The organism is Corynebacterium sp. KPL2838 (genome assembly GCF_040225455.1).
In the GTDB taxonomy this organism is placed as follows: domain Bacteria; phylum Actinomycetota; class Actinomycetes; order Mycobacteriales; family Mycobacteriaceae; genus Corynebacterium; species Corynebacterium rhinophilum.
Map to the genome: position 1 here is coordinate 1 of NZ_JBEHFT010000008.1, position 57,671 is coordinate 57,671.

Sequence of the window (57,671 nt, forward strand, 5' to 3'; positions counted from 1 at the left end):
GAGGTACGGCGTGCAGCGCACGGGGGAGTGGGGCTTTCCTGCTACTGAGAATCGAAGTCCTAAGCGATGAGGCTTGCCGCATGCTCACGGAGGCAATCGCGCTTGTATGGCAAAGCGAAGTCGACTTCGCCGTGGCCGGTAGTGGTGATCATTTCGGCGTCGAGAAGTCGTCGGCGATAGTTGCCCTCGTATGAGTCAGTCTGATTGAAACGGGTTTTATATCCGACATTTTGGTGGGGCCATCATTGTGGGCCATGTACACCAAGAAGCTTCGGTCGACGGTTGAGAGGTGCGACAGCGCCGGTCCGTGAACAAGCTGGCCGAGCTTGCGCTGCGCGTTTGCGACTCTTCGCCGCGCAGCGTCGACCGAGATTTCGGCGCCTGCATCCGGAGCGCGCTCCTTTTCCCTGAACGAGAATTGGCCAACGAGTCGTGGGGTTGCCCGCAATTCGTGGACACGTAGCGGAGCTGCCTAGTGGTGAGGCAGCTAGTTCTTTTCTGCTGGTGGTTGAACCGGTGTGGTTTTCAAAGTCGACGGGACTTGCCATACCGAGTGGGGAGGGACCTGAATCGGCCTTGGTTTGTGGAGGGTGGTGTTTAAGCCGCTTGGGCTTCGGTCGTATCCGTTTCCGGATGATTGTGATAGTAGCAGGCCTCGTATTCGATCGGCGGGACGTAGTCGATGGAGCCGTAAAGGCGTTTGGTGTTGTACCAGTTGACCCACTTATCGGTGGCCCGTTCAACCTCTTTCCAGGTGGCGAATGTTCGCATCCTGGGATGGTGGTCGATCTCCTCGCTGTTAAACAGCCCGATAATGGACTCCATGAGCCCGTTATCCCAGGCATCACCGACGGTGCCGATAGAGACCCGGTAATGCCTTCGCGCTCAATCAATTTACGCAGTTGAGAGCTGGTGTACTGAAAGCCGGCATCCGAGTGGTGGATGATGCTCACAGCGCTAAACTTCGCGTCGTAGCGGTTTTGAACGCTCAAGGCCTGCCGCAGCGCATCCAGGACGAAATCAGACTGTTTGGTCCGTGACACCGTGTATCCAAGGAACCTCCCGGAGTAGACGTCGGTGATGAATGTAACGTGGCAAAAGCCCTGGTGAGTATATATGTAGGTAAAATTCCCCCTACTACTGATTCGGGTGAGTAACGCCATCCCAAGCGCGTGTGCAGTGGTCATCACAGCGCGGGTCGCCGGGATGGGACGGCGTCGTTCGGATCGCCGTGCGCCGCAGTACTTTCTGGATGCCAAGAATTTTAATCAATCTTTCTACCTGGTCGCGGCCTATGGCCCAGCCTTCCACAGCTTCCTGCGCCTGTAGACGCCCCTATGGCGAGCCCAGATATCATAAGAGCCTATGTGCTGCATGTGCGTCTTCTCATTCGGGGTCAGTCGGACCACAAGCCCGGCTGCGATAGCGGCGATACGTCGACTCCGAAATGTCATAGTGGCGGTGCGCAAGATCCGGCACATCCGCGCGATGGAGTAGTGGTGCCGGTACCTCTCGATAAATGCGACGACTATTTTAGTTTGCGGTCAAACTCCGCCTGGGCTAAAAAGCTGAGGCCAACTTGAAGGTTCTCGTTTGCTTCTTTGCGCTGGCGATTGTCCTTGCGCAGTTGAGCAAGCTCCGCGTCTTTTTCCTGCTCGGATTCCGCCATTGCCTGCGCATTGGTGGCCTCAGCTTTGCGGATCTAATTGTGCAGTGTGGCTGGGGTGATATCCAGCATCCCGCCGATCTTTCGGCGTGCACCGGGCTTCGTGGCACCCATCTTCAGCCACAGCCTCGTAGTACAAGCGCAGCGCGCGCTCACGGGTCCCCTGATCGTACTTCGCAACAGTCATGGGGCCAAGTATCTCTTATGTAAGTCCATGCCCGTCACAAACCCAGTACCCCTCAGGGGGACAGCCAAGAGATTGGGTATTGCCCTTCTTGTGGTTCGTGGGTGAGGGCATTGACTGAAGCTCAATTGCTCTGATGTCGACAGCTAGGGCCCTACCTAGAAGCCGGTTGCATACGGCTCAGGTTTGGCACTACTAATGGCCAATTGGGGTAGCGACTTGCTCAAACTCTATGGCGTGGTTTGAAAGGAAACTCTCCAAGCTTTCTTTCAATCTGTGGTCGACAGCAAGGACTAGTTCGTTGCGCGCACGAGACACAGCGACGTAGAACAGGCGTTGGGCCGTGGCATGATCTTTCGTTTCCACTGATGGGGTGAGCAAGTTTTCTGCAAAGGTCGGACGCTTTTGGTTTACTCCCTTTGTGTCTAGGACCAAAATTACGCGATTGTATTGCATGCCCTTAGATCCGTGGATAGTCTCTGTATTTGTTTTAGGGGAACTGCGCGTTTGAGAGAATGACCTTTCCCAATCATTCGATTTCGAGACGATTTGGACCCGCTTCTTTAGGGATATTCCCCATTTTCCCAGCTTCTTTGTGATCTGATCTTTTACTGTGGCTCGGGGAGCTTCAGCTTTCAAAAGAGGTTTTACTGCAAAAGCGATATCCAGTGCGACCAGGTTTAGCGAGCCGCCCTTAGACTCCAGATAGTCCTCGAGCATCTGACGATCCTGAATCTCGTCTCCATTTTCAAATTTGCAGTTTTCTACGATCCCCCTTTCAATAAGATTGATAGCCTTCTTTTTCTGGCTTGGTGCACTGTAGGAGTCAAGCAGCAGGGTGATCCCGGTAATCATTCGTTTTGATTTTGTGATCGTCTTTGTCGATTTCCTATTCTCCCCTTGGCTCGCTTCAGCAAGTACAGCATGGGTCGAGGCGAGAATAGTTGACTGCTCGCCGGTGTTTGAAGATGAATCAAGAAAGTCACGTAAATCTGAAACGTTGTCCAATTTCGAGTAGTAAAAAATCTTCAATGGCACCCCTGAAGATTCTCGCGCCGGATCATCTTTGATTTCCTTATCCCGCCGTAAAGCGGACACAAATTTACAAATTTCGGGAGTACTACGAAAATTGCGTGTGATGGCAATCGGCTCAAAAGCTCGCTCGTTGCAAAAGTTTCGGACGTTCTCTGCATTCGAACCCCTGAAGCCATAGATGTCCTGATCGAGGTCACCGATTAATGTCAATCCCACCCCTCTTCTATACAGGCCATCGAGTAAAAGCAAGTCTGTTTGATTACAATCTTGTACTTCGTCCAGGATTACCTCACGGAAGCGAGACGCGAGGATATCAATAAGAGGGGAGTCATTACTTAGTAGTTGCGAAGCCACTTCACGGGCTGAATCTGCATCGAAGTATCCCAATCGATTTAGTGCTTTGATTTTCTCTTTGACTGACTCTGTGAATAGTTTTTCACCATTAGGCGATAGGTAGCCACCACATTTCTGTACTAGGTCAAAACTTGGTTTATAGGTGGTGCGTTTAATTTCTGCGAGCGAAGCATCTTTGATGCTGTTTCGAAAAACGCCGTTTGGGATCCGAAACTTTGCTAGGTCCCCGAAATCGCCCCACTCATCGCGAATGTCTGGAACTGCGTCCAACCGCGATTTGATATACGGAACTACGAGAAATCGGCGCAAAAAACTATCGATAGTTCCGATAAAGTTTGGAGGTGTCAGGTCCCCTCCGACGTCTCGGGCTTTTTCTTCTATCTCCGTCGCGGCAGTATTTGTGAATGAAAGGACAGCTACTCCGCGTCGATCGTCACAGAACATCTTGCGCGTTAGCCGAGCAAATCGCTGAGCCATCGTCCTGGTTTTCCCAGCTCCAGGAACTGCAGTTACGAAAAGATTGCTTCCGGAGTGCTCAATCAAGTCTTGCTGTTCAGGCGTAGGTTTGAATGTATTCACGATCAATCACACGTAATAAAATTGATTAGCTGAGCTAGCTGTTCTGGGCACTCGAATTCATTCTTGAATGAGCCATCGGGTTTCCACTCACGTAAAAGAATCGCTAAATCATGCGCGAACTGTCCTTTTTGAATATTCAGAAATTCATCAGCACTCTGGTTCTGCCCCATCATCCTGTACATCGTCCGCTGAGGGTTCTCACTGTCATTAATCTTGTCCCACTTATCCCCGGACCGTGAGTGTTGTTGCAGGTAAGCCTCTTTCAAGAGATCAATATTCTCATTTTCATCTCCTAGTAGAGACACTTCGAGAGTGTAGGGGGACACTACTCGACAGAAACGATCGTTGTCTTCAAATGCTGGACCACGGGCTGTACTGTTAGCTGCTCCGCACATGTTGGGGTCCTGATCAGTGAGAAGGACGAGTTTTTCAACAATGCTTTGTTGGTTCGGAGAAGAGTGGGTTAGCAACTTTATGTAAGGCTCAAAGTCAACTGAGCCCACGATGATGGTGGTACAAGCTTTGAATTTGCGGAGTCGTTCTGACTCGTTGTCAAGAAAGCGTTCAGCGATCGCGGGTAGTAAAACTGCTTCTGAAATACCCTCCACAAGGATTACCCTTCGTGCAAACAGCAGTTCAGATCTCGTCGCATCTAGATATTGATTAATTTTTCTAATGCTATGATCTCGCTTTTTCCCATTCCCGAAGTCTACGGATTGAAGATCAAGGGCGTGGGTACCCGACTCATTGTCGGACTTAATGATCACAATGTCGTTCACTCCCACTGCACTGGCGATCGATGGAGAGTGCGTAGTGGCGATAACCTGTAGGCGGCCTCTAATACTCACACCAGTGGTGACATCGAATTCTCCTTTTGCAGCGCTTTGTAAGAAGTCCAAAAGGACGCCTTGTAGTTGCGGGTGTAAGTGAGCTTCGGGCTCTTCTATGAGAAGAATGGTCAGCTCTGATTCTCGTACTACCGATAGCTCAAGTAACACTGTTGAGAGGAAGAGCAAGTTTGCGTAGCCGAGACCAGAAGAATCTAAGTCACGGGGATCGATACCTTTTTCGGCCATCTTCATCCGGAGGGCGCGAGCTAGTTTTTCGAGTTTTGGGGTCTCAAAATCTACTTCGACCGTCTGGCTTCGAATAGGGTCTGTGAGGGCAGCCAGATGCGACTGGATTGTGCCACTGACCGTAGAGATAGGGCCTTCGGAGGACAGTTTGTCGAACGCGTCTTTCGCGTTCTGCTCAAAATCACGCTTTTCTTCTTCGCTTAGCAGTGCGTTAAGGATTGTTCCTAGTCTCCTACCGTTCCCGGACGCAAGTTGGTATTTGGCATCGCGAAGGGGCTCCACGTATACACAGTTGATCTTTGCACGTGCTTCGAAATCGGAGTCCGCACCACGAGGTTCTCCTGCGGTGCGAACCCGCTTACCCCGTGGTATCTGTTGCGTAGGTGGCAAATACGACGTCTGGTATTGAATAGTCTCGGTCTTTAGATCCAAACCGTTGATGAATAATGCCTTCTGGAAATCTGTTGGATCCTTGAACTCTAGAGCTATGTCGATGGGGCCAGCAGCATCCTCGGTTAAATCGTCGGCTTCAAAATAGCGGGTTGCTCGACCACTGAGGGGATCGAGTCCCAGTCGGATTGCATCAACAATGTTGGATTTTCCTGCATTGTTTTCACCTGCAAGTAGAGTGACTCCCGGTTGAAACTTCACTTCAGTTTTCTTGCAGGACCTGAAATTACGAATTGTCAGGTGAGACAACCAGAGGGATTTAGGGGTTGCTTCTGCCATGTCAGCGCTCATCACATCACCTTGCGTTATTTGAGTTGTATCTTTACAGGTTGCACTTACCAATAATCATCGAGCTTTCATCATCCTAAATATTCCAATTCCCCGGGACCGCCTTCGCGTAGTCAATCCCAATCGTTTTGAAGTGCTCGTGGGCGGCATCGATCTTGGCCTGCTCGGTTGTGCGCAGGAGATGCTCGACCATCGTGCTCTTTGTTTCGCGGATCATGTACAACCTGTCTTCTCCGTCTACCTGTTTCACGATTGCCCAGTCGGGGTTGTATGGTCCGACCGGGGTATCAATCTTGAACTTCGGCGGTAGCTTCAGGAACAGTTTGATGTCCTCGCGGTCGTCGAGGAGTTCGGCGAATCGGCGCTCGGCTTCGGAGTCGTAGACAACGAAGTCATAGTCGGTTTTCTTTCGGTTCTTGACTTTGTAGAGGTTATCCAGGAAGTATTGCTTTTCTTCGATGCCGTCTTGCTGTAGTTCGGTGAGCGAGTACACGCTGCCGCCGATCTTTTCGTATTGGACGCCTTCGGTGACGATTGCGGCGAGTTCGGCTTCGATGATGCCTTTGACCATCTTGATGTAGTCGTTCGGGTTGGAGATGTATTCGTCGAGGCGGTCACTCTGGATGAGGATGTCGATGATCGTCCTGCGGGTGAGTGACGTTGCTTCTTGGAGTTCAGAGACGATATCCGGCAGCTTGTACCCGCCTCGCAGTTCGGCTGTACGGCTGCTTGTTTCTGAGCCTTTGGTGCCGCCGCGAGCAACAGTCAACCGGGCTTTCTTCACTTCGATTCGAAGGGGCGCAATCTCTTCGACCTTCTTGATCTTCTGTACGGCGTTCTTGATCAGTACATCGCGATCAACTGAGACGCTATAGGTCGTGCGTTGGCTGATCTTCTCCCAGAATTCTTCGAATTCGCGCGACTGAAAGTACAGCTGCTTGTTCAGTTTGCGCGTCGTTCGAGCACGCTTCGGCTTTACGTAATGCTCAATATTCGCCCGGCGCAGTACCTCGATGACCGCCTCTTCCACGGGGCTGTACTCTGCTGCCATGCCTAGGGAGAAGTCATCGGCATCCGGGGTGAAGGATGCGGTGACGTAACCGTCTTTGTTCAGGAAGCCACGCTGTTTCAGGTGGTCCCAGATCTCGGCGGATGTAGTGAACCCTAAATTTTCTTGCTTTTCCGTGTGGGGTTTCGGCAGCTTGGCAAAGTCACCTTTGCGAATGTACCCAATCGCCACACCGGCCTTCTTGTATTCCTTTTGAAGATTGGTGGCGAACTCTTGGTAGGACTCATTAGCGACGACGGTGAGTTGGGCTACGGAACGGTCCGCTACACGCTCGCCGTTTTGGTTCACAGGAAGTCGCAGTCCACGTCCGATTGTTTGGCGGCGTTCGGTCTCGGACCCCATTTCACGCAAGGTGCAGATTTGGAAAACGTTTGGGTTGTCCCAGCCTTCGCGCAGCGCAGAGTGGGAGAAGATGAACCGCACGGGTTCGTCTTCGCTCAGCAGACGGGCTTTGTCTTTCATGATGAGGTCGTAGGAGTCGTCGTCCTTGAGGGTTTCACCTGAGGTGTCGCCGTAGACGCCTTTCTTGATCTGCGAGAAGTACGCGCGCCGCAGTTCAATTGGGTCCTGTGGGAGCAGGTCTTTGTACTTCGGGAATCGGTCTCGTTCCTCCATGAAGAGCTCGTCGAACCACTGGGCGAACTTGCCGTCGGCAGTGGTGTTGTCGGCACCGTCTCCTAGGTAGCTGGCCACTTTATCCACGAAGAAGAGGCTCAGCACCTTTATGCCGAGGGGGCGCATCAGCGATTCCTTGCGGAAATGCTCGCGGATGGTTTCGCGGATCATTTCGCGGTACACGGTCTCGTCATTACCGCCGATTGATTCGCCGACTTGGAGAATGCCGTGGTTAGTTAGCTCGATAAACTCTGGGCCATCGAGGTTGATTTCATTGATTCGCCAGTTGTTGTCGTAGGCGGGGTTGCCGGTAACCTTCTCGAGGTCTTGATTCTGCTTCACCTTCTTCACCTGGCGGGCTAGCGATCCGTCTTTCTTACGGCACACCAACTCGAGGTTCGCCTGCCACGGATTGCTATCGACGGAAAGAAGTTTGATGTACGGCTTGGCGTCGCCACCATGCTCCGTGGCTTCCGCCACAACGATTTGTTTGACTAGTCCCAGCTCATGAGCATCAACCGGGTCCAAACGGTAGGTAAGGTTTCGCGTTTCGCGGTGCGTCGCACTGTAGCGAAGAATGAACGCCGGATCCATGCCTGCCAGCGCCGTTTTGGATAGTTCAGACTCCATGTTCTGCGGCTCATCCATAATCAGAATCGGCCGTGTCGCACGCAGGAAATCGATCGGCCGCAACCCGTTGAGCTTGTCGCGGGTTTGGTTCATGATCAAGTTGTTTCCACGGCCGCGTACGGAGCCGATCGTCATGATCATGATCTGAATGCTTGTCGACGTCGCAAAGGATTGCACTTCCTCAGCGTTTTTACCGCTGTAGACCATATAATCAAACGGGGACGCAGGGTATAGCTGGCGGAAGTGATCGTGCATGAGCTCGATGCTTGTTTTCACGCCTTCGCGGATCGCAACGCTGGGAACGAGAATGACGAACTTGGTGAAGTTGTACTTTTCTGCCAGCTCAAAAATCGTGCGCAGGTACACATAGGTTTTGCCGGTGCCGGTCTCCATCTCGATGTCGAACTGAAGGCCGTCGACAAGCTCCCTTGCAGGTTCAAGCCCCTGCTCGTTCTGCACCACCTTGAGGTTCTCGAGCACAGTTGCTTCATCCAACATGAAGTTGTTGCCGACAGCCCCAACCTCTTCACTCAGATCTATGTCAAGCGCCTGGTTGCTGGTCTCTGGCAGAACACGTTCGGCCTGAAACGTAGTCAGAAAGTCCCCGACGTCATTAGGCTGACCTTCGAACAAATCGGTTACTGAACCAATCGCCTGAACCTGGTACTCCTGCTTAGCATCAAACTTGAATTTCATGTCGATCCTTTACGCCGTCCAGAGCTCGATGCCGTTGGTCTTGCAGATTTGCGCCAGGTTGGTTTTCAGCTGATCATCGCCTTGGAATGCATCCTCGAGCATGATGAACTGAGCTGGCTTGGCCTCCATAGCTTCACGGAGCTGTTTCAGGGTTGGCTTGGTGTGTTCATCAAGGTACGCGAGCACCAGGGTGTTTTCTTCGCCGTCTTCGTCATCGACTCGAACCACCGCTTTATACGACAGACCGTCGATATCGCGGTCACGAATCTGCTCAACCAACGAGTGGCCCTGCTTGACCAGAATCTCGGTGAGAAGATCATCAGGGGTGGCGTTGTCGTCGGCGCTTTCACGGAGATCCAGCAGGTGTTGTTCGAGCGCAGTCGCGTCGGCGTCAGAGTCGGAACGCCACTTGGTGAAGTTGGTGTCGGCGAGCTTGTAGGAGCGGAAGCCGGTGTCTAAAGGGGTTTCTCTGTAGCTCGCGTCTCCGGCAAGCGATTTGGCAATTGCCAATCCTGCGCGGTCTAGACGTTCACGGGATACCTCCGAAATAGTCTTAAATCCCATACTGTCAGCGACCTTGCCTTCGGGCACTGGTTCAGGAAGCTGTACTGAAATGCAGCTGCGACTTCCAGAATCGTCTAAGTTTAATGACATCGTTGCGTGGGCAGTTGAACCGGAGCCCGCGAAGAAGTCGAGGACGATGCCGTCTGAGTCATCAATCATTACCGATCTGATTAAATACTTAAGCAGGTTAGTGGGCTTTGGGTGATTGAAAACTTGTTTACCAAAGAGCTTCTTAATTTCGGCATTACCGGCAAGAACATCTCCAGCGATTTCCCTTGGTATCAAGGTGTTGGGAGCAAGCCTAGAGGTATTAGTCTTTTTAGAGTACGGCACAAACCCGTCGCTCTTAATAACGATTTTCGTTCCATTCTTGACCTGCTCTTCAAGATAGGCCTGTGACCAAATGACTCTTCCTGTAATCCGGAAGGCGTTTTGTGCGATGCCGTTTCGTACAGAAAGATCATCTTCTAATACATAGCCCCCAGCTTTTTCTCCTGCCACATAGTGACCATCGGGTATGAGCAAATCCACCCATTCTGGTTCTAAAGAAAGCGTGGCGAGTTTCATCGAATTTTTTGTTAACGATGGTAGACCCTCAGTTGCTTTCTCAGTTCCTACTAAAGCTTCAAGATTCCCCTTATTGCGTGCGTAGCAAAGGACGTGTTGTGCATTTTCACGCTCTATTCGAGAAGAATTGTCTGGCCGGAAATTGCTTTCCCATATGTAGCTTTCAATAAAATTGGATTCGGCAAAAATCTCGTCAAGGAGTTTTCGAAGTTGTGCGACTTCGTGGTCATCAATCGAAATGAAGATCACGCCATCGTCGGTCAAAAGGTTCCTTGCAAGCTTCAACCGCGGGTACATCATGTTGAGCCAGTTGGAGTGGTACCGGCCCTCGGACTCCGAGTTGGACGAGAGCTTCTTACCGTCTCCGTTGACCTGCTTGGACCACTCGAGGTAGGTCTCGAGGCCTTCTTTGTAATTATCGGGGTACACGAAGTCTTTGCCTGTGTTGTACGGCGGATCGATGTAAATCATCTTGATCTTGCCGTGGTAGTGCTTCTGCAGAATCTTCAGCACTTCGAGGTTATCGCCCTCAATGAAGACGTTCTTTGTCGTGTCCCAGTCTTTGGAGTTTTCCTTATCTGGGCGGAGCGTCGCTGTCGTCGGAGTCTGCGCTGCGCGCATAGCACGCTTCTTGCCGGGCCAGAACAGGCCGAATCGTTCACTGGTGTCTGAGGCGTCGCTCTCGAGAAGCTCCTTGAGTTTCTCTACGTCAATCTTGCCGTCAGCAATCGCTTCCGGCACCAGATCGGCGAGCTGCTCGGCCAGCTCGGTACGGAAATCGGGGCTGCTGCCAGGAACTTCGTTGGTCATGTCTCGCTCTTCGCTCATCATTCTTCCTTTTGACTACCTTCATTTACGCCTTGATCTGCCACCGGATAGTGAACAGCTCTTTTTCAGACCTCTTGCCTTGAAGCGACTGCCTAATCAGAATAAGCAACTCGTCGACATTATCACGGAGGTTTCGCTTTTCTTTTCGGTATTGGTCCTCGACCGAATCGATTTCGTCGTCAAGTTTTCGGGCCTTCTTCTTGAACCTCAGCTGCTCCATCGGGTCGTCAGCTTGAGTAGCTTTTTTACGCAAGTCTTTTCGCTTCTTCTCAAGCTCACGGACCGCTTTCCTGCGCTCTGTGTCGAGGTCAAGAATCTGACTTTCAAGCAGTTCTTCTTGCTGGTTGTAGTAGCTCGAGTTGCGGTGTTGGACTTCCTTCTCCAGAAACTCCCGCTGTTGGTCAATTGTTGCCGCAAAGAGATCTGTGTTGAGTGGCTCGGCTATATCTAGCGTGTCGACGACGCGCAGATCCATCATCTCTGCTGCATCTTCTTGGTTCAGTACCTCGCCGGAATCGGTGATGCCGGCAGCGAGCAAGTAACTCTCGGAAATATCGCTGTCGTTGGCCTTCATCTTGAACGTCAGCCCTTGGACAGTCAGGGAACCAGATTCTCCAGCCAGCTCTTTCATCCGGGAGCTCACACGATCGGACTTGCTGATGTCGAACACGAGCGTCTGGCACGACGTGTCCGCTGTCAGAGCGTCTTCGATGACGAACTTCGCAAGATCACTGTGATAGCGGTACTGCTTGGAATTGCTGCTTGGCGAGGATTTGAAGTGGTAACGGCCAGTCGCAATACCGGCAGCTGGTGGCGTGTTCAGCACGAAGTTGCGGCCGTCGCCTTCAAACGTGGCCTTGCCTTGTAAGCCGTGAATGGTCAGGAGGAGGAGCAGCCGCTCAAACTTGTTCAGTACCTCACCAGACTGCTCGTCGTAGGACTTCAAGCGGTCACGCACTGACGGATCAAGGTTGTCGAAAACCTTCGCCTTCGCCTCAGCCATGTCCTTGCTCACAGCGGCGGCGTACTTCTTCTCAAGCTCCTTGAACGCCCGGTTGATCTCGTCAGCAGTGCGGTAGCTGTCGTAGATCTTCGCAATCTCCTGAGCGAAGTCGAAACCACTCTCAATGCGGCCCAGCACCTCGTCACTAGCGCCAAAGACGCTATCGAAGAGGTGGAATTTGTTTTCTAACAGCTCCAAGATACGAGCCTCAGCCGCATTGCCCTCATTGAAGAAGTTGACGATGACAACGTCGTGCTTTTGGCCATAACGGTGAATGCGGCCTATTCGCTGTTCTACCCGCTGCGGGTTCCACGGCAGATCGTAGTTGATCAGCATTGAGCAAAACTGCAGGTTGATGCCCTCTGAGGCCGCTTCCGTTGCGATCATGATCGAGCCGGATTCACGAAAGTAGTCAACAAGAGCTTTTCGACGATCCGCCGACGGGTTGCCGGTAATGACGTCGCTACCATCATTCTTTGTGAGCCACTCTTGATAAATCGCAGTCGCCTCAGGCGAATCGTTTTGACCATTGAACAGTACCAGCCCTTCGGCGTAGCCCGCTTGGCGCAGGGTTTCTGCGATGAAGTTTTGGGTGTCGCTGTACTCGGTGAAGATGATGGCCTTTTCAGGGGCACCGACCTCACGCAGTCTCGCGAAGCCACGTTCAATGGCCTCCCCGAGCTTCAGTGACTTCTGATTTTGGTGGATCGATTCGGCGAGCGTCGCGTACTCTCTGAGCTCATCAATCTCGCTCTGCACTTTTTTGCGGACTTCCGGGTCCGACCAGTCTTCGTGCTTCTCCACGAGGTCACCAAACGCCTCATATGCTGCCTGCTCTTCATCAAGCATGTCGTTATCGAAATCGAACAGTGGCATACGAATGCTGTGCGGCTGACCTGCTGCCAGTTCCTCTGCCAGCCGATTCGCTGTTCTACGAAGCGTAATTCCCACGGCGTATGTTGAGGAACCCAACCGCTTGCGCATCACCTGCGAAGAAAGCGCTCGCTGCGAGTCATTGAACGCGTACAAGGTATCGCGTTGGAGGTAGGCATTGACCAGCTCATAAAGATCCAGTTCCGCCTGTGAAGGTTGGAACTTCACGGTCAATGGATCACGCTTGGTGAACCGGATGTACTTCTCTGCATCACGCCGCAAGGTGCGCTTGGTCAACTGGCCGACGCGCTCCGCCAAATCATCGGGACTGAATCCGGTGCTTCCTGCTTTCACATACCGTTCGCGGAAAACATCGATAGATCGAAAGTACTCTGGGTCGAAAATGGAGACAAGACCGTAGATTTCTTCTAGACGGTTCTGTAGTGGGGTTGCGGTGAGCAGCACTACCTTGTTTGCGCCATCAAAAACCTCACCGACCGAATGCGCTACTTTGGCATGCTTCTTGCCCTTATAGAAGTTACGTAGACGGTGGGCTTCGTCGGCAACGACTAAGTCCCACGGACGCATCAGATCCGCCTTGTTTTGTTGGACAAACTCGTAGGAGACAATCAAGACCTGACCAGGCGTCTTGTTACCCAGGAGCGTTGCCTTGGATTTTGAGTCAAGCAGCTCGGATGGGATCAAGAACTTCTCGTACAGCTCCTGTTTCCACTGCTGCCGGAGGCTGGCAGGAGCAACGATCAGGATGCGGCGTTTACGCTCTGCCCAATTCTGCGTAATAACAATGCCTGCCTCGATCGTCTTACCGAGGCCGACTTCATCAGCCAACACGACGCCTCTTGTCGCGTTCCCCTTCAGTGCGAATAATGCTGCCTCAATCTGGTGAGGCTTGGGTTCCACCTGGGCGTCGAAAAGCAGTCCTGCAAGCTTGCCGACATGGTCATTGGCATAACTCCGCTCAAGCTCGTGCGCGAAATACTTCGCTTGATGGTTGGAGAGGTGTTGTCCGAAGGAGATTCCGGGATTCTCACGGCGTGTGCTCTCCGGTACAGACTGGTCTGGGCTCTGAATCATAATTTTCCCGATGTAGTGAAACTGCTTGCATGCGTCGGCATTATTCAACTTTAGCGGGCGGGGCGCGATGGGTGAAACGCCTCCAATAGATTCTGTTTCTATGCGGTGCCGTGTTGAACCCAATCATTCATTCATGCTAACGATCTAGAGTCAGCCTTGGGCCAGTCTTGCTACTCGACTTGTGAAGGTGGTTTGCTAGCGAGGAAGGGGCGAATTAGTAAGTTTATCTGGTTCAGAGGCGCTCTCAGGATTGAGGGAGGGTAGGGCTTGGTCTCGGAAAGTAGACACACCGGGGGTCAGGCCCGATCGCGGATGGATCGAATGTGTATTTAGCTTGAGCGTGTCAAGTTGTTTGAGTGTGGGGTTAGTTTTATAGGTAATTGTCGAAGCTGTCGGGGTAGGCCACGGCCATCTGGTTGATGGCGTGTTTCCAGCCGGAAACTGGGGCTCCTTTCATGAGTCTGCCGGCTGTCGCTGAGACTCGTTTGGACTGCTTTGCCCTCTGGGCTATGCCACCGCGATTCTGGAGGGCACTGAGTGGGTGGACTCCGAAGAGGACGTGGATGAGCCCACCGGGTATCACTCGGTGCGCCAGGGTCCTGCACCCATTGTCGTGCACTCCTCCTCCAAAGCGGAGGAAGCCGCGGTGCTTGCCGTCCACATTAAGGAATGGACGCAAGGCGAGGAGGACGTTTCCATCGGCGTGCTCACCCGCACCAACCAGCGCGGTGAGGAGATTGCCCGGCAGTTGGGCGAGCTTGAGGTTGCCGTTAGCGCCGGCCGCCGTACCTCGCAGGAGCGCCCGGTGGCCGTCATGACGATGCACAACGCGAAGGGTCTGGAGTTTACCCACGTCATCCTCCTTGACGTCAACGCCGAGGCCCTCCCGCAGCGCTACCTGTTCAAGGGACTGGCGCCTGCAGAGGCCGACGAAGCGCTGCAGCGCGAACGAGCACTGCTCTACGTTGCGGCTTCACGTGCCCGCGACATGCTTCTAGTCAGCGTGGTCGGGGAGGCATCGGAGCTCTTGCCTGCGTAGGGGCGTTTCGTCCGCCAGGGGCTCTGCAATGGGCGGGGCCTACAGCAGGCTTTCGCCGCCGAGTTCGTGCGCCAAGGCGGCGTCGATGGTGGGGTAGCGGAAGGTATGGCTTATGTCCTCGAGCACCTGTGGCTTCACCCGCTGGTCGGCCAAGGCCAGTTCTTGCGCGCCTTGCTTGCCCAGGAGCAAAGCGGGGCCGAATTGGGGGATCGGCAGTATGGTGGGCCGGTGCAATTCGGCTCCTAAGGAAGAGACGAAGTCCTTATTGAGCACTGGGTTTGGCGATGCCCCATTGACCGGACCCTCAAGCCTCTCATCCACGATGGCGCGGATATAGGCATCGGTGAGATCGTCTAGTGCTACCCAGCTGTACCAAAAGTTGCCGTCACCAAAGGCACCGCCCAGTCCAGTGGAAAATAGCGCACGCAAGAGTGGTAGCAGGCCGGAGTTTCCGGACATCACGATGCCGGTGCGGATATTGACCACGCGCTTTCCGGCCTCGCGGGCGGGGTCGCAGGCTTTCTCCCAGTCCACTGCGACATCGGCAAGAAAGCCCTCGCCGCGCTCGGCGTCCTCGGTTAGCAGCTCATCGCCGCGCTCAGACCCGTAGAGGCCGATGGCAGAGGCGCACACCATGGCCTGCACGGAATCGGTGGTGGACACTAGGCGGGCGAGGTTTTCGGTGGGGCCCACGCGGGAGTCGCGGATATCGGACTTGTGGCTGTCATTAAAGCGCCCAAAGATGGGCTCGCCGGCTAGGTGTACGAGCACGTCGACGCCCTCGAGGAGATCGGGCCGCGGGTGGTGCGGGCGCCACTCGCGCTGGCCGGATTGCGCGGTGCCGCGCACGAGCTGGATCACGGTGTGGCCCAGGGTCTGTAGCTGCGCGGTCAGGGCGCTGCCCACGCTGCCGTGAGAGCCGGTCATCGCGATGGTCAACGGCTTGTGGCCGAGCTGGCCTTCGCGCAGGCGGTTTTCAAAGGCAATATCCTGGATGAGCTGGTGTTGCCGGTAGGCGAATACCGAGGTGAGGGCGGTGGCGGGAATGCGGGTATCTACCTCGTCCGTAATCAGCGTCCCGTCTGGGTGATCGGCAAAGCGATGCGTATGACGCCACTTGGCAAATTTGCGGATGGGTGCGTTGACGCACACATCGCTGAAGCTATAGCCGGCCTGGTAGCGCGCAAGGTCGTGTTGGGCCGTCCACTGCAATCCGCCGGGCAGGGCGAGCAGGGAGGTGCCATCGCCCAGATCGGTGGCCTGTTGCACGGGCTTCATGAATGCGAAAGGTGGGTTCAGGCGCGCCAACGCCCCTGGCCGGGTATGCCACTGCCAGACGCGTTCGCGGGAAGCTGGGACAACGTGCTGCGCGGAGAAACTCACTGCGTGATGCACCTCTTTCGGCTAAGCCTCACCCACGGGTGGGTAAGGTGCTAGAGTAATACGTGTCTATCAGCATAGACGTCTACAAGTTCATTGACAGGCATCCTTTAAGGACCGCACCGTGAGGCGGGGAAGGAGGTCACGATGAGTGGAACTGACGTGAACGCGAACGAATTGGAGCTTTTAAGCGCCGATGATGTCTCGCGTACCGTTGCACGCATCGCGCACCAGATTATTGAAAAGACGGCGCTCGATTCCGCGGAGGCCCCGCGGGTCATTTTGCTGGGCATCCCCTCAGGCGGAGTGCCCCTAGCGGAGCGCCTCGCGCAGAAAATACACGAGTTTTCCGGGGTCCCCGTTCCATGGGGCTCGCTCGACATCACGTTGTACAGGGACGATTTGCGCAATTTCCCGCACCGCGCCCTGCAACCGACCTCCATCCCAGATGGCGGCATCGATAATGCCACGGTCATCTTGGTCGATGATGTCCTTTATTCCGGCCGCACCATCCGCGCCGCCCTCGATGCGGTGGGCGATGTTGGTCGGCCTTCTATTATCCAGTTGGCCGTATTGGTTGACCGCGGGCACCGCGAGGTCCCCATCCGCGCCGATTATGTGGGCAAGAACCTGCCTACGGCGCGGGAAGAAGATGTCTCCGTATATATCCAAGACATCGATGGCCGCGATGCCGTAGTCCTCACCCGCTCTACGTCCGCGGGCGATGCCGCGCAGATAAGGGGAACGCACTCATGAAACACCTCATCGATAGCGCGGAACTATCCCGCGCAGAAATCATCGGCCTGCTGGATGAGGCCGATCGCTTCCGCGAGGCGCTCGATGGCCGCGAGGTTAAAAAACTCCCGACGCTGCGCGGGCGCACTATTTATACACTTTTCTATGAAAACTCCACGCGCACGCGCTCGTCCTTTGAAACGGCCGGCAAGTGGATGTCCGCTGACGTGATCAACCTCTCGGCGTCGACCTCGTCCGTGAAAAAGGGCGAGTCCCTCAAAGATACGGGCCTGACCCTGGCGGCCATCGGTGCCGATGCCATCATCATGCGCCACCCGTCCTCCGGTGCGCCGCAACAGCTGGCCCAGTGGGTGGACCCGGATGGGCATGGTCCCGCCGTTATCAACGCCGGTGACGGTGCGCACCAGCACCCGACGCAGGCCTTGCTCGATGCCGTCACGATGCGCCAGCGCCTAGGTCTGCGCGGCGATAATGGCTTCGAGGGCCTGAAGGTAAAGATTGTGGGCGATTGCCTGCACTCGCGCGTCGTGCGCTCCAACGTGGATCTCCTGCACACCTTGGGCGCGGAGGTCACCCTCGTGGGCCCTGCGACCTTGATGCCGTGGGGCGTGGACAAGTGGCCGGTCCGCGTGTCCTATGACTTTGATGCAGAGCTTGCAGATGCCGATGTCGTGATGATGCTGCGCGTGCAGCAAGAGCGCATGGACGGCGGCTTCTTCCCGTCTCACCGCGAGTATGCGCAGCTATTCGGGCTATCGCAGCAGCGAGCCGCGGCGCTGCACAAGGATGCCATCGTCATGCACCCAGGTCCCATGCTGCGCGGCATGGAGATCAACTACGCCGTGGCCGATATGGATAAAACCACGGTATTGCAGCAGGTCAATAACGGTGTCCACATGCGCATGGCAGTGCTTTTTACGCTGCTGACCAATGGCGATAACGCCGGGATTTAATTCGGGCAGAGCATAAGCCACGTAAAAGGGAGAGAAAATGACTACGTACCCAGCTACCGGCCGGCTGTCCGCCCCGGCCGAAAACCCACTACTGATTAAAAATATTCGCCTGTACGGGGAAGGCGAACCCACCAACGTTCTCATTCGCGGTGGGGTTATTGACTCCATCGGGCCCGAGGTGCAGGCAGAGGGTGCCGAGACCATCGACGGTGGCGGCAACGTGTTGCTGCCTGGCCTGGTTGACATGCACGTGCACCTCCGCGAGCCAGGCCGTGAGGATACCGAGACCATCGAGTCCGGTTCCAAGGCCGCGGCCAAGGGCGGGTTTACCGCGGTGTTTACCATGGCCAATACCACGCCTGTGACGGATCAGCCCATCATCGCCGAATCCGTATGGGCAAAGTCCCAGGCGCTGGGGCTGTGCGATGTCCACCCGGTCGGCTCCATCACCAAGGGCCTAGAAGGCAAATCCTTAACGGAGTTCGGCATGATGGCGCGCAGCGATGCCAAGGTGCGCATGTTCTCTGATGATGGCAAGTGCGTGCAGAACCCACAGCTGATGCGCCGCGCGCTGGAATACGCCAAGGGCATGGACGTGCTACTGGCCCAGCACGCCGAGGATGACCGCATGACCGGTGGATCGTCTGCCCACGAGGGCGAAAACGCCGCACGGTTGGGCCTGCGCGGCTGGCCGCGCGTGGCGGAGGAATCCATCGTTGCCCGCGACGCCTTGCTGGCCCGCGATTACGGCAACCGCGTTCACATCTGCCACGCCTCCACGCAGGGCACGGTGGAACTGCTGCAGTGGGCGAAGGAACACGATATTCCGCTTACCGCAGAGGTCACCCCGCACCACCTGCTGATGACCGATGACAAACTGCGCACCTATGACGGCCTCTTCCGCGTGAACCCGCCGCTGCGCGAACAGCGCGATACGGAGGCGCTGCGCCAGGCGCTTCTTGATGGCACCATTGACTGCGTCGCCACCGACCACGCGCCGCACGGCTCCGAAGACAAGTGCGTGGAATTCGAAAACGCGCGCCCCGGCATGTTGGGGTTGGAGTCCTCGCTGGCGGTCATCGCCAAGCTCTTTGTGGAAACTGGCCTGGCGGACTGGCGCTTTATCGCCCGCGTCATGTCCGAGCGCCCCGCCGAGATCACCCGTTTGCCAGGCCACGGTCGCCCCTTGGAAGTGGGGGAGCCAGCCAACTTAACCATCGTCGACCCGCAACACCACTGGGTATCCGATTCCGCGCAGCTCGCATCCAAGTCCCAGAATAACCCTTATGCGGGCGAGGAATTTGGTGCGCGAGTTACCCACACCATCTTGCGCGGCTCGGTAACGTTCGATCTGAACGCCGCTACCCATGACTAACCTTGCACACAGCACCCAATCAAGGCACAGAAAGGCCACGACGTGACTGATAAAACCCCAGCAATCCTCGTCCTTGCGAATGGGCGTACCTTCCGTGGCTACGGCTTCGGCGCTACCGGCACCACCCTCGGTGAGGCCGTATTTACCACCGCGATGACCGGGTACCAGGAAACGATGACGGATCCGTCCTACCACCGCCAGATCGTCGTCTCCGCCGCCCCGCACATTGGCAATACTGGCTGGAACGATGAGGACAACGAGTCCCACGGCAATAATATTTGGGTCGCAGGCCTGGTTATCCGCGATCTGTCCCGCCGCGTATCCAGCTGGCGCGCCGAGCGCAGCTTGAGCGAAGAAATGCAGGCCCAAGGCGTCATCGGCATCCGCGGCATCGATACCCGCACCTTGGTGCGCCACCTGCGCAACTACGGTTCCATCTCCGCGGGCCTCTTCTCCGGAGAGGCCGCCACCCGGCCCGTCGAGGAACTCCTCGAGGAGGTAAAGAGCCAATCCTCCATGGAGGGCGCGGATCTTGCCGCCGAGGTATCCACCGATAAGCCCTATGTTGTTGAGGCCCAAGGAGAAAAGAAGCACACCATCGTCGCCTTTGACATGGGCGTGAAATCCGCAACGCCGCGCTACCTTTCCCAGCGCGGCATCGAGACCATCGTGGTGCCGTCTACCACCACCTTTGCAGAAGTCCAGTCCTATAACCCGGACGGCGTCTTCGTCTCCAACGGCCCGGGCGACCCGGCTACTGCCGATGACACAGTTGCCACCATCAAAAAGGTGCTCGCGGCGGACATCCCGTTCTTTGGCATCTGCTTTGGCAACCAGCTGCTCGGGCGCGCGCTGGGCCTAGATACCTACAAGATGAAGTTCGGACACCGCGGCATCAACGTCCCGGTGCGCAACCTGCTGACCGGCAAGATCGATATCACCTCCCAAAACCATGGCTTCGCGCTGCAGGCGCCAGATAACTACGACCTGGCCAATGAGGACGCCGAATTCGCCTCGGACTTCGGCCCGGCCCACATCACGCATATCTGCTTGAACGATGACACGGTCGAGGGCGTCGCCCTGCGCAATGGCATGGCCTTTTCGGTGCAGTACCACCCGGAATCCGCCGCCGGCCCGCACGATGCCAACCCGCTCTTTGATCAATTCTTAGAGCTCATGGCCAACCACACCCCGAATAAGTAGTCACCCAGGAAAAGGAAGAAATATTATGCCAAAGCGCACTGACATTAATCACGTCCTGGTCATCGGCTCCGGGCCCATCGTCATCGGCCAGGCCTGCGAGTTCGACTACTCCGGAACCCAGGCCTGCCGCGTCCTCAAGGATGAGGGCCTGCGCGTGACCCTGGTGAACTCGAACCCGGCCACGATCATGACCGACCCAGAGTTCGCCGACCACACCTACGTCGAGCCCATCGAGCCGGAATACATTGAAAAGATCCTGGTCAAGGAGAGCGAGGAAGGCCACCCCATCGACGCCGTGCTGGCTACCTTGGGTGGACAGACCGCGCTGAACGCCGCGGTGCAGCTGGACCGCCAGGGCATTTTGGATAAGTACGATATCGAGCTCATCGGTGCCGATATCGATGCCATCGAGCGCGGCGAGGACCGCCAGAAGTTTAAAGACATCGTGGCCTCGGTAGGCGGGGAATCCGCCCGCTCGGCGGTGTGCCACAACATGGATGAGGTCCACGAGACCGTCGACAAGCTCGGCCTGCCCGTCGTGGTGCGCCCGTCCTTTACCATGGGTGGCCTGGGTTCCGGCCTGGCCTTTAATAACGAGGACCTAGATCGCATCGCCGGCGGCGGGCTTGCGGCCTCGCCTGAGGCTAATGTGCTCATCGAGGAATCCATCCTCGGCTGGAAAGAATTCGAGCTCGAGCTCATGCGCGATGGCGATGACAACGTGGTCGTCGTCGCCTCCATCGAAAACGTCGATGCCCTGGGCGTGCACACCGGTGACTCCGTGACGGTGGCACCGGCGCTGACGCTGACGGACCGCGAGTTCCAGAAGATGCGCGATCTGGGCATCGACATCATCCGCGAGGTGGGCGTCGATACCGGCGGCTGCAATATCCAGTTCGCCTTGAACCCGGATGATGGCCGCATCATCGTCATCGAGATGAACCCGCGCGTATCCCGCTCCTCGGCGCTGGCCTCCAAGGCCACGGGTTTCCCCATTGCCAAGCTGGCCGCGAAATTGGCCATCGGCTACACCTTGGATGAGGTGCAAAATGACATCACCGGCGAAACCCAGGCGGCGTTCGAGCCGACCTTGGACTATGTCATCGTCAAGGCGCCCCGCTTTGCCTTCGAGAAATTCCCCGGCGCCGATGACACCTTGACCACCACGATGAAATCTGTGGGTGAGGCCATGGGCATCGGCCGCAACTACATCTCTGGCCTGAATAAGGTCATGCGTTCGCTGGAAAACAAGCCCAACGGGTTCTGGACCAAGCCGGATGAGTATTTTGCGGGCGAGCGCGCCACCGACGTGCAGGCGGTGCTCAAGGATCTCGAGCGCCCCACCGAGGGCCGCATGTACGATATCGAGCTGGCCCTGCGCCTCGGCGCTACGGTGGATGAGGTCCACGAAGCCTCCGGCGTGGACCCATGGTTCATCGCGGAGCTCGAGGGCCTGGTGGAATTCCGCCAGGAGCTTGTCGATGCCCCCGTGCTCACCGAGCAGCTCCTGCGCGAGGCCAAAGTCTTTGGGCTTTCCGATGCCCAAATTGCCGCCCTGCGCCCCGAGTTCAACGGCGAAGACGGCGTGCGCAGCCTGCGCTGGCGCATGGGCATTCGCCCCGTCTTCAAGACCGTCGATACGTGCGCCGGCGAGTTCGAGGCGCAAACGCCGTACCACTACAGCTCTTATGAGTTGGACCCCGATGCCGAAACCGAGGTGCACCCAGCACCGGAAGGCTCGAAGGGCAAGGTCATCATCTTGGGCTCTGGCCCGAACCGCATTGGCCAGGGCATCGAATTCGACTACTCCTGCGTGCACGCCGCCCTTGAGCTTTCCCGCAAGGGATATGAGACCGTGATGGTCAACTGCAACCCAGAGACGGTATCGACCGACTATGACACCGCTGACCGCCTGTACTTCGAGCCGCTGACCTTCGAAGACGTCATGGAGGTCTACCACGCAGAGGCAGCCTCCGGCGAGGTTGCCGGCGTGCTGGTGCAGCTGGGCGGCCAAACCCCGCTGGGCCTGGCAGAGCGCCTCGACGCCGCCGGCGTACCGGTGGTGGGCACCAGCCCTGCGGCCATTGACTCCGCCGAGGACCGCGGCGAATTCGGCAAGGTCCTCGATGAGGCAGAGCTGGCAGCGCCATCGTATGGCACCGCAACCTCCTTCGAGGAGGCTCGGAAGGTCGCGGCCTCCATCGGCTACCCGGTTCTGGTTCGCCCTTCCTACGTATTGGGCGGCAGCGGCATGGAAATCGTCTACGATGAGCAGTCGCTGGAGAACTATATCGAGCGCGCCACCGAGCTCTCCCCAGACCACCCGGTCTTGGTGGACCGCTTCTTGGACTCGGCCATCGAGATCGATGTCGACGCCCTGTGCGACGGCAACGAGGTCTACTTGGGCGGCGTGATGGAGCACATCGAGGAAGCCGGCGTTCACTCCGGCGACTCCTCGTGCGCCCTGCCGCCGATGACGCTGGGGCCAGAGGACATCGACAAGGTGCGCGAATCCACGCGCCGCTTGGCCGAGGGCATCGGTGTGAAGGGGCTGATGAACGTCCAGTTCGCCTTGAAGGATGACATCCTTTATGTCATTGAGGCCAACCCGCGCGCCTCGCGCACCGTGCCGTTCGTGTCCAAGGCGACCGGCGTGCCGCTGGCTAAGGCTGCCGCCCGCATCATGATGGGATCCACCATCGCGGAACTGCGAGAAGAAGGCCTTATCCCATCGGCCTACGATGGTGGTTCCTTGCCGCTTGACCACCCGATTGCGGTCAAGGAAGCGGTCTTGCCCTTCGAGCGCTTCCGCCGGCCAGACGGTAGCCTTCTCGATACCCTGTTGTCACCGGAGATGAAGTCCACCGGTGAGGTTATGGGGCTGGCCACCAACTTTGGCGCAGCCTATGCCAAGGGCGAAATCGCCGCCTTTGCCGTGCCGCCCACGGAAGGAACCATCTTCGTCTCCGTGGCCAACCGGGATAAGCGCACCCTGATTTTCCCCATCCAGCGCTTGGCGCGCATGGGATACAACATCGTCGCTACCGCCGGTACCGCGCAGATGCTGCGCCGCAACGGCATCGAGTGCGAGGTTGCCGTCAAGGTCTCTGAGGCCAAGGAGGGCGAAGAGTCCATCGTGGACAAGATTTTCAACGGCGAGATTGACTGGATTCTCAATACGCCGGCCGGCTCTGCCGGTGCGCGCCACGACGGCTATGATATCCGCGCCGCAGCGGTGCACATGGGCCTACCGCTCGTCACGGTGGTCCAGGGCATTACGGCGGCGGTGCAGGGCATCGAGGCGCTGCGCCAGGGTGATTTGCAGGTTCGCGCACTTCAGGAGCTTGAGCATGGACCACGCAACTAAAACCTTTGGCCAGCGCTTGGAAGACGCCGGCCGCGAACGCGGGCGCCTCTGCGTAGGCATCGATCCGCACCCGTACCTTTTAGAGAAGTGGGGGCTGGATAATACCGCCGAGGGCCTGCGTACTTTCAGCTTGCGCTGCGTCGAGGCCTTTGCGGATTCCGCCGCTTTGGTAAAGCCGCAGGTGGCCTTCTTCGAACGCTTCGGTGCCGCAGGCTTTGCGGTCTTGGAAGAAACGCTGGCCGGCCTGCGCGAGGCAGGGTGCCTGACGGTGGCGGATGCCAAGCGCGGCGATATCGGCTCCACCATGGAAGGCTATGGCGATGCCTGGCTAGGCGATACCTCGCCCCTGCGGGCCGACTCGGTGACCTTATCGCCGTATCTCGGCGTAGGGGCGCTGGGCGCGGCCATTGCCACGGCGCAAGAAAACAACCGGGGCGTCTTCGTCTTGGCGGCAACCTCTAATCCAGAAGCGCGCGCCATTCAGGCGGTGCCCGCGGGGACTGCGGACTCGATTGCCCAGGCGGTTATCGATGAGTGCGCCGCCTTTAATGCCTCTGCGCGTGAGGCTGGTGTTGCTGGAAGCGTCGGCGTTGTGGTGGGTGCGACCGTCGAGGACCCACCCCGCTTGGACGCGCTTAATGGGCCGGTGCTGCTTCCCGGCGTCGGCGCCCAAGGGGCAGGTCCCGCGCAGGTGCACTCCATTGTGTCTGCGTGCCCGCAGCTTGGGTTCGCCAACGTCTCCCGTGCCGTCTTGCAACGCGGCCCCCAGGTCGATGACCTGCGCAAAGCGGTGATCGATACCGCGGACCAATTCCGGGATTAGAACACGCGGCGGGGCCAATTAACGGCCGCGCCGTTTACCTGGTATTTTGGTCTAGGCATGTGCGTTGACGTGCTAAAATGAGTGACCCATCTGGGTCGCCTATCGTCATCGTGTCACTAGCGGTGCTAGGATAATCAGAAGTCGGTGTGCTCGAAGGTTCAGGGTAACTTTCCGCGGTATTTCCATCGCGTTTGGCAACCGGAATCTGGTACCAAGTATCAGAAGTAATAGAAGCAATCTAATGAATCGGAGGAAACTCGTGGCCCTTCCAAAGTTGACTGATGAGCAGCGTAAGGAAGCTCTCGCAAAGGCCGCTGAGGCCCGCAAGGCTCGCGCTGAGCTCAAGGCTGCGCTTAAGCGCGGCGAGACCGACCTGAAGGACGTGCTGGAAAAGGCTGAGACCGATGAGATCATCGGCAAGACCAAGGTTTCCGCACTCCTCGAGGCTCTGCCTAAGGTTGGCAAGGTCAAGGCCAAGGAAATCATGGAAGATCTGGAGATTGCGCAGACCCGTCGCCTGCGCGGTCTGGGTGAGCGCCAGCGTCGTGCTCTGCTTGAGCGCTTCGGTTACGACGACGAATAATCACGTCTATGGCTGACGCAACTGCTCGCGGTCGCCTCGTCGTGTTGGCGGGTCCTTCCGCAGTGGGGAAATCCACCGTAGTCTCGCGTCTACGGCATGACGTCGAGGGGCTGTATTTCAGCGTGTCTATGACAACGCGCCAGCCCCGCCCCGGGGAGCAAGATGGCGTGGATTATTTCTTCGTCACCCCTGAGGCCTTTCAGGAACGCATTGATGCCGGTGAGATGCTCGAATGGGCAGATATTCACGGCGGATTGCAGCGTTCCGGAACACCCGCCCGGCCCGTAGGAGAGGCCTTGGACGCCGGTCGCCCGGTTCTCGTCGAGGTCGATTTGGCCGGTGCGCGCAGCGTTCGCAAGGCCTTGCCGGAAGCGGAGTTGGTCTTCTTGGCACCGCCTTCGTGGGAGGTGTTGGTAGAGCGCCTGACCGGTCGCGGTACCGAACCGCAAGACGTCATTGATCGTAGGTTGCACACTGCGTACGAGGAACTAGCTGCACAGGATGAGTTTGATCACGTTGTGGTCAATGAAAACCTAGATGAGGCAGTGGCCGCCATTAGTGATATCCTGCGTGGATAGACTCTTCTTTTGACCATCTTCAACCAATGTAAAGGTGCATGTGACTAACGTGACCACCCCTTCTAACACTGAATCCGCGAAGTCGGAACCGGTATTTGATGACCCGATTGGCATTACGGACCCGCCAATCGATGAGCTGTTGGACAAGGTTTCTTCCAAGTACGCCTTGGTGATTTTCGCTGCCAAGCGTGCGCGCCAGATCAATAGCTACTACCAAGAGCAAGATGAAGGCGTCTTTGAGTTCGTCGGCCCGCTGGTTAACCCGGAGCCCGGCGAGAAGCCACTGTCCATCGCGCTGCGCGAAATCGACGCAGGTCTGTTGGACCACGAGGAAGGCAAGTAAGTAGCGCGCGCTTTCGCGGGCGCACCTTGTGACTCATTTCAGCCCCGTCCGGCCAACCCCACATGGTTTCACTACTGTGGAACTACGGTGGTGGCCGGCTGGGGCTCTTGCCATGCCCGCACGGTACGATTGGGCGATGTGACTGACTTAAATTCTCCTCGCAATATCGTGTTGGGCGTTGCCGGTGGCATCGCCGCGTATAAGGCCTGCCACTTGGTGCGCAATTTCAAAGAACATGGCGATAATGTTCGCGTCGTTCCTACAGAAAGCGCATTGAACTTCGTAGGTGCCGCCACTTTTGAGGCATTATCCGGAAATCCCGTCTCAACGAGTGTTTTTGAGGCGGTAGAGGACGTTCAACACGTAGCTGTAGGGCAGGAGGCTGATGCCGTGGTCATCGCCCCTGCCACGGCTGACCTTATTGCCCGCTTGGCTGCGGGACGCGCCGATGATCTGTTGACCGCGACCGTGCTGGTGGCAACGTGTCCCATCATCGTAGCGCCCGCCATGCACACGGAAATGTGGAATAATCCAGCGACACAGGACAATGTGCAGACCCTGCGTCGACGCGGCATTACCGTCATGGAGCCGGCGCACGGGCGCCTTACGGGTAAGGATACGGGCGCAGGCAGGCTGCCGGATCCAGAACAGATTGCGGCCATCGCGCGCACCGAGCTCGCGGGTTTTCATATCGATCACAGCTGGGCGGGGCTGAAGGTCGTGATCTCTGCCGGTGGCACTCAAGAGGAATTGGATCCGGTTCGCTATTTAGGAAACCGTTCCTCCGGCAGGCAGGGGTTTGCGCTGGCTGAGGTCGCCGCACACAAGGGCGCGGATGTCACGGTTGTGGCAGGCAATACGGCGGAGCTGCCCGTACCGAGCGGGGCTACGATCCGGAATATCGTTTCCGCCCAAGACTTGGAGGCCGCGATGCGCGAGGAATCCCGCGATGCCGATATCGTCATCATGGCCGCGGCGGTCGCGGATTACCGGCCCGCGAACGTGGCTGAGTCCAAAATGAAAAAGGGCAAGGCGGATGATGCGCTCGCGACGCTAGAGATGGTGGAAAACCCAGATATCTTGAAGTCTCTCGTGGCAGCGCGCGAGGAGGGCGAGGTGCCGCAAAAGTGCGTCATCGTCGGTTTCGCGGCCGAGACGGGGGATGGCGATTCTTCGGCGCTGGATTATGCGAAAGAAAAGTTTGCGCGCAAGGGGTGCGATGTATTGATGGCTAATGAGGTCGGCCGCGGCGTGACCTTTGGCCAGGAAAGTAGCGAGGGGTGGATCCTGAGGCGGAATGAGGAACCACAGCGCGTAGAGCATGGATCCAAGCAGGTCGTCGCGGCGCAGATTCTGGACGCCGTGAATGAAATGATTGAACCGGGAAATTAAATATTGCGTTTATAGACCGCTTGGTCTAGGGTTGCCTTGTAATGGGTTGGGGCAGAATGCCTCGGTATCGAATACGTAATAATCAAAGGAAGTTTTTGTGACTGATAACGCTGCAGTGGAAGCTCGTCTTTTTACAAGCGAGTCCGTTACTGAGGGGCACCCAGACAAGATTTGTGACGCCATCTCGGATGCCATCTTGGATGCGCTTTTAGATAAGGATCCGGAGTCCCGCGTCGCCGTGGAAACCCTGGTCACCACCGGCCAAGTACACGTCGTGGGCGAAGTTCGCACCAATGCCTACGTGGAAATCCCGGCTCTCGTGCGCGAGACCCTGAAGTCCATCGGCTTTACCTCTTCCGATGTGGGCTTCGATGGCAATACCTGTGGCGTTAATATCGCCATCGGCGAGCAGTCGCAGGAAATCGGTGCTGGCGTGGATACCTCCACCGAGGCACGCGATCAGGGCGCGGATTATGACGAAGAAAATGACACCGCCGGCGCCGGCGACCAGGGCCTGATGTTTGGTTATGCTTCGAATGAAACCGCGGAGTACATGCCATTGCCCATCGCCTTGGCACACCGCCTGTCCCGCCGCCTGACCCAGGTGCGCAAAGAGGGTATTGTGGACCACCTGCGCCCGGACGGCAAGACCCAGGTGACCTTCGCATATACCGAGAACAATGAGCCGTCTCACCTGGATACGGTCGTTATTTCTACCCAGCACGATCCTGAGGTAGATAGTCAGTGGCTAGAAACCCACCTGCGCAGCGAGGTGTTGGAATGGGTTATCAAGGACGCCGGCCTTGATAAGTACTACACCGAGGACACCAACCTCTTGGTCAACCCTTCCGGCTCCTTCATTTTGGGTGGCCCGATGGGTGATGCAGGCCTTACCGGGCGCAAGATCATCGTGGATACCTACGGTGGCATGGCCCGCCACGGCGGCGGTGCTTTCTCCGGCAAGGACCCCAGCAAGGTGGACCGCTCTGCGGCCTACGCCATGCGTTGGGTGGCTAAGAATATCGTCGCCGCAGGCCTGGCAGACCGCGCAGAGGTGCAGGTGGCCTATGCCATCGGTCGCGCCAAGCCGGTCGGCCTATACGTCGAGACTTTCGGCACCGCGAAGCAGAACCTGACCGATGAGCACATTCAGGCTGCCGTTAATAAGGTCTTCGACCTTCGCCCAGCCGCCATCATCCGCGAATTGGATCTGCTGCGTCCTATTTACGGCCAGACCGCCGCCTACGGTCACTTCGGTCGCACCGACGTTGACCTGCCTTGGGAGCAGCTGGACCGCGTGGAGGAATTGCGCGCTGCCGCTGGTCTGTAGAATGTGGGCTTATGCCTAAGAAAACACCCGCCGCCCGGAAACCGGTCGCGCGGGTGTTGCCTCTTTTAGGGGTTGCCCACCTCGATCGGGGATTTGATTACCTGGTAGATGAGGCTGAATCCGATAGTGCCCAAGCCGGGGTGAAGGTACGCATTCGGTTCAATGGGCGCCTGGTGGATGCGATCATCGTCGAGCGCAAGCATGATTCCGACTTCGGTGGGCAGCTGCGCTTTATTGAGCGAGTCATCTCACCATTTCAGGTCTACCCACCGCAGCTGTCCCGGCTGGTAGAAGCCCTTGCGGATCGCTATGGCGGAATTTGCTCCGATATCATTCGCTCTGCCATTCCGCCGCGGCATGCAAAGGCGGAAGAAGCGGATTTGGATACGCCGTGGGAAGACCTCGGCGCAGCCAGCGAGCCCGATTTATCGGGGTGGTCTGCCTATCAGCATGGTGAAACATTTGTTGATTCCATCTTGGGCGGGAAATTAGCCCGCGCCGCATGGCAAATCGCTCCCGGCGATGAATGGGAAGATGCACTCGCGGCCTTAGCTGCCAAGGTCGCCTTGGGCGGGGGAGGTGTCCTTATCGTCGTCCCAGACCAAAAGGTAATCGATTCCTTGGAAAACGCCCTGCGCGCTGTCGTCGGGCCGAAACAAATCACGGTGCTTACCAATAGTATGGGCCCGCAGGCGCGTTATCGCCGGTACCTTTCGGCCTTGGTGGGCCAGGCGCGAATAGTCATTGGTACGCGCTCGGCGGCTTTTACTCCCGTGGAGAACCTGCAGCTGGCCGTCATTTTTGATGACGGCAACGATAACTTGGTAGACAATATCAAGCCCTACGTCCACGCCCGGGAGGTGCTTACCACCCGCTCTGCATTCGAAAATTGCAGCTTCATTGCGGCCAACCATTCGCGCACGGCAGAAACTCAATTATTGGTGGACTCTGGGTGGGCACACGACCTCGTGCCGAGTAGCTCAACCATAGAGGCACGCCGGCCCGATATTTTGGCCATTGGTGCCTACGGGCTGTCCATTTCCCGGGATTTGGAGGGCGGTACGACCTCTGTGCAAGCGCCGGCCTTTCAGGCAGCGCAGCAGGCCCTCGACCGCGGTGAACCGGTGCTTGTGCAGGTCCCGCGCAAGGGGTATGCGCCTATTTTGGCTTGTGGAAAGTGCCATTCTCCTGCGCGGTGCCGTCACTGCAACGGGCCATTGGGGTTGCCTCCGAGTTCCGAGCGCTCAAGCGAGGAGGCGGTCATGCCTACCTGCCGTTGGTGTGGGCGCATTGCCACCAACCACCGCTGTACCGAGTGCGGTTCGCCGCGCCTGCGCGCTATCGTTTTAGGCTCCGAACGCACCGCGGAGGAATTGGGGCGGGCCTTTCCCAATACATCCGTTGTGGTCTCCGGCGGCAATAAGGTTGTGGGCTCAATTGAGAATGCCCCTGCATTAGTGATTGCTACCCCGGGCGCTGAGCCGCGGGTGAAAGGCGGCGCCTATGGCGCGGCCCTCTTATTGGATGCAGGCACCTTATTGAATCGGCAGGATTTGCGCGCCACCGAGGACTGCCTGGCCAAATGGGCGCAGGCGGCCACCATGGTCAGGCCGCATTTCAAGGGCGGGCGCGTCATAATCGCCGCGGATCCGGAACTTCCCGTCGTGCGCCACTTCATGAGCTGGGACATGGTCGCGGCCGCTGCAGAAGAATTGCGTGCCCGGCGCGAGGTGCGCTTTCCACCAGCCGTGCACTTTGCCGCCATTGATGGGGCGGACGCGGCACTGGATTCCTTCGAGAAGCTGGTCGATCTGCCAGAGCACGCCGAGGTCTTAGGCCCGGTTCCGCTCCCGCCAGGGGACAGCCTTCCCGGGGAATACGATGCGGACCGCTTTGGCCCACCGCAACGCTTGGTGGTTCGCGCCCCGCTGGGGCCGCGATCGCAGCTTGGGCGCGCATTGCGCAAGGCTAATGCGGCGCGCAGCGCCCGGAAGGATGAATTGCCACTACGCATCATGGTCGATCCCATTCACGTGGGTTAGAAGTGCGCATAGACTTAAGCGGTTAGGCAGTACAAGAGAAAGGGATAAATCAGTGGCGGAATTAGACATCAGGCTCTACGGGGATCCCGTACTGAGCACGCGGGCCGAAGAGATTACGACCTTTGATTCCAGCCTGCGCACGCTGGCGCAGAACATGTTGGAAACTATGGATGCCGCCGGTGGGGTGGGGCTCGCGGCGAACCAAGTGGGCATTCTCAAGCGCATCTTTGTCTATGACTGCTCACATACGCAGACCGGGTTGCGCGGGGCTCTGATTAACCCCGTGTGGACGTCTTTGGGAGAGGACATGCAGACTGGCCCGGAAGGCTGCCTATCCATTCCTGGGATTCGCGCCGATACGCCGCGGCACAATCGGGTATTTGTCTCTGGGCGCGATGTAGAAGGCAGGCCGGTGGGAATGGTGGCCTCCGGCCTTTTGGCGCGGTGCATTCAGCATGAAACCGATCACCTTGACGGGGTGTTATTCCTGCGCCGGCTTGGTGACGACGACCGCAAGACCGCCATGCGTACCATCCGCGAAGCCGATTGGTTTAATACCGCGGGCTAGGCGAGCTTCGGCAACGCAGGCGGGGTCGTTGTACCCTAGAATTTTCACCCGAGACCTCGAGGAGACTCATCCAATATGCGGATTATTTTTGCCGGCACCCCAGAACCGGCGGTGGTGGCATTGGAGAAATTGCTTGCCTCCAGCCACGAAGTGGTAGCGGTCATTACCCGGCCCGATGCGAAGAAGGGCAGGGGCCGCAGCCTTCACCCGAGCCCGGTAAAGGCGCTGGCGCAAGAGCACGGCATCGAGGTGCTGACCCCATCCACGCTGCGGCCTGGCACGGAAGATGGCGATAACCTGCGCCAGCGCTTGGCCGAGCTGCAGCCAGAGGCCATCCCGGTGGTGGCCTATGGCAATCTCATTAGCAAGGATCTCTTGGATGTCGCGCGCCATGGTTGGGTCAACCTGCACTTTTCCCTCCTTCCCGCCTGGCGTGGCGCGGCACCGGTACAAGCGGCTATCGCGGCAGGCGATGATATTACCGGCGCATCCACCTTCCGGATCGAAGAAGGCCTGGATACAGGCCCGGTATTCGCCACGGTCACAGAAGGCATCACTGGGACGGATACCGCAGACGATCTGCTCACCCGGCTCGCGTATTCCGGGGCAGATCTCCTAGTAGCCACCATGGATGGGCTCGAGGCCGGCACGCTGGAGCCGCAGGCCCAAAAAGGAGAGGCCACCTATGCGCCGAAAATCTCTACCGCGGCAGCGCGCATCGACTGGGCGCAGCCAGCCTTTGCCATTGACCGGCATATCCGCGCCCACTCCCCGGGCCCGGGCGCATGGACGCTGCTTGACGATGCCCGCCTCAAGGTCGGCCCGGTTCGCGTTACCGAGGGCATCGACAAGCACCTAGCGCCTGGCGAGGCGCTGATTAACAAGGATGCGGTGTATATCGGGACCGCGACGCAGCTGGTGCAGCTGGATAGGATTCAGCCACCGGGTAAAAAGATGATGAATGCGGCCGATTGGGCGCGTGGATTAGGAAAGAACGCAGAGGTGAGGTTCCAGTGACTGGTGGATTCCGCTCCCGCAGTAAGTCCGGCGACAAGGCGCCGGAGGCTAAACAACACGGCAAGAACGGCGCGCCCCAACGCGGTAATGCGCAGCGTGGCAGTGCGCAGCGCGGCCAAGGCCAGCGTGGGCCCTCCCAACGTGGATCCGCCCAGCGTGGTCGGGGCATGCAGGACCAGCGCAACCGCGACCACCGGGATAACCGAGGAAACCGAGATAATCGGAATGCGGGCACAAAGAACACGGGCGCGGGGAAAACACTGGTGCAGGCCGCCATCGACCAGGGCGTGGATCCGGCCCGCGCCGTTGCCTTCGATGTGGTGCGCCGGGTAAGCGAAGAAGATGCGTTTGCCAACCTCGTCCTGCCCAAGGCCCTGCGAAAGCAGAAACTTTCTGGCCGCGATGCCGCATTCGCCACGGAGATTACCTATGGCACCCTGCGCACCTTGGGTGTGCTCGATGCGGTGATCGCGCAGTGTTCTTCGCGCGAGCTTGAGTCAATCTCGTCGATGGTCATCGATGCCCTGCGCCTGGGCACCTACCAGGTGCTGTATACGCGCGTAGAACCCCACGCGGCGGTAGATACCTCCGTCCGGCTCGTCGTGGCGGGCGGGGAAGAAAAAGCTAAGGGATTCGCCAATGGCATCTTGCGCACCATTACCCGCACGCCGCCGAACGAGTGGCTCAAGCGGCTGGCCCCAGAAGGCGAGGTTGCAAGCCTGGCCTTTAGGCATGCGCACCCAACGTGGATCGCGGAGTCTTTTGCCCGCGTTGTAGACCCCGAGGAATTGCCGGCTGCCCTAGCAACGGATTCCGAGCGCCCGAGCGTGCATTTGGTGGCACGTCCAGGCGAAATTTCTGCCGAGGAATTGGCGCTGATTACCGGAAACGAAGAAGGTACCTATTCGCCCTACGCGGTGTATATGGATTCCGGGGATCCAGGCCAATTGGAACCGGTCCAGCAGGGAATGGCCGCGGTACAAGATGAAGGCTCACAGCTTATCGCCCGCGCGGTCTGCGAGGTGCCCGTCAGCGGTACCGACCAGGGACGCTGGCTCGACCTGTGCGCAGGCCCGGGCGGCAAGGCGGCCCTGATGGGGGCCTTGGCGCGCATCGAATCCGCGCACGTCGATGCGGTAGAAGTATCGCCGCACCGCGCGAAACTGATTGAAAAGACGGTGCAGGGGTTGCCGGTGACCGTCCACGTGGCCGATGGCCGCAACCCAGAGGTCGGCTCGGGATTCGATCGCATCTTGGTGGACGCGCCGTGTTCGGGGCTGGGCGCATTGCGTCGCCGCCCAGAGGCACGCTGGCGGAAATCTGAAGCCGATATTGCCGAGCTTTCGACACTGCAATTCGAGCTGTTGTCCTCTGCCCTCAAGCTCGTGCGGCCGGGCGGGGTCGTAGTCTATTCCACGTGTTCGCCGGACCTTCGCGAAACCCGCGCCATCGTGGACCAGGCGGTAGAAAAGCTGGGTGCACAGGAGCTAGATGCGCGGGAATTTATCCCAGATATGGGCAATGTGGGCAAAGAAAAATCCGTTCAAATGTGGCCGCACCGCCACGGCACCGATGCCATGTTCATGGCGGTATTGCGGCGCGGCGATGAGGAAGGGAGCTAGAATTAACGGTATGCCTGCACCACTTATTTCTCCGTCAATTTTGGCTGCTGACTTCGCGCGGTTGGGTGAACAACTAGAGGCCATTTCCAACGCTGATTGGATCCATGTAGACATCATGGACGGGCACTTTGTCTCCAACCTTTCCTTTGGCCCGGATATTACGGCCACGGTGAGAAAGTCCACGGATAAGCCGCTTGACGTGCACCTGATGATTGAGGAGCCGGCGAAATGGGTGGAGACCTACATCAAGGCCGGTGCCACCACTATCATTTTCCACGTGGAGGCGGTAGAGGATGAGGTCGCCGCGGTGGACTTGGCCCACAAGATCCGGGACCTAGGTGCGCGTGCGGCCTTTTCCATCAAACCGGATACGCCCATCGAGCCGTGGCTAGACAAGCTGCATCACTTCGATGAGGTGCTGGTCATGTCCGTAGAGCCAGGTTTTGGCGGCCAGAAATTTATGCCCGACATGCTGGATAAGGTCCGCGCCCTGCGCGAGAGCATCGACCAGCAGAATCTCGATACCATCATTGAGATCGACGGCGGTATCGATCCGGATACCATTGCCTTGGCAGCCGAGGCCGGATGCGATTCCTTCGTGGCGGGATCGGCCGTATTCAAAAGCGATGATCCAGCGCAGGCGGTGGAAGAACTGCGCGCGCTTGCGGCGCGTTCATAATGGCCGGCGCGATGGATGAAACCAACGTGTCCGAAGCATTGGTCCAGGCCATGCAGGCCGGTGCGGCGGTGCGCGGTACCACGAGCCCCAATCCACCGGTAGGTGCGGTGATTTTGTCAGCAACCGGCGCCGTTGCGGGCATTGGTGCGACCCAGCCGGTGGGTGGCGCCCACGCGGAAGTCATGGCGCTGCGCGCGGCCGGCGAGAAAGCCCGCGGCGGTACGGCCGTGGTCACCCTGGAGCCCTGCGCGCATACGGGAAGGACGGGTCCCTGTGCCACGGCGCTTATCGATGCCGGAATTGCCCGCGTGTACTACTTGCATGCCGATCCCACGCCACAAGCAGGCGGGGGAGCGCAGGCCCTGGCCGCCGCCGGGGTGGAGGTGGGCGAGCTCACCGCACCGGATGGCGTCGAAGACGCGGTGCATGCCTGGTTGCGTGCGGTAAAACTGCAGCGCCCGCACGTCACCCTGAAATTTGCGCAGACCTTAGATGGGTTTACCGCTGCCGCCGATGGCACGAGCCAGTGGATCACCGGGCCTAAGGCCCGCGAGTGGGTTCACGCCGATAGGGCGCGGCGCGATGCCATCATCATCGGCACCGGCACCGCGCTTGCCGATAACCCCTCCCTTACCGCGCGCTTTAGCGATGGGAGTCTGCGCGAGCATCAGCCGCGCCGCGTGGTCATCGGCAAGCGCGAGCTCCAGGCCGCCGGTGAGAAGGCCTCGCACCTGCAGCGGCTGGGTTTTGAACAATATGACACCATCGAGGGCGCGCTGAAGGAGCTGTATGCCAGCGGCGCCCGCGACGTCTTGGTTGAAGGCGGAGCTGGTCTGGCCCGGAGCTTCATCGAGGCCGGTGTCGTGGATGCACTCGCGGCGTATATTGCCCCTATCCTGTTAGGCCAGGGGCGCGGGGTTCTGGCGAATGCGGTGGCGCATACGCTTGCCGATGCCCCACGTTTTACCACCGTGCGCACCACCAGCCTCGGGCCCGATGTCCTCGTAGAATACGAGGCGCGGAACGAGCGTTAAAAGATTAGATAATTTAGAGATAAATACAAGGGGAATCATTGTTTACAGGGCTAGTACAAGAGCTAGGAACGGTGGCCGCACTAGAACCGCAGGCGGATGCACTGCGGTTGAGCATCCGCGCACCGCAGACGGTGAGTGACGCGCACCTAGGGGATTCCATTGCCATCAATGGCGTGTGCCTTACCATCGCGGAATTGGATGGGGATATTTTCTGCGCCGATGTGATGCGAGAATCTTTGGACCGGACGGGACTCGGTCAGCTGGAAGAAGGCGCGCGGGTGAATGTCGAGCCGGCAGTACTGCCCACCACGCGGCTGGGTGGACACATTATGCAGGGCCATGTCGATGGCACGGCACGGTTGGTCACGCGCGAGCATTCGGAGCACTGGGACGTGCTGCGCTTTAGCTTGCCCCGCGAGCTTACCCAGTACGTCGTGGAAAAGGGCTCTATTGCGGTCAACGGTACGTCTTTGACGGTCAGCGCCGTAGGTAAGGACTGGTTTGAGGTCTCCCTTATTCCCACCACCTTGCGGGAGACGACGCACGGAGAATCTCAGCCCGGCAATATCGTAAACCTCGAGGTGGATGTGCTGGCGAAGTATGTAGAAAAGATGCTTCACCCCGAATCCGGAATTGCTCAAGCAAAGGACTAGACTGCTAGGTTATGTTCGCGACTGAAGAGAGCATCCATTTTGATGCCATCGATCACGCCATTGCGGAGATTGCTGCCGGCAAGCCGGTCATCGTCATGGATGATGAAGGACGGGAAAACGAAGGGGATCTAATCTTTGCCGCGGAGCTGGCAACCCCGGAACTGGTCGCGTTTATGGTGCGGTATTCCTCCGGGTACGTCTGCGCCTCATTAATGCCGGAAGATTGCCAGCGGCTCGATTTGCCGCCGATGATGGCGCAGAATCAGGACGTGCGCCAGACCGCCTATACGGTCACCGTGGATGCGGCAACGGGCTCTACCGGGATTTCTGCGGCCTCCCGCGCAGAAACCATCCGCCGCTTGGCTGATTCTTCGACTCGCTCCAGCGACTTTACTCGGCCAGGCCACGTCGTCCCGCTGCGCGCGCGACCCGGCGGGGTATTAGAGCGCGATGGGCACACCGAAGCCGCCGTCGATTTGGCACGCCTTGCAGGCCTTCGTCCCGCCGGCGTGCTGTGTGAAGTCGTATCAGAAGAAGACCCGACGGATATGGCCCGCGGGCCGGAACTGCGCCGTTTTGCCGATAAGCACGGCCTCGCACTGATCTCTATCGCGCAGCTTATTGAGTGGCGCCGCCACCACGAGGTGCAAACCCAGCGCGCGGTGGAAACCCACCTGCCCACAGAGTATGGCGAATTCACCGCGATTGGTTACCGGCATGACCTTGACGGCCAAGAACATATTGCCTTAATCGCCGGCGATCCCGCGCAGCTTCGCGGTGCCCGCGATATTGTGGTGCGCGTGCACTCTGAGTGCCTTACCGGCGATGTCTTTGGCTCGCGCCGGTGCGACTGCGGTCCCCAATTGCAAGAATCCCTGCGCAAGGTGCAGGAAGCCGGCAGCGGGGTAGTAATTTACCTGCGCGGCCACGAAGGCCGCGGAATCGGATTGGTGCACAAGCTCCAGGCGTACCGCCTCCAGGACGAGGGCTGGGATACGGTCGACGCCAATTTGGAACAAGGCCTGCCAGAAGATGCCCGGGAGTATTCCGTGGCGGGCCAGATCCTGAAGGACCTTGGGGTGGAATCGGCACAACTGTTGACCAATAACCCGCACAAGGGGGAAGGGCTCGCCGGATTCGGCATCGAAGTCAGCCAACATATCCCACTTACCATCGCCGCCAACGCCGATAATATTCGGTATCTGCGGACCAAACGCGACCGCATGGGCCACGATCTTCCGCAGGTGGCACAGTGGGACGCGCAGCACGAAGGAGAATTAGGCAAATGAGTAAAGAAGGATTACCCGCTATCGCGCAGGTAGATGCGCGCGGCCTCCGCGTCGCGGTCGTGACCGCAACGTGGAACGAAGAGGTCTGCGATCAGCTGCACCAGCAGGCAGTGGAGACTGCCCGTGCAAATGGGGCAGAAGTCGCAGAATTCCGGGTCGTTGGTTCCCTGGAATTGGGCGTGGTTGTTCAGGCAGCCGCGCGGAAATTCGATGCCGTCGTTGCCTTGGGGTGCGTCATCCGCGGTGGCACTCCGCACTTTGATTATGTCTGCGATTCCGTCACCCAAGCCCTAACGCGCATCTCCTTGGATGAATCGACGCCGATTGGCAATGGTGTCTTGACCGTCAATGACCAGCAGCAGGCCATCGACCGCGCAGGATTCCCTGACTCGGCGGAAAATAAGGGCGCAGAATCCATGATCGCGGCTTTAGACACCGCGTTGCAATTGCGTAGACTAAACGCAGAATATTAATAAAAGGCCAATCGAAATCCTGACCATTGACCGGCAGGCAGGACTTCCAGAGGAGTAAAGCACATGAATGAGGCCGCAGCTTCGAATGAATCCCAACCGCGCCGCACCCTTAGCGATGCGGAGGTATTGGCCTATACCAGCGCGGATCCCTTCGCACGGACAACGTCGAAGCCGTGGGAATATAGCGCCAAGTCCCCGTTCTTGCGCAAGATTGCCATCGGTTGGGTCATTCTTGTCATGGCCATCCATATTTTTATGGGTGTTACGCTCGATATTTCCTTTACCGGTGCGCACGTGACCACTATCGACAAATTCGCCTTTCCTGGTGTCGGCGTAGTCATTTCCATCTTGTCGTGGATTGCTCTCAACCGGCCGCGGCTGCAGGCCAACGAAGATGGGGTAGAGGTGCGCAATATCATCGGCACGCGTTTTTACCCGTGGCAGGTGGTCTACGGGCTGTCTTTCCCCGTCGGCCAGCGCATGGCCCGCCTTGAGCTGCCTGAATTTGAGGCCGTGCCCGTGTGGGCATTGCAATCCGGCGATAAAGATACCGTGATCACAAAAGTCCGTGACTTCCGCGATCTGGAAGCCAAATACATGCCGCAGGATTAAGCATTGGCAGATCCAACGACCTATCGCCCCGCCCCGGGAACCATTCCGACGGAGCCGGGTGTATATAAGTTCCGCGATGAGAACCGGCGCGTCATTTACGTAGGCAAGGCCAAAAACCTGCGGGCGCGCCTGTCTAATTATTTCCAAGACATTACGCAGCTGCACCCGCGCACGCGGCAGATGGTGCTGACCGCCAGCTCCGTGGAATGGACAGTTGTTGCCAGCGAAGTTGAAGCGCTGCAGCTGGAATATACCTGGATCAAGCGGTTCGATCCGCACTTTAACGTCATGTACCGCGACGACAAGACGTATCCCATGCTTGCCGTCTCCGTGGGAGAGGTCGTCCCGCGCGCTTTTTTCTACCGCGGCCCCCGGCGCAAGGGAGTGCGGTACTTTGGCCCCTATTCCCATGCCTGGGCTGTGCGCGAAAGCCTCGATCTGCTCACCCGCGTCTTCCCCATGCGCACGTGTTCTAAAGGCGTATATAACCGGCATGAGCGGCTGGGGCGCCCGTGCCTTTTGGGATACATCGGCAAGTGCGATGCACCCTGTATCGGACGGGTGAGCAAAGAAGAACACCGCGAGACCGTCAATGAGCTGGTTTCGTTCATGAATGGCAATACGGCTGGTGTTAGGCGCAAGCTGGTCAAAGACATGGAGGCTGCCGCTGAAAACCTCGAATTTGAGCGTGCGGCTAGATTGCGCGATGATCTTGGGGCCATCGATAAGATCATGGAGCAGCAAGCAGTTGTCTTTGCCGATGGCACCGATGCCGATCTGATTGCGTTTAATTCCGATGAGTTGGAAGCCGCCGTCCAAATCTTTCACGTACGCGGCGGCAGGATCCGCGGCCAGCGCGGCTGGGTCGTTGAACGCGCCGGTGACCAGGCAACCTCTGAGCCCATCGAGGAGGGCCAACCCGATCCGGCCTTGCCCGCCTTGGTGCAAAACTTCCTCATCCAGTTTTACTCCGATGCCGTGGAGCGAGAAGAACAAGAAGCTCGTGAGGATGCAGCTTTAGCTGCGGATGTGCCACGACGCGGCGTTGACCAGGAATCGCACATGGAACAGCGCCATGTCCACGTCATACCGCGTGAGATTTTGGTCCAAGCCATGCCGGAAGAATCCGATCAAGTGGTCTCCCTCTTGGAAGAGCTGCGTGGCGCGCGCGTTGATCTGCGCGTACCCCAACGAGGCGATAAGCGTTCGCTCATGGATACCGTGGAAAAGAACGCCAAGGAGCAACTACGCCAGCATAAGCTCAAGCGCGTCGGTGACCTTACCGCGCGGTCCGCGGCGCTGCAGGACATCCAGGATGCCTTGGGAATGGACCAGGCACCGCTGCGCATCGAGTGCACCGATATTTCGCATATCCAAGGCACCGATGTCGTCGCCTCCCTGGTGGTTTTTGAAGACGGCATTCCAAAGAAGTCCGATTACCGGCGCTACCGCATCAAGGAGGCAGCCGGCGATGGGCATTCCAATGACGTTGGCTCCATTGCGGAGATCACACGCCGTCGGTTTAAGCGACACAACCAAGATAAATTAGCGAACCCGGACGAGGAAAAGGAAGAATCGTCCTTCGCGGAAGAAAAAGTCGCAGAAGAATCCGCCGAGGCAGGTCGCCGCTTTGCCTATCCTCCTCAGCTCTTCATCGTGGACGGCGGCGCGCCCCAGGTGGCGGCGGCACAAGAGGTATTTGATGAATTGGGCATCGTCGATGTCACCCTCGTGGGTCTGGCCAAGCGTTTGGAGGAAATCTGGGTGCCAGGGGATGATGAACCGGTGATTCTGCCGCGCAATTCCCAGGCGCTATTTTTGCTGCAGCAAATTCGCGATGAGGCGCACCGCTTTGCCATTACCTACCACCGGCAACAGCGTTCTAAGCGCATGCGTTCCTCGGCGCTCGATGCAATTCCGGGGCTTGGGCCGCAACGCCGGACGGATTTGGTCAAGCATTTTGGCTCCGTCAAAAAGCTCAAGGCGGCCACGGTGGATGAGATCTGCGAGGTAAACGGGTTCGGGCCGAAACTGGCCCAGACTGTCTACGATAAGTTGCACGACGCACAGTAAATAAGCAGCTTTCCGGCAGAAGTCCAGAGCGCGAAAACGCTAGACTGGTGGGCATGACGCACTTCGACACTCCGCCCATCTTGATTACCGGCATGTCCGGCGGCGGGTTGAGCTCCGCCGCCAAGGTTTTTGAGGACAAGGGCTACTATGTGGCGCATAATATCCCGCCGCGCGCCATTGTGGATCTGTGGAAATTGTGCAACGAGGAAGAAACACCCGTTGAAAAGGTCGCCGCGGTAACGGACGTGCGGTCTCGCATGTTTCCGGGTTCCCTCATGGAAACCATCGATGAGCTAACGGCATTGGGCATGAAACCCACCGTTCTGTTTCTCGATGCACGCGATGACGTGCTCATCCGTCGCTTCGACTCCGTGCGGCGCACCCACCCTTTGCAGGGCGACGATACCTTAAAGGTGGGCATCCAACGCGAACGCCAAGTGGTGGCGGAAATTCGAGATCGCTCCGATATCATCATTGATTCCACGAACCTCTCGATTCATGACTTGCGCCGAGCTATCGAAGCTGCGTTTGGCGAATTTCAAAATACCAACCAGCACGTCACGGTGGAATCGTTTGGTTTTAAGAATGGTTCCCCGCGCGATGCGGATATCGTCGTCGACGTGCGCTTTTTGCCCAATCCTTACTGGATTCCGGAGCTGCGCGGCTGCCGCGGTACAGATGCGCCTGTGGCGGATTATGTCCTGTCGCAGCCTGCCGCACAGAAATTCGTGGATAATTTTGTCGCCATGTTTTCTACCATGCTGGAGGGATACCGGCACGAGGGCAAGAACTTCATCACCGTGGGCGTCGGCTGCACGGGCGGGCATCACCGCTCGGTTGCGGTAGCAGAGGACATCGCCAAGCGCCTGCGCGCCAATGACACCCTTGACGTCAGCATTTTGCACCGGGATATCGCCCGCAATTAGGGCTGAGGAGCATTAAAAACTGTATGAAACACCCTTCTCATATGGTCTGCCTTGGCGGCGGCCATGGTCTTTATCAAACACTTTTATCCGCTCGGCGCAGCAATGCGGCGGATATTTCTGCCATCGTGACGGTTGCAGATGATGGCGGATCCTCGGGGCGCCTGCGCCGGGAATTGGACATTATTCCGCCCGGTGACCTGCGCATGGCGTTGGCGGCGCTAGCCGATGACAATCGCATAGGCGAGCTGTGGGGCAAGACCCTCCAGCATCGCTTCGGCGGCAATGGCGCCATGGCGGGCCACGCCGTGGGCAACCTCATGATCGCCGGTTTGACCGGGGTTTTGGGCGATTACCAGGCTGCTTTGGACGCGGTAGCAGAGCTTACGCACTCGCACGGGCGGGTCATCCCCGTGGTCCCGCATCCCTTAGAGATTGAGGCTGATGTCTCAGGGCTTGACGATGACCCCCGGGTCATGCGCCAGGTCCGCGGCCAGGTCGCGGTGGCATCGACGCCGGGGCATGTGCGGCGCGTGCGAATCCTGCCTGAAGCCCCGGAAGCCAATCCCGCCGCGCTGGAGGCTATTAGGCATGCAGATCTTATTACCATCGGTCCAGGATCCTGGTTTAGTTCGGTATTACCGCATACCTTGGTGCCAGAAATCGTCCAGGCTATTTCTGAGTCCAATGCTTTGCGCGTCGTGATGCTCAACCTGTCAGCCGAACCGGGAGAAACCCAAGGCTTTTCCGCGGAGCGCCACGTGCACGTGCTGGCTCGTCACGCCCCAGATCTACGCATCGACCGCATCGTCCTAGATGCGGCAGCGCTGCCAAATGAGAGCGAACGGGTATATGTACAGCGCGCTGCGCAAGCCTTGGGCGCACGCGCGGTATTTGCAGATGTCAGTATCCAGGATGACAATGGACAGCGATTGATGAAACACGATCCAGACAAACTTTCTTCTGTCATCGTGGATCTTTATAACGAGTACCGGCGGGCCTAGCTAAGTTCAGGCCAGCCAGTCCTCAGGGCGCGGGACACGGTAAAATGAGAAAATTCCGTTTCCCACGCAGTAGTTGGTGTGCGTGGGACCGTGCATTGCACAAGCGTCATTCGTGACTGTGACAGAGAAATGGGGCGAACTAGGTGACCACACCGTTGACCGAACAGGTCAAAGAAGAACTAGCGGCGGTTGGCGTGACACGTCAGTCCGCGCGCGCTGCGGAGCTCGCATCGATCCTGCGCTTTGCCGGAGAAGTAGATGTCTCTGGTGAGAGCATGGCCTATGAGCTGGAGCTTGATAACCAGGCTATTGCGCAGCGCATCCTCGTGGCTTTAGACGAGCTCTACGGCATCGAAGCGGAAAGCCACGTTGTCGGCCCTGCGGGGACGGTGAAGAAATCGCGCGTCATCGTGCGCATCACTAAAGGGGCAAAGGAGCTTACCCGCCGCCTTGGCCTGATTACCCGCTCCGGTCACGCCGTGGTGGGGCTTCCGCCGCAGGTCATTTCCGGCACCGTGGCTGATAGCGAGGCGGCGTGGCGCGGTGCCTTCCTTGCGCACGGTAGCCTGACGGAACCCGGGCGTTCTTCAGCATTGGAAGTCAGTTGCCCCTGCCAGGAGGCCGCGTTGGCACTCGTGGGATGCGCACGGCGCCTGGGAATTTCCGCAAAGACTAAAGAGACCCGCGGCGAAGATCGCGTGGTCGTCCGCGACGGCGATGCCATTGGCGCGTTGCTTACCCGCATGGGCGCGCAAGTGACCCGCCTGTCTTGGGAAAAGAAGCGGGTAAAGCGCGAAGCGCACGATACATCGCGCCGGTTGGATAATTTTGATGATGCCAACCTGCGCCGCTCGGCACGGGCCGCCGTCACCGCCGCGGCGCGCGTAGATAGGGCGATGGAAATTTTGGGGGATGACGTTCCTGAGCACCTAGCCGATGCCGGCCGCTTGCGCGTGCAGCACCGCGAGGCCTCGTTGGAGGAGCTCGGCAGGCTGGCGGATCCGCCTATGACCAAAGATGCGGTGGCAGGGCGCATTCGGCGCTTATTATCCATGGCGGATAAGCGGGCCGAAGAACTGGACATCCCCGATACTAATGAGTCCATCTCAGATGATCTTTTTGGTGACTCTTAGTCGCGGGGCACGATTGGCTCTGGAACTTTGAACCACGAAAGGCGGGAAGGAAAGCATTGAGGTGCTTTCTCTCCCGCCTTTTGTTGCGTCGCGGCTGAGGCGCTTATAGCCAGTGGTGGCTTGCGTTTTATGGGACCAAGAAGCCCAGGACGTTGGTCATCAAGAAGACGATGACACAGACAACGGCCAAGAACGCGATGGAGTAGCCCACGACGTTTTTCAGGATGACAGATTCCTTGCCTTCCATGGATACGGCGGTTGCCGCAATGGCCAGGGACTGCGGCGAAATCATCTTACCCACAACACCACCGGCGGTATTGGCAGCCAGCATGAGGTCAGGGTTGACGCCAATGCGGTCAGCGGCCGCAACCTGCAGGTTGCCAAAGAGCGCGTTTGCGGAGGTATCGGAGCCGGTCACCGCGGTACCAATCCAGCCCAGCACGGGTGCGAATAGCGCGAAGATGGAACCGGCGGAGGATACGAATTCACCGATAGCAATGGTCTGGCCCGAATAGTTCATCGTGTAGGCCAAAGCGAGGACCAAAACGATGGTCAGCCCAGAGAACTTCATGCGGTTGGCAACCTCACCGAAGGCCTGCACGGGTTGGGCGAAGCTGAGCTTGTAGCGGCCGTTCTCGTTCCAGAAGTGGTAAACGATGGCCACAATAATGCCGGAGAGCAAGAGCAAGGTACCGGGGTTGCCAAAGACATTGAAGCTAAAGCTGGTGTCCATGGCTTCGCCGTTGGTGCCGATGACGGTGCCATCCAGCAGCGGCCACGCGAATTTCAGCTTCCAGAAGCCGAAGATCGCTGGGGCTGCGGTCGCGATTGCAAATACTGCGGTAACGACGGCGTAGGGCAGCAGGGCCATCCAGATGCGGCGGCCATTGAGGTCGGTCGACGTTTCTGCGGCGGGCAGCTCCATGCGCTCGCGCAGCTCGGTAACACCGCGTGGCTTCCACACGCGGAGGAAGATAAAGGCGGCACCCAAGGATACGATGCAGGCAATAACGTTGGTGAGTTGGTAAGCAAAGAAGGTTGCGGTCAGCCACTGCGCGCCGGCAAAGGAAATGCCGATGACCGCGGCGGCGGGCGCCGTTTCCTTCACACCGCGCATGCCGTCCAGGATGAATGCGATAAGGAACGGGACGATCGCGGCGATGACCAACACCTGCAGGGCAATAAGGCCTGCGATATCTTGGGTTTGCTCAGCGGTACGTCCGCCAACCTCACCGGCGGTGGTGACCGGAATGCCGACCGCGCCGAATGCCACGGGGGCGGTATTAGCAATGAGGACCACCGTCGCTGCGCGCAGCGGCTTGACGCCGAGCGCCATAATCATCGTGGCGGTGATGGCAACGGGGGCGCCGAAGCCCGCAAGGGCCTCAAGGAGGCCACCGAAACAGAAGGCGATGAGCATCGACTGGATGCGGATATCGCCATCGCCTAAGAGGTCAAAGGTCTTACGCAAATCCTCGAAACGGCCTGAGGCGACCGTGATCTCGTAGAACCAAATCGCGGTGATGATAACCCAGACGATGGGCAAGAGGCCGAAGAGTCCACCGCGGACCGCGGAGGACAGTGCCATATCCACGGGCATCGCAAAGGCGACTATGGCAAGGATGATAGAGGTCGCAAGGGCGACGGCTCCTGAAGTATGTGCGCGGGCTTTAAAGCCCATCAACATAATGAAAAAGGCTACGAGGGGGAGAATCGCCACGAGCGCGGTAAGCCCAAGACTGTCTCCCACAACAAAGGTGTTTATCTCAAACATTGAGTATCCTCGATTCTAACGGGGGTACTATCGCAGGCGCATTCGGTCTGCGAGGGATGTAAATTTATTGCCCACGCGTTTCAGGTGAGAGATTAGCGCCCAGCGAATGCCCGAGTGCTACCTGGAACACAGTGAGTTAGCGCAAGCATATCGCGTCATAAACGCTGGGGTGTGATTTGGGTTAAGTTAATTTATACCACTGTGTCTTTGAGGGACTGGTGTGCGATGAAGCAGGGGAACGCCTATGTGTAGTGATATATCACACATTAACAGTGTAAAGCCCACAAGAACCAACTTAAACGGGCTTGAACAGCCTGAATATTCGGGAAAACAAAAATACTCGGGAAGATTGTACGCCTAGATCGGAAAACTTTCAGATCCTGCGTTGTCAGGCTTGCAGCCCACTGCACGCGCTATGAAGGCTCTGTAGTATTGCGGTTGTTGGGCAAAGCCTCGGGCACCTTACTCACCCAGAGCAGTAAAGTACTCGAAGGACCCGCGGTAGGCCCATAGAAATAATTACTCGACTCTTTGAGGAGATTTACAGTGACTACCCGCGTAGGCATTAACGGCTTTGGCCGCATTGGTCGTAACTTTTTCCACGCTGTTAACCGGACCGACAACGACCTTGAGATCGTTGCCGTCAACGATCTGACCGATAACCAGACCCTCTCTAACCTGTTGAAGTACGACTCCGTACTGGGTCGCTTCGACGGCGAGATTACCTACGACGATGACTCCATCACCGTCAATGGCAATCGCATCCAGGTCTTCAACGAGAAGGACCCGAAGAACCTGAAGTGGGGAGAGCTGGACGTGGACCTCGTTATCGAGTCCACCGGCCTGTTCACCAACGGTAACGACGCAAAGGCTCACATCGAGGCTGGTGCCAAGAAGGTCATCATTTCCGCCCCTGGTAAGGAAGTTGACGCAACCTTCGTCTACGGTGTTAACTCCGACACCTACGACCCTGCTAACCACAACGTTATTTCCGCAGCTTCCTGCACCACCAACTGCCTGGCCCCTATGGCCAAGGTCTTGAATGACAAGTTCGGTGTGGAAAAGGGCCTGATGACCACCGTTCACGCTTATACCGGTGACCAGCGTCTGCAGGACGCTCCTCACAAGGACCTGCGTCGTGCCCGCGCCGCAGCCGTCAACTTGGTGCCTACCTCCACCGGTGCAGCAAAGGCCGTGTCCCTGGTCCTGCCTGAGCTGGAAGGCAAGCTGGACGGTTACGCAATGCGCGTTCCGGTCATCACCGGTTCCGCAACCGACCTGACCTTCACCGCTTCCCGCGACGTCACCGTTGAGGAAATCAACGCGGCACTGAAGGAGGCAGCTGAAGGCGAGCTGAAGGACACCCTCGCATACACCGAGGATCCCCTAGTTTCCACTGACATCGTAACCTCCCCGCACGGCTGCATCTTCGATGCCGGCATGACCAAGGTCTCCAACGGCAACTTGGTCAAGGTTCTGGGTTGGTACGACAACGAGTGGGGCTACACCTCCCAGCTCGTCCGCATGACCAACTTGGTTGCAGAAAAGCTCTAAAGTTCTAATACAGAGCAGCCCTTAATGCGATACCGGCCACAACGAACGCCCTGACGGCACGACGTTGTGGCCGGTATCATTTTATGTAGCAACCTTAACTGCAGAATCCACTTTAAAAGGAGTAACACATGGCTTTTAAGACCCTAGATAACCTGCTAGAAGAAGGCGTAGAGGACCGCCACATTCTGGTTCGTTCTGACTTCAACGTGCCGCTGGATGATGACGGAAATATCACCGACCCCGGCCGCATCACCGCATCTCTTCCCGCGATTAAGGCTCTTGTCGAAGGCGGCGCGAAGGTCATCCTTTCCGCCCACCTCGGCCGCCCCAAGGGTGAGGTAAATTCCAAGTACTCCCTGGCTCCTGTCTCAGAAGCGTTGTCCGAGGCCCTAGATCAGTACGTTGCCTTGGCCAACGACGTCACCGGGGAAGACGCTCACGAGCGCGCAAACGGGCTAAACAGCGGCGATGTCATGCTGATAGAAAATGTCCGCTTCGATCCTCGCGAGACCTCCAAGGATGAGGCAGAGCGTGGCGAATTCGCCGACGAGCTCGTCGCCCTGGCTGCTGATAATGGCGCATTCGTCTCCGATGGCTTCGGCGTTGTGCACCGCGCGCAGACCTCGGTATATGACGTCGCCAAGCGCCTGCCCGCCTACGCCGGCAAGCTGGTGGAAAAGGAATTGGACGTATTGTCCACCGTGGCAAAGGATCCGGCGCACCCATACGTCGTTGTACTGGGTGGGGCAAAGGTCTCTGACAAGCTTGGCGTTATCGAAGCACTTGCTGGAAAGGCCGATAAGATCATCATCGGCGGCGGCATGTGCTACACCCTGCTGGCAGCCAAGGGCTACAACGTTCAGGAGTCCTTGCTGCAAGAGGACCAGATCGAAAACTGCAAGAGCCTGCTGGAGCGCTTTGGCGACAAGATCGTCCTTCCCGTTGACCTCACCGCCGCCAGCGAGTTCGCCGCCGATGCTGAGACCAAGGTCGTTGAGCTCGATGGCATTCCTGAGGGCTGGATGTCCCTGGACATCGGACCGAAGTCCATCGAGAAATTTGCCGACGTACTGGCAGACTCCAAGACCGTATTCTGGAACGGCCCCATGGGCGTATTCGAAATGGAAGCCTTCTCCAAGGGCACCGCTGGAGTAGCGCAGGCGATTATCGATGCCACCTCCACTAACGGTTCCTTCTCCGTCGTCGGCGGCGGCGACTCCGCAGCCTCTGTGCGCACCCTGGGCCTCGATGAGGATGGCTTCAGCCACATTTCCACCGGCGGCGGCGCGTCCCTCGAATACCTCGAGGGCAAGGAGCTGCCGGGCGTTTCCGTGCTCGAAGTATAAACCGCCTAAACAGCTAAATTCAGGCGTATAAAGAAAGGACTAATTATGGCACGTACACCACTTATTGCTGGTAACTGGAAGATGAACCTCGATCACATTGAGGCCATCGGCTCCGTTCAAAAGTTCGCATTCTCCCTGCCGGAGGATTACTACGACAAGGTAGATGTAGCCTACATGGTTCCATTTACCGATATCCGCACGATTCAGACGCTCGTTGAGGGCGATAAGCTGAAAATCACCTACGGTGCGCAGGACATTTCCAAGCACGAGTCTGGCGCCTACACCGGCGAGGTATCCGGCCAGATGCTGAACAAACTGGGATGCAGCTGGGCAGTCGTTGGCCACTCCGAGCGCCGCGAATACCACGGCGAAACCGACCAGCTGGTCGCTGAAAAGGCCGCAGCGGCCTTGGAAAATGGCATCAGCCCCATCGTCTGCGTGGGCGAACCACTCGACGTGCGCGAGGCCGGCACCCACGTTGACTACGTGGTGAACCAAACCCGCGATTCCCTGCAGGGGCTTAGCGCCGAGCAGCTATCCAAGACGGTTATCGCCTACGAACCCGTGTGGGCCATCGGCACCGGCAAGGTTGCCTCCGCGGATGACGCGCAGGAAGTGTGCGCCGCCATCCGTGGCTTGGTCAAGGAACTAGCGGGCGACGAGGTTGCCGAAGGTATTCGCATCCTGTACGGCGGTTCCGTAAAGGTTGACTCCGTTGCTGATATCGTCAGGAAGCCGGACGTAGACGGCGGTCTCATCGGTGGTGCTTCCTTGGTAGGAGAGGACTTCGCCAAGCTAGCCGCCAATGCAGCTAATGCCGTTAGTTAACATGCGTTAACAACCGTCACAAGGTGACTGGTATGCCGCGGGTTGGGGTGAGCCCCGCCCGCGGCATGGTGTACAGTAGGCCCTTGTGATTGCTTTGCGTAGGCAAAGCAGGTAAGTACTTCGCGCTGGTGGCAAGCGTGACTTTCGGTAGTACATCGAAGGTGCCACTGGGCGCACGTTGAGAAAAGGAAGAACCTCATGGTCTTAGCACTGGAAATCATTTTGCTAATTTCAGCTATTTTGATGTCCATCTTTGTGCTTTTACACAAGGGCAAAGGCGGCGGCCTGTCTAGCCTTTTCGGCGGCGGTGTGCAATCGAACCTGTCCGGTTCGACCGTGGTGGAAAAGAATTTGGACCGCTATACCATCGTCATGGTGATTATCTGGTTGGCCTGCATCGTTGGCCTAAACCTCATCCAGGCCTTCGCGGCCTAGGACCCGGCCAAACAACAGCGCCGGTACTTCATCCCGTATCCTTTTGCAGAGAAAGGGTGGGGCTGAGGTACCGGTGCTTTGTGCGTTAAGCAGGAAGGGCGGCGGTGTTTTTAAAGTTCCTGCGCGGCATCGTCAGCAAGGAAGAGGATCGTCTCCTTCGTCCCTTGCGCACCGGCGGCTGGGCACTCTTCAGCGTCGACGCCGTCCACGATGCTTTTTGCGGCAGTGGCCTTTTCTTCCCCGGCGACCAAGAGCCAGACGCGCTCAGACCTATTGACCGCCGGCAGCGTCAGGGTGATGCGCTCGCTGGGCGACTTCGGCGAATCGTGTATCGGTACCGCGAGTTCTTCCTGCTCACGGATGGCAGGAGAGTGGGGGAACATGGAGTTAATGTGGCCTTCTGCGCCCATGCCCAAAAGGTGTAGATCGAAGCCTAAGGGTGCGAAGTCCTTCAACTCTGGCTCGTAGGCATTGGCGGCCGCCTCCATGGAGACCGCACCGAGGTCGAATCCGTGGATATTCTGATCTGGAATATCGACGTGATCGAGCAGCGCGGAACGCGCTTGGCCTTCGTTGGAATCTGGGTCGCTGACCGGGACATTGCGTTCATCGCCAAAGAAGATGTGCACGCGGGACCAATCGATGCGCAGGGCAGGATAGTTCTCGCCTTGCTGCTGGGCAGCGAAGTCCAAGCGCGCGAGCTCGTGCAGCAGCCCAATTCCTGCGCCCCCGCCAGTTAGTACGACTCTTGCCACGCCGTCACCATGGAGGCCACCATTGCCGGCCTGAATACCGGCGATGGTCTCAATGAATTTGAGTGCGGCTTGGGAAATAAGGTCATCTACATCGCTGACGCGGTGAAGCGTTACCATTCGGTATCAGAATCCTTTGCAAAGAATCGGTATGAGCAAGTGCGCTGTTAAAGCTTACTGTAGTCTACTTCTCCCAGAGCACGCAGCGCCTGAGCATAAGTTTTATCGGCGTCGAGGTGCCGCAATTCCTCGGAGAGGATTTCGGTTTGCGTGCGCGGGCTCAAACTGACTAGTGAGTCTGGGGTACCCGGTACGCGCACTCGTACAGTGCGCTCATCGACGACATCCACATCCACGTGGGTCGTCTCCCGGTTAAAGCGCAGGTGGGTAACCGGGAAATTGTCACTATTGGTTTCCTCGGCCATGCGCTGTACCGGGACGCTCAGGCGGTCAAGCAGCCACCCCGCAGCGAAGTTTGGCGCGGGATGCCCGGCGGGGCCGGCGACCTCTACCGATAGCACCTTTTCATGGGGGTGGTGATCGAGTGCCGATGCGACGACGCCGCGCCACAAGGTGATGGAGGCCCAAGACATATCGGAATCGCCGGGGGAGTAGCCATGAGAAAGCGCGCGCAGATCCTGCTCGCCCACGGTTCCTTTGTGGGCCACATTGGTGATGCGGCGCTGGGCCAATTTGCCCACGGGGCTTTTTGAGGGCACCTGTGGGCACACGTTGGGCCACCATGCGACCAGCGGGGTATCTGGCAGCAAGAGCGGAGTGAGCACGGACTCGGCCTGATCCGCGAGCGCCCCATGCAATTGCATGACGACGGTCTCGGACGCACCGGCCTCGCCGCCGACGCGGAGCTGGGCATCGAGCTGGGTATCAGAATTCGGATCGCCGGGGACCACGACGAGAACGCGGGAGGGGTGCTCATGAGAGGCATCGCGCACAGAGGCAAGAATTTGTTCCAGATCGTCGCCTTCTTGTGCCTCGACGATTAAGGTGAGCACGCGGCCCGTGGTGCGGGTGTAGTGCTCCTGGGCATCGACAAGCTTCTTGGCAATTTCACCAGTGGTGGTATTAGGCAATGGAATAATCATTGACTACATCCCTTCTACGGGCGGCGCCAGGAGTGACCCCGGCGGCGCAGCATCTTATCGGCTGAGGTGGGCCCCCATGTGCCCGCCTTATAATCTTCGGGCTCACCATGCTTGGACCAGTAATCGATGATCGGATCCAAAATCGACCACGATAGTTCGACTTCTTCATTGGTGGGGAACAGGGATGATTCATCGAGGAGGGCATCCAAGATGAGGCGCTCATAGGCCTCGGGGGATTCCTCGGTGAATGCCTCGGCATAGGCAAAGTCCATGTTCACATCGCGCACTTCCATGGTGGAGCCTGGCACCTTTGAGCCAAAGCGCATGGTGACGCCCTCATCTGGTTGAACGCGGATAACCACCGCATTTTGGCCAAGGGCATCGGTTTCGCCATCGACAAAGGGCTGGTTCGGCGCGGCCTTGAAGACCAAGGCAATCTCGGTAACGCGGCGCCCCAGCCGCTTTCCCGTGCGCAGGTAGAACGGCACGCCACCCCAGCGCCGCGAATTGACCTCCAGCGTACATGCCGCGTACGTCTCGGTAGTGGAGGCGGGATCGAAGCCTTCCTCCTCGCGTAAGCCCTTCACGTATTCCGAGCCCTGCCAACCGGCGGTGTATTGGCCACGAGCGGTGGTTTTATTCAGCGGATGCACTGGCTGCGTGGCGCGCAGCACCTTGACCTTTTCGGCGCGCAGCGCCTCCGGCTCGAAGGAAGAGGGTTCCTCCATTGCGACGAGGGCGAGCAGCTGCAGGAGGTGGTTTTGAATAACGTCGCGTGCAGCGCCGATTCCGTCATAATAGCCAGCGCGGCCGCCGAGGCCGATATCTTCGGCCATGGTAATTTGCACGTGGTCGATATAGTGCGCGTTCCACATCGGCTCAAAGATCTGGTTGGCAAACCGCAGCGCCATAATATTTTGCACGGTCTCTTTGCCCAGGTAGTGATCGATGCGGAAGACGGCCGATTCGGGGAAGACCGCGTTGACGATTTCATTGAGTTCGCGCGCGGATTCCTGGTCATGTCCAAAGGGCTTTTCGATGATCACGCGGCGCCACGAATCCTCCATGGAATTGGCCATGCCCACGCGTTCCAATTGGTGGCAGATATCGGAGAAGAACTCTGGCGGCACCGAAAGGTAGTATGCCCAGTTGCTTCCCGTGCCCCGGGCCTTATCCAGCTCGGCCAACCGTGCAGAAAGCCTGTCGAAGCCCTCATCATCAAAGGATCCTTGCACGAACTCGATTCCTTGGGATAAGTGCTCCCAGACGTCGTGGTTAAAGTCAGTGCGGGCACCGGCTTCTACCGCGCTGCGGAAATAATCGCAGAAGTCCGCGTTATCCCAGTTCCTGCGGCCATAGCCGACGAGCGTGAAGCCCGCGGGCAAGAGACCGCGGCTGGCAAGGTCATAGATGGCCGGCAAGAGCTTTTTGAAAGCTAAGTCGCCGGTTACACCAAAGATGACCATGCCCGCGGGGCCCGCGATGCGTGGCAATCGTTTATCGGCGGCATTACGCAAGGGATTGACCCAAGCGGCTGAGTCCGTCACGGATTATCCTTCCTGGAGGGAAAAGCTAAGTAGTCTTTCAACTAGTGGCGGCATAATGCCCCGCCGGCTTTCCGGCGGGGCTAAGACCACGGTCGTAGTTTACGCGAGTCGCTGTTTGAGGGAATCAAGGAGGTCATTCCACGCGGCGACGAACTTGTCGACGCCTTCGCGCTCAAGGACCACGAAGACATCTTCTAGGTCAATGCCCACCGATTCGAGCTGGGAGAAGACCTTCTCGGCTTCTTCGCCGGCCGTGGACAGGGTGTCGCCGTGGAGGCCACCTTCCTGCAGGACCGCATCAATGGTCTTTTCCGGCATGGTATTGACCGTGTGCGGCCCAGCCAGCTCGGTCACGTACAGCGTTGCTGGGTAATCAGGGTTTTTCACGCCGGTGGAAGCCCACAGTGGTCGCTGTACGGGAGCGCCTTCTGGGAGGCCGTTGTCACCGAGCAATTCTTCTTGGAAGAGGGCGTAGGCACGCTGCGCATTAGCGACACCGGCCTTGCCGCGCAGGGACAGGGCTTCTTCGGAACCGATAGCTTCTAAGCGCTTATCAACTTCCGTATCCAGGCGGGAGACGAAGAAGGATGCGACCGAATGAATCTTGGTGACGTCCTTGCCACCCTCGGCCGCGCGCTTGAGCCCAGCCTGGAATGCGGAGATGACCTCGCGGTAGCGAGACACCGAAAAGATCAAGGTGACATTGACGCTGATTCCATCTGCGAGGGCATCCTCGATTGCGGGAAGGGAGCCCTTGGTAGCCGGGATCTTGATCATCGCATTGGGGCGGTCCACCTTGTCCCACAGTTCGCGGGCCTGCTTGAGGGTTGCCGCTGCATCGTTAGAGATGCGCGGATCCACCTCGATGGATACGCGGCCATCCTGGCCGTCGGTCTCGGCGTAAATATCGGCGAAAAGGTCACAGGCGTTTTGCACGTCCGTAATGGCCAGGGAGTAGACGGCCTCATCGGCCGAAGCACCCTTCTCCTTCAATGCAGCCAAGTCCGCGTCATAGGCTGTGCCACTAGTCATAGCGGTGGCGAAGATGGCCGGGTTGGTCGTTACACCCACGATGGACTTGGAGGAAATAATCTCTTTTAAGTTTCCAGACTCCAAACGCTGGCGCGAGAGATCATCGAGCCATGTGGAAGTACCTAATTGGGCAAGTTCAGAAATGTTGTTCATAGTCATTCCTTTTAGCGTCGGTGAGGTGGGCTTAGCGCTGCGTTTCGGCGATGCTCTCGCGTGCGGCATCGGCAACTGCAGCAGAGGTGAAGCCAAACTTTTTGAAGAGCTCGTCGCCGGGAGCAGAAGCTCCGTAGTGCTCTAGGGAGACGTTGCGGCCAAAAGTACCGGTGTATTTGTGCCACGACATGGCGAGGCCAGCTTCGACGGAAACGCGGGCTTTCACGCTGCTGGGCAGGACCGATTCGCGGTATTCTGCGTCCTGCTCGTCGAACCACTCCAGGCACGGTGCCGATACCACGCGGGCGGCCGTGCCTTCGCTTTCGAGCTGCTGGGCGGCTTCCACGGCGAGCTGTACCTCCGAACCAGTGGCCAGCAAGATGACATCGGGTTCATCCTTGGAGCCTTCGACCAAGGTGTAGGCACCGCGGCGAACGCCATCGCGTGCCTTTTCCTTGGTGCCTTCCAAGACGGGAAGATTCTGGCGGCTAAGCGCAAGGCCCTTCGGTGCAGCCTTGTATTCCATCGCTGCGGCCCAGGCCTGTGCGGTTTCATTGGCATCGGCAGGCCGGATTACAGACAGGTTCGGAATGGCGCGCAACGCGGACAGGGTTTCTACCGGCTGGTGGGTAGGGCCGTCTTCGCCCAAGCCAATAGAGTCGTGGGTCCACACGTAGTAGGTATCGGTAGACATCAGCGAGCCGAGGCGCACGGCAGGGTACTGATACTCGGAGAAGATCAGGAAGGTACCGCCATATACGCGGGTATTTCCGTGGAGAGCGATTCCGTTCATGATGGCGGACATCGCGTGCTCGCGGATGCCAAAGTGGAGGTTGCGGCCATATGGCTGTGCGGACCACTTATTGGTGGTGATGTTTTCAGGACCGAAGGAATCCGCGCCCTTAATCACGGTGTTATTGGAACCCGCCAAGTCGGCCGAGCCGCCCCACATTTCTGGCAAGGCAGCGGCCAGCGCTTGGATGGTCGCTTCGGAGGCTTTACGGGTGGCAATCGCATCACCTGGCTCCCATACAGGCAGCTCGGCGTCGAAGTTTTCTGGCAATTCGCGGGCCGTCACACGGTCAAAGAGCGCCTTATTCTCGGCGTTTTCCGCTGCCCAAGCGTCGAACTTTTCTTGCCACTGCGCGTGCTTTTCGGCACCGCGTTCACCCAGCTTGCGGGTGTGAGCCAAGACCTCTTCATCGATGTGGAAGGTTTTTTCTGGATCGAAGCCGAGCACTTCCTTGGTGGCGGCAACTTCGTCATCGCCAAGCGCGGCGCCGTGCACGCCACCGGTGTTCATCTTGGTGGGGGCAGGGTAACCAATCACCGTCTTAACGCGGATGAAGGAGGGGCGCTCCGTTTCCTGCTGGGCATTGCGCACTGCCTCTTCAATGGCGACGACGTCCTCGCCGGATTCAACAGTCTGGACGTGCCAGCCGTATGCCTCATAGCGCGCGGCGACGTCCTCGTTGAAGGCGATATTGGTGTCATCCTCGATGGAAATGCGGTTATCGTCCCAGAAAACGATCAGGTTGCCCAGCTTCTGGGTGCCGGCCAGGGACGATGCCTCTGCGGTAACGCCTTCCTGCAGGTCACCATCGGAGGCAATGGTATAGACGTAGTGATCAAACGGGGATTGACCAGCTGGTGCCTCAGGATCGAAGAGGCCGCGCTCTTTGCGGGCGGCCATGGCCATGCCCACCGATGATGCCAGGCCCTGACCGAGGGGGCCGGTGGTGATCTCCACGCCATCGGTGTGGTGCACCTCAGGGTGGCCAGGGGTAAGGGAGCCCCAGGTGCGCAGCTGTTGGAGATCTTTCATCTCCAAGCCGAAACCACCCAAGAAAAGCTGAATGTACAGGGTCAGGGAAGAGTGGCCGACAGACAGCACGAAGCGGTCGCGGCCCGCCCAATTCACGTCATTGGGGTCGTGATTGAGAACGCGCTGGTAAAGCGTGTAGGCGAGGGGAGCCAAGGACATCGCCGTGCCTGGGTGCCCGGAGCCGCAATTCTGGACGGCATCGGCAGCAAGGACGCGCACGGTGTCGACCGCGCGAGTATCGGTCTCTGTCCAGTCGTCCGGATAACGGCGCTCGACCATAGCTTGCAGGTCTGGGGACAAATTATCTTTCGACACGGTATAAAGCCTCGCTTAACTCTAGGCGTTAACTACTGAACTCCATACAGTCTAGTTACTTTTTTGACGGTGGTGCGGAATTATTGAAAGCTGCGGGTAACCGGTAAGCTGGCATGGCTAAGCGGTGTACGGCATAGCATTAGTTACTCTCTGCATTTCCGCTGCATTGATACGATCCATGTGTAGCGCATTTTAAATGTAAGCCATAGTGTGAATTAATTCTCCGGAACTTTTGTGCCGGGGTGTGCGACCACTACACCGTGGGCATACCGCACTGTGTAGCGTGTGTGCTGTAGATCAACGTCTGTTCAGATAGTGGAGGAATTCCTTGGAGACCATCAAGGCCTATTTTGCGCTAACGAAGCCGAGGATTATTGAACTCCTCCTCGTGGCCGCAATTCCGGCGATGCTCCAAGCACAACGGGGCGTTGAGGCGGTTTCTGAAAATATCTGGCTCATCATTTCCACCATTTTCGGCGGTTGGATGGGCGCTGCTGCTGCCCATACCTTTAATAATGTGGTCGATTATGAAATTGACCAAAAGATGCAACGCACCCGAGCGCGGCCACTAGTGCGCGCCACGATTTCTAAGCGAAACGCGGCGATCTTTGCTTGGATCATGCTCGTGGTTTCGGTGCTCTGGCTGGGAATCCTCGCAAATTCTTGGTTGGCGGCGTTCTTCGTCATCCTGACGAACTTCTTTTACGTCTTCGTCTACACCAAGTTTTTGAAGATGCGCAATGCCCAAAACATCGTGTGGGGCGGTTTAGCAGGATGTATGCCGGCCATGGTGGGTTGGGCCGTGATTCGTGATAACGCGCCAGCAGGCGAGCCCGATCGCTGGTGGCAGGCAATAGTCCTATTCCTTATTATCTTTTTCTGGACTCCGCCACATACGTGGGCCTTGGCCATGAAGTATAAGGAAGATTACCGCAAGGCCGGCGTCCCGATGTTGCCGGTCGTGGCGACGGAGCAAGAGGTAACGCGCCAAATCGTGTGGTATTCCATCGGCACCGTCATCGTCACGCTGCTGATCGTCCCTGCGGCATCGTGGATTTACCTTATCGCCGCCGTAACTTCCGGTGCGGTCTTTTTGTGGCTATCCATTCGCCTGCACCAAGGCGTAAAGAAAGGCGCAAAGGTAAAACCCATGCGCCTGTTTATCTATTCAAATAACTACCTGTCGGTACT

46 protein-coding genes and 3 pseudogenes (1 of these 49 running past the window's edge) are annotated in these 57,671 nt (G+C 58.0%); 32 read left to right on the forward strand and 17 right to left on the reverse strand.

The genetic code is table 11. The annotated features are described in order from the left end of the window. Window positions 1-59: 59 nt before the first annotated feature. From ABRP98_RS11790 to ABRP98_RS04245, 3 genes and pseudogenes are all read right to left on the reverse strand, one after another. Window positions 60-161 (reverse strand): annotated as a pseudogene (locus ABRP98_RS11790) (hypothetical protein); the annotation flags it as partial. A 436-nt stretch (window positions 162-597) separates the two neighbouring features. Beyond that, on the reverse strand, window positions 598-861 hold the full coding sequence (locus tag ABRP98_RS04240; RefSeq protein WP_284622954.1) for an integrase core domain-containing protein: 264 nt from the start codon (window positions 859-861) through the stop codon (window positions 598-600). A gap of 2 nt (window positions 862-863) precedes the next feature. Continuing rightward, window positions 864-1,187: pseudogene (locus tag ABRP98_RS04245) on the reverse strand (DDE-type integrase/transposase/recombinase); the annotation flags it as partial. On the opposite strand from ABRP98_RS04245, the gene ABRP98_RS04250 reads away from it, so the two are divergent. Further along, window positions 1,150-1,329, forward strand: a complete 180-nt coding sequence (locus ABRP98_RS04250) for a hypothetical protein (protein WP_284622929.1) — start codon at window positions 1,150-1,152, stop codon at window positions 1,327-1,329. The pseudogene ABRP98_RS04245 and the gene ABRP98_RS04250 overlap by 38 nt on opposite strands. Window positions 1,330-1,528: 199 nt before the next feature. Here the strand turns inward: ABRP98_RS04250 and ABRP98_RS04255 are convergent, their stop codons facing one another. The 7 genes and pseudogenes from ABRP98_RS04255 to ABRP98_RS11795 form a co-directional block, all read right to left on the reverse strand. Beyond that, window positions 1,529-1,669: a hypothetical protein gene (locus ABRP98_RS04255; RefSeq protein ID WP_284622928.1), complete on the reverse strand. Its 141-nt coding sequence runs from the start codon at window positions 1,667-1,669 to the stop codon at window positions 1,529-1,531. A gap of 376 nt (window positions 1,670-2,045) precedes the next feature. After that, window positions 2,046-3,818: a UvrD-helicase domain-containing protein gene (locus ABRP98_RS04260; protein ID WP_284622927.1), complete on the reverse strand. Its 1,773-nt coding sequence runs from the start codon at window positions 3,816-3,818 to the stop codon at window positions 2,046-2,048. A gap of 2 nt (window positions 3,819-3,820) precedes the next feature. Then, window positions 3,821-5,635 (reverse strand): ATP-dependent nuclease, encoded by a 1,815-nt coding sequence (locus tag ABRP98_RS04265; RefSeq protein ID WP_349857680.1) that lies wholly within the window; start codon window positions 5,633-5,635, stop codon window positions 3,821-3,823. A gap of 73 nt (window positions 5,636-5,708) precedes the next feature. After that, on the reverse strand, window positions 5,709-8,642 hold the full coding sequence (locus ABRP98_RS04270) for a restriction endonuclease (RefSeq protein WP_349857682.1): 2,934 nt from the start codon (window positions 8,640-8,642) through the stop codon (window positions 5,709-5,711). A 9-nt stretch (window positions 8,643-8,651) separates the two neighbouring features. Continuing rightward, entirely contained in the window at window positions 8,652-10,604 is a 1,953-nt protein-coding gene (locus tag ABRP98_RS04275; protein ID WP_284784168.1) for a site-specific DNA-methyltransferase, read from the reverse strand. Between the two features lie 22 nt (window positions 10,605-10,626). Then, window positions 10,627-13,572: an SNF2-related protein gene (locus ABRP98_RS04280; RefSeq protein ID WP_349857684.1), complete on the reverse strand. Its 2,946-nt coding sequence runs from the start codon at window positions 13,570-13,572 to the stop codon at window positions 10,627-10,629. Between the two features lie 370 nt (window positions 13,573-13,942). Continuing rightward, window positions 13,943-14,080: pseudogene (locus tag ABRP98_RS11795) on the reverse strand (IS256 family transposase); the annotation flags it as partial. A 33-nt stretch (window positions 14,081-14,113) separates the two neighbouring features. On the opposite strand from ABRP98_RS11795, the gene ABRP98_RS04285 reads away from it, so the two are divergent. Continuing rightward, a complete protein-coding gene (locus ABRP98_RS04285; protein ID WP_284622922.1) occupies window positions 14,114-14,611 on the forward strand; it encodes a 3'-5' exonuclease in 498 nt (165 codons plus the stop codon). Between the two features lie 39 nt (window positions 14,612-14,650). Here the strand turns inward: ABRP98_RS04285 and ABRP98_RS04290 are convergent, their stop codons facing one another. Beyond that, a complete protein-coding gene (locus ABRP98_RS04290) occupies window positions 14,651-15,994 on the reverse strand; it encodes a TIGR01777 family oxidoreductase (RefSeq protein ID WP_349857685.1) in 1,344 nt (447 codons plus the stop codon). A gap of 144 nt (window positions 15,995-16,138) precedes the next feature. Between ABRP98_RS04290 and pyrR the strand changes: the two genes are divergently transcribed. From pyrR to whiA, 25 genes are all read left to right on the forward strand, one after another. Continuing rightward, window positions 16,139-16,747 carry a bifunctional pyr operon transcriptional regulator/uracil phosphoribosyltransferase PyrR gene (pyrR, locus tag ABRP98_RS04295; RefSeq protein WP_284771923.1) on the forward strand — a complete coding sequence of 203 codons (609 nt, stop codon included), beginning with the start codon at window positions 16,139-16,141 and terminating at the stop codon, window positions 16,745-16,747. Next, the gene (locus tag ABRP98_RS04300; protein WP_237800886.1) at window positions 16,744-17,700 is read left to right on the forward strand and encodes an aspartate carbamoyltransferase catalytic subunit; all 957 of its coding nucleotides are present in this window, start codon (window positions 16,744-16,746) and stop codon (window positions 17,698-17,700) included. Before pyrR ends, ABRP98_RS04300 begins: the two co-directional genes overlap by 4 nt. 37 nt (window positions 17,701-17,737) lie before the next feature. After that, window positions 17,738-19,075, forward strand: a complete 1,338-nt coding sequence (locus tag ABRP98_RS04305) for a dihydroorotase (protein ID WP_349857688.1) — start codon at window positions 17,738-17,740, stop codon at window positions 19,073-19,075. 42 nt (window positions 19,076-19,117) lie between these two features. Continuing rightward, window positions 19,118-20,278, forward strand: coding sequence for a glutamine-hydrolyzing carbamoyl-phosphate synthase small subunit (carA, locus tag ABRP98_RS04310; RefSeq protein WP_023028843.1), 1,161 nt, complete (start codon window positions 19,118-19,120; stop codon window positions 20,276-20,278). A 25-nt stretch (window positions 20,279-20,303) separates the two neighbouring features. Then, window positions 20,304-23,645 (forward strand): carbamoyl-phosphate synthase large subunit, encoded by a 3,342-nt coding sequence (carB, locus tag ABRP98_RS04315; RefSeq protein WP_284610197.1) that lies wholly within the window; start codon window positions 20,304-20,306, stop codon window positions 23,643-23,645. After that, window positions 23,629-24,468, forward strand: a complete 840-nt coding sequence (gene pyrF, locus ABRP98_RS04320; RefSeq protein WP_349857691.1) for an orotidine-5'-phosphate decarboxylase — start codon at window positions 23,629-23,631, stop codon at window positions 24,466-24,468. The genes carB and pyrF overlap by 17 nt, the downstream gene beginning before the upstream one ends. Window positions 24,469-24,727: 259 nt before the next feature. Further along, the gene (gene mihF, locus ABRP98_RS04325) at window positions 24,728-25,051 is read left to right on the forward strand and encodes an integration host factor, actinobacterial type (RefSeq protein ID WP_023017443.1); all 324 of its coding nucleotides are present in this window, start codon (window positions 24,728-24,730) and stop codon (window positions 25,049-25,051) included. An 8-nt stretch (window positions 25,052-25,059) separates the two neighbouring features. Beyond that, window positions 25,060-25,629, forward strand: coding sequence for a guanylate kinase (gmk, locus tag ABRP98_RS04330; protein ID WP_349857692.1), 570 nt, complete (start codon window positions 25,060-25,062; stop codon window positions 25,627-25,629). Between the two features lie 40 nt (window positions 25,630-25,669). Further along, window positions 25,670-25,972 carry a DNA-directed RNA polymerase subunit omega gene (gene rpoZ, locus ABRP98_RS04335; protein ID WP_005279075.1) on the forward strand — a complete coding sequence of 101 codons (303 nt, stop codon included), beginning with the start codon at window positions 25,670-25,672 and terminating at the stop codon, window positions 25,970-25,972. A 138-nt stretch (window positions 25,973-26,110) separates the two neighbouring features. Further along, window positions 26,111-27,364, forward strand: coding sequence for a bifunctional phosphopantothenoylcysteine decarboxylase/phosphopantothenate--cysteine ligase CoaBC (gene coaBC / locus ABRP98_RS04340; RefSeq protein ID WP_284830978.1), 1,254 nt, complete (start codon window positions 26,111-26,113; stop codon window positions 27,362-27,364). Between the two features lie 97 nt (window positions 27,365-27,461). Then, the gene (gene metK, locus ABRP98_RS04345; protein ID WP_284796101.1) at window positions 27,462-28,694 is read left to right on the forward strand and encodes a methionine adenosyltransferase; all 1,233 of its coding nucleotides are present in this window, start codon (window positions 27,462-27,464) and stop codon (window positions 28,692-28,694) included. An 11-nt stretch (window positions 28,695-28,705) separates the two neighbouring features. After that, entirely contained in the window at window positions 28,706-30,736 is a 2,031-nt protein-coding gene (locus ABRP98_RS04350) for a primosomal protein N' (protein WP_284796102.1), read from the forward strand. Between the two features lie 52 nt (window positions 30,737-30,788). After that, a complete protein-coding gene (def, locus tag ABRP98_RS04355; protein WP_349857695.1) occupies window positions 30,789-31,304 on the forward strand; it encodes a peptide deformylase in 516 nt (171 codons plus the stop codon). A gap of 75 nt (window positions 31,305-31,379) precedes the next feature. Beyond that, on the forward strand, window positions 31,380-32,321 hold the full coding sequence (gene fmt, locus ABRP98_RS04360; protein WP_349857696.1) for a methionyl-tRNA formyltransferase: 942 nt from the start codon (window positions 31,380-31,382) through the stop codon (window positions 32,319-32,321). A 167-nt stretch (window positions 32,322-32,488) separates the two neighbouring features. Next, entirely contained in the window at window positions 32,489-33,943 is a 1,455-nt protein-coding gene (locus ABRP98_RS04365) for an RsmB/NOP family class I SAM-dependent RNA methyltransferase (protein WP_349857745.1), read from the forward strand. Window positions 33,944-33,953: 10 nt separating this feature from the next. Next, on the forward strand, window positions 33,954-34,622 hold the full coding sequence (gene rpe, locus ABRP98_RS04370) for a ribulose-phosphate 3-epimerase (RefSeq protein ID WP_349857698.1): 669 nt from the start codon (window positions 33,954-33,956) through the stop codon (window positions 34,620-34,622). Then, window positions 34,622-35,656: a bifunctional diaminohydroxyphosphoribosylaminopyrimidine deaminase/5-amino-6-(5-phosphoribosylamino)uracil reductase RibD gene (gene ribD / locus ABRP98_RS04375; protein WP_349857699.1), complete on the forward strand. Its 1,035-nt coding sequence runs from the start codon at window positions 34,622-34,624 to the stop codon at window positions 35,654-35,656. The genes rpe and ribD overlap by 1 nt, the downstream gene beginning before the upstream one ends. A 38-nt stretch (window positions 35,657-35,694) precedes the next feature. After that, complete coding sequence (locus ABRP98_RS04380) at window positions 35,695-36,309, forward strand: riboflavin synthase (RefSeq protein WP_349857701.1); 615 nt, start codon at window positions 35,695-35,697, stop codon at window positions 36,307-36,309. An 11-nt stretch (window positions 36,310-36,320) separates the two neighbouring features. After that, window positions 36,321-37,598 carry a bifunctional 3,4-dihydroxy-2-butanone-4-phosphate synthase/GTP cyclohydrolase II gene (locus ABRP98_RS04385; protein ID WP_349857702.1) on the forward strand — a complete coding sequence of 426 codons (1,278 nt, stop codon included), beginning with the start codon at window positions 36,321-36,323 and terminating at the stop codon, window positions 37,596-37,598. Next, a complete protein-coding gene (gene ribH / locus ABRP98_RS04390; RefSeq protein ID WP_023017454.1) occupies window positions 37,595-38,071 on the forward strand; it encodes a 6,7-dimethyl-8-ribityllumazine synthase in 477 nt (158 codons plus the stop codon). Before ABRP98_RS04385 ends, ribH begins: the two co-directional genes overlap by 4 nt. Window positions 38,072-38,134: 63 nt before the next feature. Further along, window positions 38,135-38,683: a PH domain-containing protein gene (locus ABRP98_RS04395; RefSeq protein WP_284849926.1), complete on the forward strand. Its 549-nt coding sequence runs from the start codon at window positions 38,135-38,137 to the stop codon at window positions 38,681-38,683. Window positions 38,684-38,686: 3 nt separating this feature from the next. Next, entirely contained in the window at window positions 38,687-40,756 is a 2,070-nt protein-coding gene (gene uvrC / locus ABRP98_RS04400; protein WP_284851678.1) for an excinuclease ABC subunit UvrC, read from the forward strand. A 44-nt stretch (window positions 40,757-40,800) separates the two neighbouring features. Continuing rightward, window positions 40,801-41,682, forward strand: coding sequence for an RNase adapter RapZ (rapZ, locus tag ABRP98_RS04405; protein ID WP_284854031.1), 882 nt, complete (start codon window positions 40,801-40,803; stop codon window positions 41,680-41,682). Window positions 41,683-41,705: 23 nt separating this feature from the next. After that, window positions 41,706-42,683 carry a gluconeogenesis factor YvcK family protein gene (locus ABRP98_RS04410; RefSeq protein ID WP_349857705.1) on the forward strand — a complete coding sequence of 326 codons (978 nt, stop codon included), beginning with the start codon at window positions 41,706-41,708 and terminating at the stop codon, window positions 42,681-42,683. Window positions 42,684-42,826: 143 nt separating this feature from the next. After that, window positions 42,827-43,816, forward strand: a complete 990-nt coding sequence (gene whiA, locus ABRP98_RS04415) for a DNA-binding protein WhiA (RefSeq protein WP_284769763.1) — start codon at window positions 42,827-42,829, stop codon at window positions 43,814-43,816. A 127-nt stretch (window positions 43,817-43,943) separates the two neighbouring features. Here the strand turns inward: whiA and ABRP98_RS04420 are convergent, their stop codons facing one another. Next, the gene (locus tag ABRP98_RS04420) at window positions 43,944-45,590 is read right to left on the reverse strand and encodes an L-lactate permease (RefSeq protein ID WP_349857707.1); all 1,647 of its coding nucleotides are present in this window, start codon (window positions 45,588-45,590) and stop codon (window positions 43,944-43,946) included. A gap of 546 nt (window positions 45,591-46,136) precedes the next feature. Between ABRP98_RS04420 and gap the strand changes: the two genes are divergently transcribed. The 4 genes from gap to secG all read left to right on the forward strand — a co-directional run bounded on the left by gap (window position 46,137) and on the right by secG (window position 49,753). Next, window positions 46,137-47,144, forward strand: coding sequence for a type I glyceraldehyde-3-phosphate dehydrogenase (gap, locus tag ABRP98_RS04425; protein WP_284851681.1), 1,008 nt, complete (start codon window positions 46,137-46,139; stop codon window positions 47,142-47,144). Between the two features lie 128 nt (window positions 47,145-47,272). Continuing rightward, a complete protein-coding gene (locus ABRP98_RS04430) occupies window positions 47,273-48,490 on the forward strand; it encodes a phosphoglycerate kinase (RefSeq protein ID WP_349857709.1) in 1,218 nt (405 codons plus the stop codon). Between the two features lie 45 nt (window positions 48,491-48,535). Then, window positions 48,536-49,318: a triose-phosphate isomerase gene (tpiA, locus tag ABRP98_RS04435; protein ID WP_349857710.1), complete on the forward strand. Its 783-nt coding sequence runs from the start codon at window positions 48,536-48,538 to the stop codon at window positions 49,316-49,318. A gap of 198 nt (window positions 49,319-49,516) precedes the next feature. Continuing rightward, window positions 49,517-49,753 carry a preprotein translocase subunit SecG gene (gene secG / locus ABRP98_RS04440; protein WP_284769768.1) on the forward strand — a complete coding sequence of 79 codons (237 nt, stop codon included), beginning with the start codon at window positions 49,517-49,519 and terminating at the stop codon, window positions 49,751-49,753. Between the two features lie 110 nt (window positions 49,754-49,863). On the opposite strand, the gene pgl is transcribed toward secG, so the two are convergent. The 5 genes from pgl to tkt form a co-directional block, all read right to left on the reverse strand. Beyond that, complete coding sequence (pgl, locus tag ABRP98_RS04445; protein WP_349857712.1) at window positions 49,864-50,625, reverse strand: 6-phosphogluconolactonase; 762 nt, start codon at window positions 50,623-50,625, stop codon at window positions 49,864-49,866. 47 nt (window positions 50,626-50,672) lie between these two features. Further along, window positions 50,673-51,608, reverse strand: coding sequence for a glucose-6-phosphate dehydrogenase assembly protein OpcA (locus tag ABRP98_RS04450; protein WP_349857714.1), 936 nt, complete (start codon window positions 51,606-51,608; stop codon window positions 50,673-50,675). Between the two features lie 14 nt (window positions 51,609-51,622). After that, entirely contained in the window at window positions 51,623-53,155 is a 1,533-nt protein-coding gene (gene zwf, locus ABRP98_RS04455) for a glucose-6-phosphate dehydrogenase (RefSeq protein ID WP_284769771.1), read from the reverse strand. A gap of 99 nt (window positions 53,156-53,254) precedes the next feature. After that, window positions 53,255-54,340 carry a transaldolase gene (gene tal / locus ABRP98_RS04460; RefSeq protein ID WP_349857716.1) on the reverse strand — a complete coding sequence of 362 codons (1,086 nt, stop codon included), beginning with the start codon at window positions 54,338-54,340 and terminating at the stop codon, window positions 53,255-53,257. A gap of 31 nt (window positions 54,341-54,371) precedes the next feature. After that, window positions 54,372-56,444: a transketolase gene (gene tkt, locus ABRP98_RS04465; protein ID WP_349857747.1), complete on the reverse strand. Its 2,073-nt coding sequence runs from the start codon at window positions 56,442-56,444 to the stop codon at window positions 54,372-54,374. Window positions 56,445-56,808: 364 nt separating this feature from the next. On the opposite strand from tkt, the gene ABRP98_RS04470 reads away from it, so the two are divergent. Beyond that, window positions 56,809-57,671, forward strand: the 5' portion of a protein-coding gene (locus ABRP98_RS04470; RefSeq protein WP_349857719.1) for a heme o synthase. Its footprint extends 82 nt past the window's final position; 863 of the gene's 945 nt are visible here — the first part of the coding sequence; its start codon is at window positions 56,809-56,811; the stop codon falls past the right edge of the window.

Coding starts and splice junctions, on each gene's coding strand:
- ABRP98_RS04255 (WP_284622928.1), bottom strand. CDS start 1,669: ATGGCGGAATCCGAGCAGGAAAAAGACGCGGAGCTTGCTCAACTGCGC.
- ABRP98_RS04265 (WP_349857680.1), bottom strand. CDS start 5,635: ATGAGCGCTGACATGGCAGAAGCAACCCCTAAATCCCTCTGGTTGTCT.
- ABRP98_RS04270 (WP_349857682.1), bottom strand. CDS start 8,642: ATGAAATTCAAGTTTGATGCTAAGCAGGAGTACCAGGTTCAGGCGATT.
- ABRP98_RS04275 (WP_284784168.1), bottom strand. CDS start 10,604: ATGATGAGCGAAGAGCGAGACATGACCAACGAAGTTCCTGGCAGCAGC.
- ABRP98_RS04280 (WP_349857684.1), bottom strand. CDS start 13,572: ATGATTCAGAGCCCAGACCAGTCTGTACCGGAGAGCACACGCCGTGAG.
- pyrR (WP_284771923.1), top strand. CDS start 16,139: ATGAGTGGAACTGACGTGAACGCGAACGAATTGGAGCTTTTAAGCGCC.
- ABRP98_RS04300 (WP_237800886.1), top strand. CDS start 16,744: ATGAAACACCTCATCGATAGCGCGGAACTATCCCGCGCAGAAATCATC.
- ABRP98_RS04305 (WP_349857688.1), top strand. CDS start 17,738: ATGACTACGTACCCAGCTACCGGCCGGCTGTCCGCCCCGGCCGAAAAC.
- carB (WP_284610197.1), top strand. CDS start 20,304: ATGCCAAAGCGCACTGACATTAATCACGTCCTGGTCATCGGCTCCGGG.
- pyrF (WP_349857691.1), top strand. CDS start 23,629: ATGGACCACGCAACTAAAACCTTTGGCCAGCGCTTGGAAGACGCCGGC.
- gmk (WP_349857692.1), top strand. CDS start 25,060: ATGGCTGACGCAACTGCTCGCGGTCGCCTCGTCGTGTTGGCGGGTCCT.
- ABRP98_RS04350 (WP_284796102.1), top strand. CDS start 28,706: ATGCCTAAGAAAACACCCGCCGCCCGGAAACCGGTCGCGCGGGTGTTG.
- fmt (WP_349857696.1), top strand. CDS start 31,380: ATGCGGATTATTTTTGCCGGCACCCCAGAACCGGCGGTGGTGGCATTG.
- ABRP98_RS04365 (WP_349857745.1), top strand. CDS start 32,489: ATGCAGGACCAGCGCAACCGCGACCACCGGGATAACCGAGGAAACCGA.
- rpe (WP_349857698.1), top strand. CDS start 33,954: ATGCCTGCACCACTTATTTCTCCGTCAATTTTGGCTGCTGACTTCGCG.
- ribD (WP_349857699.1), top strand. CDS start 34,622: ATGGCCGGCGCGATGGATGAAACCAACGTGTCCGAAGCATTGGTCCAG.
- ABRP98_RS04385 (WP_349857702.1), top strand. CDS start 36,321: ATGTTCGCGACTGAAGAGAGCATCCATTTTGATGCCATCGATCACGCC.
- ribH (WP_023017454.1), top strand. CDS start 37,595: ATGAGTAAAGAAGGATTACCCGCTATCGCGCAGGTAGATGCGCGCGGC.
- ABRP98_RS04395 (WP_284849926.1), top strand. CDS start 38,135: ATGAATGAGGCCGCAGCTTCGAATGAATCCCAACCGCGCCGCACCCTT.
- ABRP98_RS04410 (WP_349857705.1), top strand. CDS start 41,706: ATGAAACACCCTTCTCATATGGTCTGCCTTGGCGGCGGCCATGGTCTT.
- ABRP98_RS04420 (WP_349857707.1), bottom strand. CDS start 45,590: ATGTTTGAGATAAACACCTTTGTTGTGGGAGACAGTCTTGGGCTTACC.
- ABRP98_RS04430 (WP_349857709.1), top strand. CDS start 47,273: ATGGCTTTTAAGACCCTAGATAACCTGCTAGAAGAAGGCGTAGAGGAC.
- tpiA (WP_349857710.1), top strand. CDS start 48,536: ATGGCACGTACACCACTTATTGCTGGTAACTGGAAGATGAACCTCGAT.
- secG (WP_284769768.1), top strand. CDS start 49,517: ATGGTCTTAGCACTGGAAATCATTTTGCTAATTTCAGCTATTTTGATG.
- pgl (WP_349857712.1), bottom strand. CDS start 50,625: ATGGTAACGCTTCACCGCGTCAGCGATGTAGATGACCTTATTTCCCAA.
- ABRP98_RS04450 (WP_349857714.1), bottom strand. CDS start 51,608: ATGATTATTCCATTGCCTAATACCACCACTGGTGAAATTGCCAAGAAG.
- tal (WP_349857716.1), bottom strand. CDS start 54,340: ATGAACAACATTTCTGAACTTGCCCAATTAGGTACTTCCACATGGCTC.
- tkt (WP_349857747.1), bottom strand. CDS start 56,444: ATGGTCGAGCGCCGTTATCCGGACGACTGGACAGAGACCGATACTCGC.